This window comes from Streptomyces nymphaeiformis (assembly GCF_014203895.1).
Classification (GTDB): Bacteria; Actinomycetota; Actinomycetes; order Streptomycetales; family Streptomycetaceae; genus Streptomyces; species Streptomyces nymphaeiformis.
In genome coordinates this window covers 449,061-504,913 of the sequence record NZ_JACHJY010000006.1, presented here as the reverse complement: position 1 = coordinate 504,913, position 55,853 = coordinate 449,061, and the positions used below count along the sequence as shown (strand labels likewise).

The 55,853-nt window shown below is 71.1% G+C and carries 55 protein-coding genes and 4 tRNA genes (2 of these 59 cut by a window edge); 35 read left to right on the top strand and 24 right to left on the bottom strand.

The genetic code is table 11. The annotated features are described in order from the left end of the window. Both rarD and GGE06_RS22995 read right to left on the bottom strand, forming a co-directional pair. Positions 1–677, bottom strand: the 5' portion of a protein-coding gene (gene rarD / locus GGE06_RS23000; RefSeq protein ID WP_246532708.1) for an EamA family transporter RarD. It extends 229 nt beyond the left edge of the window; 677 of the gene's 906 nt are visible here — the first part of the coding sequence; it begins with the start codon at positions 675–677; its stop codon lies beyond the left edge, outside the window. Between the two features lie 153 nt (positions 678–830). Further along, positions 831–1,697: an SDR family oxidoreductase gene (locus GGE06_RS22995; RefSeq protein ID WP_184931566.1), complete on the bottom strand. Its 867-nt coding sequence runs from the start codon at positions 1,695–1,697 to the stop codon at positions 831–833. A 100-nt stretch (positions 1,698–1,797) separates the two neighbouring features. Between GGE06_RS22995 and GGE06_RS22990 the strand changes: the two genes are divergently transcribed. The 4 genes from GGE06_RS22990 to GGE06_RS22975 all read left to right on the top strand — a co-directional run bounded on the left by GGE06_RS22990 (position 1,798) and on the right by GGE06_RS22975 (position 7,478). Continuing rightward, positions 1,798–2,178 carry a winged helix-turn-helix transcriptional regulator gene (locus tag GGE06_RS22990; RefSeq protein WP_116159412.1) on the top strand — a complete coding sequence of 127 codons (381 nt, stop codon included), beginning with the start codon at positions 1,798–1,800 and terminating at the stop codon, positions 2,176–2,178. Positions 2,179–2,263: 85 nt separating this feature from the next. Next, complete coding sequence (locus tag GGE06_RS22985; RefSeq protein WP_312883236.1) at positions 2,264–3,076, top strand: hypothetical protein; 813 nt, start codon at positions 2,264–2,266, stop codon at positions 3,074–3,076. A gap of 5 nt (positions 3,077–3,081) precedes the next feature. Further along, a complete protein-coding gene (locus GGE06_RS22980) occupies positions 3,082–5,304 on the top strand; it encodes a bifunctional serine/threonine-protein kinase/ABC transporter substrate-binding protein (RefSeq protein WP_116159411.1) in 2,223 nt (740 codons plus the stop codon). Positions 5,305–5,306: 2 nt separating this feature from the next. After that, the gene (locus GGE06_RS22975) at positions 5,307–7,478 is read left to right on the top strand and encodes a bifunctional serine/threonine-protein kinase/ABC transporter substrate-binding protein (protein ID WP_116159410.1); all 2,172 of its coding nucleotides are present in this window, start codon (positions 5,307–5,309) and stop codon (positions 7,476–7,478) included. Between the two features lie 15 nt (positions 7,479–7,493). Here the strand turns inward: GGE06_RS22975 and GGE06_RS22970 are convergent, their stop codons facing one another. From GGE06_RS22970 to GGE06_RS22950, 5 genes are all read right to left on the bottom strand, one after another. Continuing rightward, entirely contained in the window at positions 7,494–8,546 is a 1,053-nt protein-coding gene (locus GGE06_RS22970; protein ID WP_184931565.1) for a 2-oxoacid:ferredoxin oxidoreductase subunit beta, read from the bottom strand. Beyond that, positions 8,539–10,476 (bottom strand): 2-oxoacid:acceptor oxidoreductase subunit alpha, encoded by a 1,938-nt coding sequence (locus tag GGE06_RS22965; protein WP_116159408.1) that lies wholly within the window; start codon positions 10,474–10,476, stop codon positions 8,539–8,541. Before GGE06_RS22965 ends, GGE06_RS22970 begins: the two co-directional genes overlap by 8 nt. 285 nt (positions 10,477–10,761) lie before the next feature. Continuing rightward, positions 10,762–11,433 (bottom strand): response regulator AbrC3, encoded by a 672-nt coding sequence (locus GGE06_RS22960; RefSeq protein WP_312883248.1) that lies wholly within the window; start codon positions 11,431–11,433, stop codon positions 10,762–10,764. Positions 11,434–11,604: 171 nt separating this feature from the next. Further along, complete coding sequence (locus GGE06_RS22955; RefSeq protein ID WP_184931564.1) at positions 11,605–12,900, bottom strand: sensor histidine kinase AbrC2; 1,296 nt, start codon at positions 12,898–12,900, stop codon at positions 11,605–11,607. A 210-nt stretch (positions 12,901–13,110) separates the two neighbouring features. Continuing rightward, entirely contained in the window at positions 13,111–14,328 is a 1,218-nt protein-coding gene (locus GGE06_RS22950) for a sensor histidine kinase AbrC1 (protein WP_184931563.1), read from the bottom strand. 214 nt (positions 14,329–14,542) lie between these two features. Here GGE06_RS22950 and GGE06_RS22945 point away from each other — a divergent pair, with 214 nt between their 5' ends. From GGE06_RS22945 to GGE06_RS22885, 13 genes are all read left to right on the top strand, one after another. Further along, positions 14,543–14,971, top strand: coding sequence for an NADH-quinone oxidoreductase subunit A (locus GGE06_RS22945; RefSeq protein ID WP_116159404.1), 429 nt, complete (start codon positions 14,543–14,545; stop codon positions 14,969–14,971). Continuing rightward, positions 14,962–15,525 (top strand): NADH-quinone oxidoreductase subunit B, encoded by a 564-nt coding sequence (locus tag GGE06_RS22940; protein WP_116159403.1) that lies wholly within the window; start codon positions 14,962–14,964, stop codon positions 15,523–15,525. The genes GGE06_RS22945 and GGE06_RS22940 overlap by 10 nt, the downstream gene beginning before the upstream one ends. Further along, complete coding sequence (locus GGE06_RS22935) at positions 15,522–17,087, top strand: NADH-quinone oxidoreductase subunit C (RefSeq protein ID WP_184931562.1); 1,566 nt, start codon at positions 15,522–15,524, stop codon at positions 17,085–17,087. Before GGE06_RS22940 ends, GGE06_RS22935 begins: the two co-directional genes overlap by 4 nt. Next, positions 17,084–18,052 carry a complex I subunit 1/NuoH family protein gene (locus tag GGE06_RS22930; protein ID WP_116159401.1) on the top strand — a complete coding sequence of 323 codons (969 nt, stop codon included), beginning with the start codon at positions 17,084–17,086 and terminating at the stop codon, positions 18,050–18,052. Before GGE06_RS22935 ends, GGE06_RS22930 begins: the two co-directional genes overlap by 4 nt. Then, on the top strand, positions 18,052–18,600 hold the full coding sequence (locus GGE06_RS22925) for a NuoI/complex I 23 kDa subunit family protein (RefSeq protein WP_116159400.1): 549 nt from the start codon (positions 18,052–18,054) through the stop codon (positions 18,598–18,600). Before GGE06_RS22930 ends, GGE06_RS22925 begins: the two co-directional genes overlap by 1 nt. Continuing rightward, the gene (locus GGE06_RS22920; protein ID WP_116159399.1) at positions 18,597–19,160 is read left to right on the top strand and encodes an NADH-quinone oxidoreductase subunit J family protein; all 564 of its coding nucleotides are present in this window, start codon (positions 18,597–18,599) and stop codon (positions 19,158–19,160) included. Before GGE06_RS22925 ends, GGE06_RS22920 begins: the two co-directional genes overlap by 4 nt. Beyond that, entirely contained in the window at positions 19,160–19,519 is a 360-nt protein-coding gene (gene nuoK / locus GGE06_RS22915; protein WP_116159398.1) for an NADH-quinone oxidoreductase subunit NuoK, read from the top strand. The genes GGE06_RS22920 and nuoK overlap by 1 nt, the downstream gene beginning before the upstream one ends. Further along, positions 19,516–21,495, top strand: a complete 1,980-nt coding sequence (locus tag GGE06_RS22910) for an NADH-quinone oxidoreductase subunit 5 family protein (protein WP_116159397.1) — start codon at positions 19,516–19,518, stop codon at positions 21,493–21,495. The genes nuoK and GGE06_RS22910 overlap by 4 nt, the downstream gene beginning before the upstream one ends. A 27-nt stretch (positions 21,496–21,522) precedes the next feature. Next, the gene (locus tag GGE06_RS22905) at positions 21,523–23,076 is read left to right on the top strand and encodes a complex I subunit 4 family protein (RefSeq protein ID WP_184931617.1); all 1,554 of its coding nucleotides are present in this window, start codon (positions 21,523–21,525) and stop codon (positions 23,074–23,076) included. Next, complete coding sequence (locus GGE06_RS22900; protein ID WP_184931561.1) at positions 23,073–24,587, top strand: NADH-quinone oxidoreductase subunit N; 1,515 nt, start codon at positions 23,073–23,075, stop codon at positions 24,585–24,587. Before GGE06_RS22905 ends, GGE06_RS22900 begins: the two co-directional genes overlap by 4 nt. Positions 24,588–24,621: 34 nt before the next feature. Further along, positions 24,622–25,071, top strand: a complete 450-nt coding sequence (gene mscL / locus GGE06_RS22895; protein ID WP_116159394.1) for a large conductance mechanosensitive channel protein MscL — start codon at positions 24,622–24,624, stop codon at positions 25,069–25,071. 156 nt (positions 25,072–25,227) lie between these two features. Then, positions 25,228–26,091 carry a zinc metalloprotease HtpX gene (gene htpX / locus GGE06_RS22890; RefSeq protein ID WP_116159393.1) on the top strand — a complete coding sequence of 288 codons (864 nt, stop codon included), beginning with the start codon at positions 25,228–25,230 and terminating at the stop codon, positions 26,089–26,091. After that, positions 26,088–26,486 (top strand): YccF domain-containing protein, encoded by a 399-nt coding sequence (locus GGE06_RS22885; protein WP_116159392.1) that lies wholly within the window; start codon positions 26,088–26,090, stop codon positions 26,484–26,486. Before htpX ends, GGE06_RS22885 begins: the two co-directional genes overlap by 4 nt. 13 nt (positions 26,487–26,499) lie before the next feature. Here GGE06_RS22885 and GGE06_RS22880 read toward each other — a convergent pair whose 3' ends face one another. The 4 genes from GGE06_RS22880 to GGE06_RS22865 form a co-directional block, all read right to left on the bottom strand. Continuing rightward, complete coding sequence (locus GGE06_RS22880) at positions 26,500–27,738, bottom strand: APC family permease (protein ID WP_184931560.1); 1,239 nt, start codon at positions 27,736–27,738, stop codon at positions 26,500–26,502. A 10-nt stretch (positions 27,739–27,748) separates the two neighbouring features. Further along, the gene (locus GGE06_RS22875; RefSeq protein ID WP_184931559.1) at positions 27,749–28,378 is read right to left on the bottom strand and encodes an alpha-ketoglutarate-dependent dioxygenase AlkB family protein; all 630 of its coding nucleotides are present in this window, start codon (positions 28,376–28,378) and stop codon (positions 27,749–27,751) included. Further along, positions 28,375–28,884: a methylated-DNA--[protein]-cysteine S-methyltransferase gene (locus GGE06_RS22870; RefSeq protein WP_116159390.1), complete on the bottom strand. Its 510-nt coding sequence runs from the start codon at positions 28,882–28,884 to the stop codon at positions 28,375–28,377. Before GGE06_RS22870 ends, GGE06_RS22875 begins: the two co-directional genes overlap by 4 nt. Positions 28,885–28,991: 107 nt before the next feature. Beyond that, positions 28,992–29,483, bottom strand: a complete 492-nt coding sequence (locus GGE06_RS22865) for a YajQ family cyclic di-GMP-binding protein (RefSeq protein WP_116159389.1) — start codon at positions 29,481–29,483, stop codon at positions 28,992–28,994. A 172-nt stretch (positions 29,484–29,655) separates the two neighbouring features. Between GGE06_RS22865 and GGE06_RS22860 the strand changes: the two genes are divergently transcribed. Further along, a tRNA-Tyr gene (locus GGE06_RS22860) sits at positions 29,656–29,737 on the top strand. A gap of 80 nt (positions 29,738–29,817) precedes the next feature. Here the strand turns inward: GGE06_RS22860 and GGE06_RS22855 are convergent. Together GGE06_RS22855 and GGE06_RS22850 are read right to left on the bottom strand one after the other, a co-directional pair. Further along, positions 29,818–30,474 carry an NAD(P)H-binding protein gene (locus GGE06_RS22855; RefSeq protein ID WP_116159388.1) on the bottom strand — a complete coding sequence of 219 codons (657 nt, stop codon included), beginning with the start codon at positions 30,472–30,474 and terminating at the stop codon, positions 29,818–29,820. Between the two features lie 2 nt (positions 30,475–30,476). After that, the gene (locus GGE06_RS22850; protein WP_116159387.1) at positions 30,477–31,775 is read right to left on the bottom strand and encodes an amidohydrolase family protein; all 1,299 of its coding nucleotides are present in this window, start codon (positions 31,773–31,775) and stop codon (positions 30,477–30,479) included. 207 nt (positions 31,776–31,982) lie between these two features. On the opposite strand from GGE06_RS22850, the gene GGE06_RS22845 reads away from it, so the two are divergent. The 6 genes from GGE06_RS22845 (at position 31,983) to GGE06_RS22820 (ending at position 34,533) form a co-directional block, all read left to right on the top strand. Beyond that, positions 31,983–32,055 (top strand) — tRNA-Thr (locus GGE06_RS22845). A 44-nt stretch (positions 32,056–32,099) separates the two neighbouring features. After that, positions 32,100–32,172 (top strand) — tRNA-Met (locus tag GGE06_RS22840). Between the two features lie 88 nt (positions 32,173–32,260). Next, a complete protein-coding gene (rpmG, locus tag GGE06_RS22835) occupies positions 32,261–32,425 on the top strand; it encodes a 50S ribosomal protein L33 (protein WP_003956487.1) in 165 nt (54 codons plus the stop codon). Between the two features lie 102 nt (positions 32,426–32,527). Beyond that, on the top strand, positions 32,528–32,980 hold the full coding sequence (locus GGE06_RS22830; protein WP_184931558.1) for a MaoC family dehydratase N-terminal domain-containing protein: 453 nt from the start codon (positions 32,528–32,530) through the stop codon (positions 32,978–32,980). 2 nt (positions 32,981–32,982) lie between these two features. After that, positions 32,983–33,411: a MaoC family dehydratase gene (locus tag GGE06_RS22825; RefSeq protein WP_116159386.1), complete on the top strand. Its 429-nt coding sequence runs from the start codon at positions 32,983–32,985 to the stop codon at positions 33,409–33,411. Positions 33,412–33,453: 42 nt separating this feature from the next. After that, positions 33,454–34,533, top strand: coding sequence for a UDP-N-acetylmuramate dehydrogenase (locus tag GGE06_RS22820; protein ID WP_312883235.1), 1,080 nt, complete (start codon positions 33,454–33,456; stop codon positions 34,531–34,533). 3 nt (positions 34,534–34,536) lie between these two features. Here the strand turns inward: GGE06_RS22820 and GGE06_RS22815 are convergent, their stop codons facing one another. Further along, positions 34,537–35,169, bottom strand: a complete 633-nt coding sequence (locus tag GGE06_RS22815) for an NAD(P)-dependent oxidoreductase (protein ID WP_116159384.1) — start codon at positions 35,167–35,169, stop codon at positions 34,537–34,539. An 87-nt stretch (positions 35,170–35,256) separates the two neighbouring features. Between GGE06_RS22815 and GGE06_RS22810 the strand changes: the two genes are divergently transcribed. After that, the gene (locus GGE06_RS22810) at positions 35,257–35,856 is read left to right on the top strand and encodes a TetR/AcrR family transcriptional regulator (RefSeq protein WP_116159383.1); all 600 of its coding nucleotides are present in this window, start codon (positions 35,257–35,259) and stop codon (positions 35,854–35,856) included. Here GGE06_RS22810 and GGE06_RS22805 read toward each other — a convergent pair. Together GGE06_RS22805 and GGE06_RS22800 are read right to left on the bottom strand one after the other, a co-directional pair. Beyond that, a complete protein-coding gene (locus GGE06_RS22805) occupies positions 35,846–36,865 on the bottom strand; it encodes an adenosine deaminase (RefSeq protein ID WP_116159382.1) in 1,020 nt (339 codons plus the stop codon). The two genes, GGE06_RS22810 and GGE06_RS22805, sit on opposite strands and share 11 nt — an antisense overlap. 124 nt (positions 36,866–36,989) lie before the next feature. Continuing rightward, positions 36,990–38,216 carry a pyridoxal phosphate-dependent aminotransferase gene (locus GGE06_RS22800; RefSeq protein ID WP_116159381.1) on the bottom strand — a complete coding sequence of 409 codons (1,227 nt, stop codon included), beginning with the start codon at positions 38,214–38,216 and terminating at the stop codon, positions 36,990–36,992. Between the two features lie 205 nt (positions 38,217–38,421). On the opposite strand from GGE06_RS22800, the gene GGE06_RS22795 reads away from it, so the two are divergent. The 10 genes from GGE06_RS22795 to GGE06_RS22750 all read left to right on the top strand — a co-directional run bounded on the left by GGE06_RS22795 (position 38,422) and on the right by GGE06_RS22750 (position 51,432). Next, a tRNA-Trp gene (locus tag GGE06_RS22795) sits at positions 38,422–38,494 on the top strand. A gap of 105 nt (positions 38,495–38,599) precedes the next feature. Then, entirely contained in the window at positions 38,600–38,887 is a 288-nt protein-coding gene (gene secE / locus GGE06_RS22790) for a preprotein translocase subunit SecE (RefSeq protein ID WP_116159380.1), read from the top strand. Positions 38,888–38,930: 43 nt separating this feature from the next. Beyond that, the gene (gene nusG / locus GGE06_RS22785; RefSeq protein ID WP_116159379.1) at positions 38,931–39,791 is read left to right on the top strand and encodes a transcription termination/antitermination protein NusG; all 861 of its coding nucleotides are present in this window, start codon (positions 38,931–38,933) and stop codon (positions 39,789–39,791) included. 158 nt (positions 39,792–39,949) lie between these two features. Next, positions 39,950–40,384, top strand: coding sequence for a 50S ribosomal protein L11 (gene rplK / locus GGE06_RS22780; RefSeq protein ID WP_030687894.1), 435 nt, complete (start codon positions 39,950–39,952; stop codon positions 40,382–40,384). Between the two features lie 79 nt (positions 40,385–40,463). Next, positions 40,464–41,192 (top strand): 50S ribosomal protein L1, encoded by a 729-nt coding sequence (rplA, locus tag GGE06_RS22775; protein ID WP_116159378.1) that lies wholly within the window; start codon positions 40,464–40,466, stop codon positions 41,190–41,192. Positions 41,193–41,287: 95 nt separating this feature from the next. Then, positions 41,288–42,112, top strand: coding sequence for an SCO4651 family lipoprotein (locus GGE06_RS22770; protein WP_147321070.1), 825 nt, complete (start codon positions 41,288–41,290; stop codon positions 42,110–42,112). Between the two features lie 250 nt (positions 42,113–42,362). After that, the gene (gene rplJ, locus GGE06_RS22765) at positions 42,363–42,893 is read left to right on the top strand and encodes a 50S ribosomal protein L10 (RefSeq protein ID WP_030687887.1); all 531 of its coding nucleotides are present in this window, start codon (positions 42,363–42,365) and stop codon (positions 42,891–42,893) included. A gap of 112 nt (positions 42,894–43,005) precedes the next feature. Next, complete coding sequence (rplL, locus tag GGE06_RS22760; protein WP_116159376.1) at positions 43,006–43,392, top strand: 50S ribosomal protein L7/L12; 387 nt, start codon at positions 43,006–43,008, stop codon at positions 43,390–43,392. A gap of 548 nt (positions 43,393–43,940) precedes the next feature. Further along, positions 43,941–47,423 carry a DNA-directed RNA polymerase subunit beta gene (rpoB, locus tag GGE06_RS22755; protein ID WP_116159375.1) on the top strand — a complete coding sequence of 1,161 codons (3,483 nt, stop codon included), beginning with the start codon at positions 43,941–43,943 and terminating at the stop codon, positions 47,421–47,423. A 109-nt stretch (positions 47,424–47,532) separates the two neighbouring features. Beyond that, positions 47,533–51,432: a DNA-directed RNA polymerase subunit beta' gene (locus GGE06_RS22750; protein WP_184931557.1), complete on the top strand. Its 3,900-nt coding sequence runs from the start codon at positions 47,533–47,535 to the stop codon at positions 51,430–51,432. A gap of 54 nt (positions 51,433–51,486) precedes the next feature. Here the strand turns inward: GGE06_RS22750 and GGE06_RS22745 are convergent, their stop codons facing one another. The 8 genes from GGE06_RS22745 to GGE06_RS22710 all read right to left on the bottom strand — a co-directional run. After that, positions 51,487–51,723 carry a hypothetical protein gene (locus tag GGE06_RS22745; RefSeq protein WP_116159373.1) on the bottom strand — a complete coding sequence of 79 codons (237 nt, stop codon included), beginning with the start codon at positions 51,721–51,723 and terminating at the stop codon, positions 51,487–51,489. A 138-nt stretch (positions 51,724–51,861) separates the two neighbouring features. Continuing rightward, positions 51,862–52,125 carry a hypothetical protein gene (locus tag GGE06_RS22740; RefSeq protein ID WP_116159372.1) on the bottom strand — a complete coding sequence of 88 codons (264 nt, stop codon included), beginning with the start codon at positions 52,123–52,125 and terminating at the stop codon, positions 51,862–51,864. Beyond that, positions 52,112–52,345 carry a hypothetical protein gene (locus tag GGE06_RS22735; protein WP_116159371.1) on the bottom strand — a complete coding sequence of 78 codons (234 nt, stop codon included), beginning with the start codon at positions 52,343–52,345 and terminating at the stop codon, positions 52,112–52,114. The genes GGE06_RS22740 and GGE06_RS22735 overlap by 14 nt, the downstream gene beginning before the upstream one ends. A gap of 17 nt (positions 52,346–52,362) precedes the next feature. Continuing rightward, on the bottom strand, positions 52,363–53,274 hold the full coding sequence (locus GGE06_RS22730; RefSeq protein ID WP_116159370.1) for a peptidoglycan-binding protein: 912 nt from the start codon (positions 53,272–53,274) through the stop codon (positions 52,363–52,365). 65 nt (positions 53,275–53,339) lie between these two features. Beyond that, on the bottom strand, positions 53,340–53,720 hold the full coding sequence (locus tag GGE06_RS22725; protein WP_116159369.1) for an ATP-binding protein: 381 nt from the start codon (positions 53,718–53,720) through the stop codon (positions 53,340–53,342). 13 nt (positions 53,721–53,733) lie between these two features. Continuing rightward, a complete protein-coding gene (locus GGE06_RS22720; RefSeq protein ID WP_116159368.1) occupies positions 53,734–54,303 on the bottom strand; it encodes a hypothetical protein in 570 nt (189 codons plus the stop codon). After that, positions 54,303–55,433, bottom strand: coding sequence for a hypothetical protein (locus GGE06_RS22715; protein ID WP_116159367.1), 1,131 nt, complete (start codon positions 55,431–55,433; stop codon positions 54,303–54,305). The genes GGE06_RS22720 and GGE06_RS22715 overlap by 1 nt, the downstream gene beginning before the upstream one ends. 12 nt (positions 55,434–55,445) lie before the next feature. Then, a protein-coding gene (locus GGE06_RS22710) for a hypothetical protein (RefSeq protein WP_116159366.1) crosses the window boundary here: on the bottom strand, positions 55,446–55,853 show its end. 735 nt of this gene lie beyond the right edge of the window; the window shows 408 of its 1,143 coding nt (coding positions 736–1,143); its start codon lies beyond the right edge, outside the window; it ends in the stop codon at positions 55,446–55,448.

The following is a 55,853-nucleotide window of genomic DNA, read 5'->3' as shown; positions in this document are numbered from 1 at the left end:
AGCCCGAGCGTGGACAGCGGGACGCGGATCGCCGCCGCACCGAAGCAGACCAGCGGGGCCGCCGTGACGATGCCGGTGGCGGCGAGCAGCGCCGTGTGCCCGGCGCCGTGGGAGCCGAAGGCCAGCGTGCCCTGCGTCCCGAGCCAGACGAGGTAGGCGAGGGCGGGCAGGAACTGGACGGCGGTCTCGGCGGCGAGCGACTCCAGGCCGCCGATGTTGACCTTCTTCTTCACCAGGCCGTAGACCGCGAAGGAGAACGCGAGGGTGAGCGAGATCCACGGCGGGCGCCCGGCCCCGACCGCCAGGACGAGCACGGCGGACAGGCCGACGCCGACCGCCGCCCACTGCGCGGGGCGCAGCCTCTCCTTCAGGACGAGGACGCCGAGGGCGATGGTGACGAGCGGGTTGATGAAGTAGCCGAGGGAGGCCTCGACGACGTGGCCCGTGTTCACGGACCAGATGTAGAGGCCCCAGTTCACGGTGATGACGGCGGCGGCGAGGGTGATCATGCCGAGCTTGCGCGGGCTGCGCATGAGCTCGGGTATCCAGCTCCAGCGACGCAGCGCGAGCAGGGCGACGCCGACGAAGACCAGGGACCACACCATGCGGTGGGCGAGGATCTCGAGGGCGCCGGCGGGCTTGAGGAGTGGCCAGAAGAGCGGGACCAGTCCCCACATGCCGTAGGCGCCGATCCCGTAGAGCAGTCCTGCTCGTGCCTCGTTCTTCTCCGTCTTCACCGGACCTCCCGCCCTGTGCCGCGCTGTCCTGTCGAAGGTAGCGCCGCACGGGGCGGGTTGTCATGGCCGTATCGCCATACGGTCATGACAACGTTACGAGGCGGCCAGCGCGTCCTTGATCGTCTCGGCGATCGGGGTGGTCGGGCGGCCGGTCAGCCGGGCCAGGTCGCCGGTCTGCAGGGCGAGCGCGCCGAGCGCGATGGCCCGGTCGACGTCGACCAGGATCTCGGCGAAGGCCTGCGGGACCCCGGCGCCGGTGAGGATCTCCAGGTGGGTCGCGGCGGGGACGTCGCTGTACGTGATCTCCCGGCCGGTCTGGGCGGCGACCTCGGCCGCGTACTCGGCGAGGGACCAGGCGGTGTCGCCGCTCAGCTCGTACGCCCGGTTCAGGTGCTCCTCGGCCGGGCCGGTCAGGACGGCGGCCGCGGCGGCGGCGTAGTCGGCGCGGGAGGCGGAGGCGACCCGGCCCTCGCCGGCGTTGGCGACGACGGCGCCGTGGGCGAGGACGGGGGCGAGGTTGGCCGTGTAGTTCTCGGTGTACCAGCCGTTGCGGAGGAAGGTGTACGGCAGGCCGGACGCGAGGATCAGCTCCTCGGTCGCCTTGTGCTCGTCGGCCAGCGTGAAGTCGGCCGCCGGGCCGCCGAGGATGCCGGTGTACGCGAGCTGGGCCACGCCGGCGGCCTTGGCCGCGTCGATCACGGCGCGGTGCTGGGCGACGCGCTGCCCGACCTCGCTGCCGGAGATCAGCAGCACGCGGTCGCCGGCCTCGAAGGCGCCCGCGAGGGTCTCCGGCGCGCTGTAGTCGGCGACGCGGAGCTCGACCCCGCGCTCGGCCAGGTCGGCGGCCCTGGCCTTGTCGCGGACGACGGCGACGACGGACTCGGCGGGGACGCGGGTCAGGAGGTCGGCGATGACGAGACGGCCGAGCTGTCCGGTGGCTCCGGTGACGACGATGCTCATGGTGCTTCCTTCTTCCCGTGGGGCGTGCGGTGGGCGATGCACTCACCGTACGGCGGGCGCTAACCTTTCGTAAGTACCCACTTTGAAGTAAGGTACTGGTATGGGAGTAAGTAAGCCGCCGAACGTGAACGAGCCGATGTGCCCCTCGCGCCTCGTCCTGGAGCACGTCACCAGCCGCTGGGGCGTCCTCGTCCTCGCGGCCCTCCTGGAGCGCTCGTACCGCTTCAGCGAGCTGCGCCGCGAGATCGGCGGCGTCAGCGAGAAGATGCTGGCCCAGACCCTCCAGACCCTGGAGCGCGACGGCTTCGTCCACCGCGACGCCAAGCCCGTCATCCCGCCCCGCGTCGACTACAGCCTCACCCCCCTCGGCGAGGGAGCCGCCCGCCAGGTCTGGGAACTCGCCCGCTGGACCGAGCAGCAGGTGGGCGCGGTCGAGGCGGCGCGTGTGCGTTACGACACCGTGCGTGCGGCGTCCCAATGATGTTGTAGCCCGGGCGAGTTGATCCGCGGAGCCGTACGATCTCCCTCACCGACCGGGGGATCGTGCGAGCGACCGTGGGGGAATCGTGAGGGACGCGTACGGAAGACTGCTGCGCGCCGCTGCCGTGGCGGCGGGCGGGTTACTCCTGGCGGGCTGCTCGTCAGGAGGCGGCGGGGACGAGGCGAAACCGTCCCGAGCGACACCGACCGCGAGTGCGTCCGGGGCGCCGACCGCGTCCCCGACGCCTGCCGGGCCGGTATACGTCCTGGACCCGAAGAAGGCCCCGCGCACCCAGGCCGACGCGAAGCGGCTGGCCCTCGCGGTCGTGGCCGGACCCGACGACTGGGGGCCCGGATACGTCAAGCGCAGCCCGTACCTCAGCGACCCCGGATCCTGGCCCGTCCTCGACGCGAGCTGCGAGTGGGAGGCCGGGACCCTGCCCCGCTCCGTCCTCTACAGCGTCACCGCCTACAGCGAGATCCCGGCCACCGGTGGCAAGGGGCCCCTGCGGGTCGCCGCCACCGTCACCGTCCACCGCACCGAGCCCGACGCCGACTGGGAGATGGCCGAGACCCTGGAGGAGGCGCTGCGCTGCCCCGACCAGCAGTTGCGCCAGGGCGAGCGGATCACCGGCCTGAACTCGCTCGGCATGCCCTACGGAGTCGGTGGCAACCAGACCACGACCGACTCCCTCATCGAGCGCGGCGAGTACCACAACGACGCGATCAAGGGACAGCAGTACTACACCTGGTTCCAGACCCGCGTCGGGCAGGTCACCTTCGCCTCGGTCGTGAAGGGGGCCTCCGGCTATGCCGAGGGGGACACCAACGCCGTCCAGGCCCGGGTCAACGTCTTCATGCAGGACCGCGTCAAGGAGCAGTTGGGAGCCCAGTCGTGAGCCCGATGGCCCAGCCCGGCCCCCTTCAGGAGCTCCTGCCCTCCGACCCCTCGTCGATCGCCGGCTACCGCCTCCTCGGCCGCCTCGGCGCCGGTGGCATGGGTGTCGTGTACCTCGGCCGCACCGAGAGCGGCGAGCTCGCCGCCGTCAAGGTCACCCTCGCCGACCAGGCCGACCAGCCCGACTTCCGGGCCCGCTTCCGCCGCGAGGTCGAGGCCGCCCGCCGGGTCGTCAGCCCCTGGGCCGTACCCGTGACCGGTGCCGACCCCGACGCACCCGAACCCTGGATGGCGACCGCCTTCGTGCCCGGCCCGTCCGTCGGCGAGGCCGTCCGCGCCCACGGGCCGCTGCCCGAGCGGAGCGTACGGATCCTCGGCGGCGCCGTCGCCCGCGCGCTCGCCGCCGTCCACGCGGCCGGACTCGTCCACCGGGACGTCAAGCCCGGGAACGTCCTCCTCGCCGTCGACGGGCCGCGCCTCATCGACTTCGGCATCGCCCGCACCAGCGGGGAGACCGCGCTCACCGCGACCGACATGGTGGTCGGCACCCCCGGCTTCCTCGCCCCGGAGCAGGCCGAGGCCCGCACCGACGCCATCGGCCCGCCCGCCGACGTCTTCGCCCTCGGCTGCCTCCTCGCGTACGCGACGACCGGTCGCCCGCCCTTCGGCGCCGGGGCCGTGGACGCCCTCATGTACCGGACCGTCCACGACGAGCCCGACCTCGCCGGCGTACCGGAAGACCTGCTCCCGCTCCTCGCGGCCTGCCTCGCCAAGGACCCCGCCGACCGGCCCATCGCCGAGGAGATCGCCGACCGGCTCACCGAGGACACCCCCGGCACCGCCGCCGACTGGCTGCCCGCGCCCGTCGTCACCACCATCGCCGAACGCTCGGCGGCCATGCTCACGCTCCCCGACATCGACCCGACCGCGCCGGGCACGGACCCCGACGCCCCCGCGAAGCCCAGTCGGCGCGGTTTCCTGCTGCTCGGCGCCGGTGCCGCCGTCCTCGCGGCGGGCGGCGGGGCGTTCGCCCTGCTCGACCGGCGCGACGACACCGGCGCCGACGGGAAGCACCCCGCGCCCAAGCCCCGGAACACCTGGGCCATCGGCGTCCTCGCCGACCTCTCCGGGCCCGCCCGGGAGATCGGCCGGGCCCAGGAGCGCGGCGCCCGGCTCGCCGTCGAGCGGTTCAACGCCCTGCACAAGGGCAAGCCCTTCACCCTCGAACTCAAGGTCTCCGACGACCGAGGGCAGAGCGCCGGCGCCCTCGCCGCCGCCCGGCGGCTCACCACCGACCCCTCCGTCCTCGCCGTCCTCGGCCCCACCTCCGACGACACCGGCATCGCCGCACTCCCCGCCTTCGAGGAGGCCGGCGTTCCGCTCCTCACCACCTCGGCCGGCTACAACCTCTTCACCCTGCGCGGCGACGGCGGCGGCGCGCCGAACACGACGGTCCTCCGCGCCATCCCGCAGCACTTCATGGCGGGCGTCTACCTCGCCTGGTCCGCCACGCTCCTGCCACAGATCCGCCGCCCCGGAGTCCTCCAGGAACGCACCGACGACCAGTACGGCTGGCAGTACACGAGCGGTGCCCGCTTCGGCTTCAAACAGGCCGGCATCACGCCGCACTTCCGGGTGATCCCCGGCCGGACCACCGACTATCGCCGGATCATCGGCGAGATGATCGACGCCGGCATCGACGCGTACATCCACAACGGCGTCCGCTCCACCGCCGTGCTCGCCGCCCGCGCCCTGAAGCAACTCGGCTTCACCGGACCCCGGTTCGCCGGCCAGCACGTCTTCGGGCCGGAGTTCCTGAAGGAGGCGGGGAGCGACGCCGAGGGCTGGTTCGTCTGCGCGCCCGTCATCGACCCCGTCCAGCGGGCCGCCGACCCGAAGCAGAAGCCCGCCGATCGCAAGCTCACCCAGGAACTCCTCGACGCCCACCGCAAGCGCTACGGCACCACCCCGGCCTTCTACACCGGCGAGTCCTTCGACGTGGTCAACATGGTGACGTCCTGGCTCGCCACGAGCGCCGCCAAGGGCCCGCTCACCCGCAAGGGCCTGTGGGAGGCCCTGCGGAAGCAGAAGTACACCGGGGCCATGGGCGGTTACCAGTTCCGCGACAACGGCGAGCTCATCGGTGTCGGCACCTTCCTCTACGGCGTGCAGAAGGGGGCCTACAAGTACTTCGGCCCCGCCCCTGCCGAGCCCAAGAAGAAGGCTTGAGCATGCAGCCGCTCAAGAAGGCCGACCCTTCCGCCATCGCCGGCTACCGCCTCCTCGGGCGGCTCGGCACCGGAGGCATGGGCGTGGTCTACCTCGCCCGGACCTCCGGCGGCGCGCTCGCCGCGCTCAAGCTGATCCGCGCCGAGCACGCCGCCGACCCCGGCTTCCGGGCCCGCTTCCGCCGCGAGGCGACCGCCGCCGAGCGGATCACCGGCCGCTGGGTCGTCCGCGTCCTCGGCGCGGACCCGGAGGCCCGCGAGCCGTGGCTGGCCACCGAGTACGTGCCCGGGCCCTCGCTCGCCGAGGCCGTCGCCCTGCACGGCGCGCTGCCCGAGACCACCGTCCGCACCCTGGGTGCCCGGCTCGCCGACGCCCTCGACGGCATGCACGCGGCCGGGCTCGTTCACCGCGACGTCAAGCCCGGCAACGTCCTCCTCGCCCTCGACGGGCCCCGGCTCATCGACTTCGGCATCGCCCGGGTCAGCGGCGCCACCGCGCTCACCGCCACCGACGCGATGATCGGCACCCCCGGCTTCCTCGCCCCCGAACAGGCCCGGGCCGCGGGCGCAGGCGAGGTCGGCCCGGCCGCCGACGTCTTCTCGCTCGGCTGCGTCCTCGCGTACGCCCTGACCGGCGAACGCCCCTTTGGCACGGGCGCGGTGGCGGCTGTCGTCTATCGCACGGTCCACGAGGAGCCCGACCTCACCGACGTGCAGGACACCCTGCTCCCGCTCGTCACCGCCTGCCTCGCCAAGGACCCCGCCGACCGGCCGAGCGCCGCCGAGGTACGGGACGCCCTCGGCCCGTACGAGGGCCCGGCGGCCGGGAACTGGCTGCCGGCCGGCCTGCCCGCGCTGATCGCCCAGCGGTCGTCGCGGGTCCTCGACCTGCCGGTCGCCGACCCGACCATGCTCAACCCCGAGGAGCCGCAGGGGACTTCACGCCGCCGCTTCCTCGCTCTCGGAGCAGCCGGGGCCGTCGCGGGCACGGGTGGCCTCACCGCCTGGCTGCTCGGCCGCGACCCGGGAGGCGGTACGGGCGGCGGCGGGACCGTACGGACGGCGTACACGCTCGGCGTCCTGACCGACCTCAGCGGCCCGACGAAGGCGGACGGGCGCGCCCAGGAACGCGGGCTGCGCCTCGCCGCAGAGACCTTCAACGCCCGCGAGGACCGGCCTTTCGACCTGGTGCTCAAGGTGACGGACGACGGGGGAGACCCGAAGCGGGCCGCCGCCGGGGCCCGCGCCTTCCTGCGGACCCCGTCCCTGGTCGCCGTGCTCGGCCCGACGACCACCGAGACGGCCATCGCGGCGGCGAACGTGCTCGTCGATCAGAAGGTGCCGATGCTGAGCGTGGTGGCATCGGTCTCGGATGGGACGATCCGGGGCCAGCGGCCGGAGATGCGTACGTACTTCGAGCTGCGGCCCTACCCCGAGGTGACGGTCGTGCCCTTCGCCCGCTATCTCCAAGAGCACCAACTGGGCCGCACCGTCGTCATCGAGGACCGGGCCGGCGGCACGTACGGCTGGTCCGTCGCCCGGACCATGAAGGACAGACGTCCCGCCGGCGGCACGGTGACCGTGCACCAAGTCGATGCGGACAGTGAGGACTTCGGGTCGGCGGTCCGGGCCGCGCTCGCCAGTTCCCCCACGGGCGTGATGTACGCGGGGAAGTCGCCGCGCCGGGCCGCCCTGTGTGCGAAGGCCCTGCGGCAGCAGGGATTCCAGGGCCCGTGTGGGAGTGTAGAGCCCCCGCTCCAGCCGGAGTTCCTCACCGTGGCGGGGCCGGCCGCCGAGGGCTGGTACTTCGGGACGGGCTACACCGATCCCGACACGATCCCGGCCGCGAAGGCGTTCGCGGCCGCGTACCGCAAGCGCTGGCGAATCGCGGCCACAGACCCGGTCGACCGGTTCGCGGTGGAGTCGTACGACGCCCTGAACTGGATGGGGCAGGCGCTGCGCACCGCCGCCAGGAGGAGCGCGGAGCGCTCGGGCGCGGCGGTGGCGAACGCGTTAATAAACGACGACGCGGTGTACCGGGGGGTGGCGAGGTCCTACAACACCAAGGCCTACAGCAACGCGACAGGCCAGCTCGAAGGCCTGACCCTCTGGCAGATCAGATCTGGAAAGCCCCGCTGCCTCGGCCCGTTCGCCGAGGCAGCGAAGCGCGACTGACCGCGCGGGCGGCCGTCAGCCGACGACCGTCCACGTGTCGTTGCCGGTGAGGAGCTGGCCCAGGTCGCCCTTGCCGTACCGTTCGACCGCCGTCTCCAGCTGCTCGGCCATGAGCGTGTCGTACACCGGGCGGTCCACCGAGCGGAAGACGCCGATGGGCGTCTGGTGCAGGGTGTCCGGGTCGGCCAGGCGGGAGAGGGCGAACGCCGTCGTCGGGGTGGCCGCGTGGGCGTCGTGGACGAGGATCCGGGACTCGTTCTCCGGGGTGACCGTGACGACCTGGAGGTCGCCGGTGGCCGGGTCGCGGAGGACGCCCTTCTCGTTCTCGGCGCCGAAGCGGATCGGCTGCCCGTGTTCGAGGCGGATGACGGCTTCCTTGGCCTGGTCCTTGTCCTTGAGGACCTCGAAGGCGCCGTCGTTGAAGATGTTGCAGTTCTGGTAGATCTCGACGAGCGCCGTGCCGTTGTGCTCGGAGGCCTGGCGGAGCACCTCGGTGAGGTGCTTGCGGTCGGAGTCGACCGTGCGGGCCACGAAGGACGCCTCCGCGCCGAGCGCCAGCGACACCGGGTTGAAGGGCGCGTCGAGGGAGCCCATCGGGGTCGACTTGGTGATCTTGCCGAGCTCGGAGGTGGGGCTGTACTGGCCCTTGGTGAGTCCGTAGATCCGGTTGTTGAAGAGCAGGATCTTCAGGTTCACGTTGCGGCGCAGGGCGTGGATGAGGTGGTTGCCGCCGATGGACAGCGCGTCGCCGTCGCCCGTGACCACCCATACCGACAGGTCGCGGCGCGAGGTGGCGAGACCGGTGGCGATGGCCGGGGCGCGGCCGTGGATGGAGTGCATCCCGTAGGTGTTCATGTAGTACGGGAAGCGGGAGGAGCAGCCGATGCCGGAGACGAAGACGACGTTCTCCTTCGCCAGACCGAGCTCGGGCATGAAGCCCTGCACGGCGGCGAGGACCGCGTAGTCACCGCAGCCGGGACACCAGCGGACCTCCTGGTCCGACTTGAAGTCCTTCATGGACTGGGCGGCCTCGGCCTTCGGCACCAGGTGCAGCAGGGGCTCAGGCATCGATGACCTCCTTGAGGGCGGCGGCGAGCTGCTCGGCCTTGAACGGCATGCCGTTGACCTGGGTGTGGCTGCGGGCGTCGACGAGGTACTTCGCCCGGACGAGGGTGGCGAGCTGGCCGAGGTTCATCTCGGGGATCACGACCTTCTCGTACCGCTTCAGCACCTCGCCGAGGTTCTTCGGGAAGGGGTTGAGGTGGCGGAGGTGGGCCTGGGCGATGTGGCCGCCCTCGCGCCGGATGCGGCGGACGGCCGCCGTGATCGGCCCGTAGGTGGAGCCCCAGCCGAGGACGAGGGTGCGCGCGCCGTCCGGGTCGTCGACCTCGACGTCGGGGACCTCGATGCCGTCGATCTTGGCCTGGCGGGTGCGGACCATGAACTCGTGGTTGGCGGGGTCGTACGAGATGTTGCCCGTGCCGTCCTGCTTCTCGATGCCGCCGATGCGGTGTTCGAGACCGGGGGTGCCGGGCACGGCCCAGGGGCGGGCGAGGGTCTCGGGGTCGCGCTTGTACGGCCAGAAGACCTCGGTGCCGTCGGACAGGGTGTGGTTCGGCGTGGTGGCGAACTGGGTCCGCAGGTCGGGGAGCTCCTCGACGTCCGGGATGCGCCAGGGCTCGGAGCCGTTGGCCAGGTAGCCGTCGGAGAGCAGGAAGACCGGCGTGCGGTACGTGAGGGCGATCCGGGCGGCGTCGAGGGCCGCGTCGAAGCAGTCCGCCGGCGTCTTCGGGGCCACGACCGGCACCGGGGCCTCGCCGTTGCGCCCGTACATCGCCTGGAGGAGGTCGGCCTGCTCGGTCTTGGTCGGCAGACCGGTGGACGGGCCGCCGCGCTGGATGTCGACGACGAGGAGCGGCAGCTCCAGGGAGACGGCGAGGCCGATGGTCTCGGACTTCAGCGCCACACCGGGGCCGGAGGTGGTCGTGACGGCCAGCGAGCCGCCGAAGGCGGCGCCGAGCGCGGCGCCGATGCCGGCGATCTCGTCCTCGGCCTGGAAGGTGCGCACGCCGAAGTTCTTGTGCTTGCTGAGCTCGTGCAGGATGTCCGAGGCCGGGGTGATCGGGTACGAGCCGAGGTAGAGCGGCAGGTCCGCCTGGCGGCCGGCGGCGATCAGGCCGTACGACAGGGCCAGGTTCCCGGAGATGTTCCGGTACGTGCCGGTCGGGAAGGCCCGGGTCGCGGGGGCGACCTCGTAGGAGACGGCGAAGTCCTCGGTGGTCTCGCCGAAGTTCCAGCCGGCCCGGAAGGCGGCCACGTTGGCCTCGGCGATCTCCGGCTTCTTCGCGAACTTCTGGCGCAGGAAGGTCTCGGTGCCCTCGGTCGGCCGGTGGTACATCCAGGAGAGCAGCCCGAGCGCGAACATGTTCTTGCTCCGCTCGGCCTCCTTCCGGGAGAGCCCGAAGTCCTTGAGGGCCTCAAGGGTCAGCGTCGTCAGCGGGACCGGGTGGACCCGGTAGCCGTCGAGCGACCCGTCCTCCAGGGGCGAGGTCGCGTACCCGACCTTGGCCATGGCGCGCTTGGCGAACTCGTCGGTGTTGACGATGATCTCGCCACCGCGCGGCACGTCCCCGATGTTCGCCTTGAGGGCGGCGGGGTTCATCGCGACCAGCACGTTCGGGGCGTCGCCCGGGGTCAGGATGTCGTGGTCGGCGAAGTGGAGCTGGAAGGACGAGACACCCGGCAGGGTTCCGGCAGGCGCCCGGATCTCGGCCGGGAAGTTCGGCAGCGTGGAGAGGTCGTTCCCGAAGGACGCCGTCTCCGAGGTGAAGCGGTCACCTGTCAGCTGCATGCCGTCACCGGAGTCACCCGCGAAGCGGATGATCACCCGGTCGAGCCGGCGCACTTCCTTCTCGGTGCCGTGGTGGGGCGACGCCGGGGCGCTGCGCTGCTCCCCGACCAGGGCCTCACCGGCCTCGCTACTGACCTGGCTGGTCACTGAACTGGACCTCCCTCGCGGCAAGGGGACTCTCCGCCGGAGGCGGGGAGAAGGCTCGGGGCGCGGCGGGTGGTCCCTGTACGGAGATCACCTTCCGTCCCGAGGCCCACCCTACGACGGTAAGGGGGCCCTTCCCGGGACTTCTCACATCATGGACCTCTTTTTGAGACTCCCTCTTGCCCTGAATCGTCACGGTCTGTCGCTACCCGGAGTGTTCTGGAATGTCGTATTCCGTCTCATCCTTTGGGTCTAGGACCAGCGTATCTGACAGGCCGTCAGATCGGCTCAGGACTTGAGGTACGTCAGCACGGCGAGTACCCGGCGGTGATCGCCGTCACTCGGCGAGAGACCGAGCTTCAGGAAGATGTTGCTGATGTGCTTCTCGACCGCGCCGTCACTCACGACCAGCGCCTTCGCGATCGCCGAGTTCGTCCGGCCCTCCGCCATCAGCCCGAGGACCTCCCGCTCGCGCGGGGTCAGATTCGCCAGCACGTCCTGCTGACGGCTCCGGCCGAGAAGCTGCTGCACGACCTCCGGATCCAGGGCCGTACCGCCCCCGGCGACCCGCACGACCGCGTCCACGAACTCGCGGACCTCGGCGACGCGGTCCTTGAGGAGATATCCCACACCCCGGCTGGAACCGGCCAGAAGTTCGGTGGCGTACTGCTCCTCCACGTACTGCGACAGGACCAGGACGCCGAGCCCCGGGAAGTCCTTGCGCAGCCGCACGGCCGCGCGCACGCCCTCGTCGGTGTGCGTCGGCGGCATCCGTACGTCGGCCACGACCACGTCCGGCAGGGCGCCCTCCTCGGCGAGCCCCGCGACGGTCTCCACCAGCGCGTCCCCGTCCCCGACCCCGGCGACCACCTCGTGGCCCCGGTCGGTCAGGAGCCGGGTCAGCCCCTCCCTGAGCAGCACGGAATCCTCGGCGATGACCACCCGTACCCGCGCCGCCACACTCTGCCCACTCACGCCTTGCGCCCCCATGCTTCGGTCACTTGAAGAGGGGGCCAGCATGGCACTTGGGGGGCGTGCGCGGGGCGGGCGGATGCGGGCGCGCGCCTGGGGGCCGGTGCCCCCGCCTCGTGTGGGCCCGCGCCCGGCGGAACGCATGCCCACAACGGACGGCTACGCCCGCCACGGCAGCTCCACCGTCACCGTCGTCGGCCCCCCCGTCGGGGAGTCCACCGCCAGGACCCCGTCCACCGCCCCCACCCGCTCCGAGAGCCCGGCCAGACCGCCCCCGGCGGCCTCCGCGCCGCCCACCCCGTCGTCCCGCACCTGAAGCATCAGCCGGTCCTCCGTGCGCCACACGTCCACCCACGCCCGCCGCGCCCCCGAGTGCCGGGAGACGTTCTGGAGGAGCTCGGAGACCGTGAAGTACGCGATGCCCTCGATCGCCGGCACCGGCCGGGCCGGCAGGTCCACGTCCACGGACACCGGGACCGCGCACCGGGAGGCCACCGCCGACAGCGCCGCGTCGAGCCCCCGGTCGGTGAGGACCGCCGGGTGGATGCCCCGGGCGAGGTCCCGCAGCTCCTGGAGGGCCAGCTTCACCTCGCCGTGCGCCTCGTCGACGAGCACCGCCGCCGCCTGCGGGTCGGCCGCCAGCTTCTCCTTCGCGAGCCCGAGGTCCATGGCGAGCGCGGCGAGCCGGGCCTGGGCGCCGTCGTGCAGGTCGCGCTCGATGCGCCGCAGGTCCGCCGCGGCGGTGTCGACGACCACACCCCGGTCCGACTCCAGCTCCGTGACGCGCGAGGCGAGCCGCGACGGGCCGAGGAGCCCGGAGACGAGGAGCCGGTCGACGGAGACGAGCCCGCGCAGCACCCACGGCCCGACGAGGACGAACACGAACCCGATGAGGCTCGTCACGGCCAGCTCGAACGGCGCGTCGAGATAGAAGGCGTGGGTCCGGTCCCCGTACAGCTGGATCCCGTCCTGCCCCACCCACGTGGGGAACACCCACTGCCACAGCGGGTACGTGAAGAGACACCAGCCCCAGCTCCACAGCGCCACGGTGACCGAGAAGGAGAACACCGCCCACGGCATGTGAAGCAGCGCGTACAGCAGGTGCCGCCACGACGCGCCGCTCTTCAGCATCGCCCCCATCCACGAGAACGCCCCGCCGGTCTTCCCGCGCACCGGATCCGGCGCGGCCACGTCGAGCCCGAGCAGCCCGCGCGCCCGGGCCCGCTCCACCGCGCCGAAGCCCCGGCACATCGCGAGCGTCCCGGCCAGGACCGGCACGCCGAGGAAGGTGATCAGCAGCCCGGCGCCGAGCGAGACGAAGGAGACGGACACCGCGAACCAGAAGACGCTCAGCGGCAGCCCGATCAGCACGTACCCGAAGGCGCGCCAGGTACGGGCCTCGAACGGCGCGCGGATCACGGCGGGGAGTCGGAGCGGGTGGGAGGCGGCAGCCATCGCGGGGTTCCTTCTCTGCTCGGAGGGGGTGGGCGGTACGTGTTCCAGGCTTCCGTCCGGCGCCCCGCGGGACCATGAGGCGGGTGGGCGTCTGGGGGCGGGGGTTTTCCCTACCGAGGGGGTACGGGATCCCAGGGGAGGGCCATGGGAGCGGCCACCGAGCCTCCAGCGCTACAGCCGCCGCCCCGCACCCGCAGCAGCGGGCCGGCCTCACGCCGCCGGTCGGGAGCGCCACGGCAGCTCCGCCGTGACCACCGTCGGACCGCCCTCGGGGGAGTCGACGACGAGCAGCCCGTCGACCGCCCCGAGCCGCTCCGCGAGCCCCGCGAGGCCCGTACCGCCGTCGAGACGCGCCCCGCCGGCCCCGTCGTCGCGCACCTGGAGCAGCAGCCGGTCGTCGGCACGCCACACGTCCACGGAGGCGGACCGGGCACGCGCGTGCTTGGAGACGTTCTGGAGGAGCTCGGACACGGTGAAGTACGCGATGCCCTCGATCGCCTCGGCCGGCCGCTCCGCCAGGTCGACGTTCACCTTCACCGGCACCGTGCAGCGCGCGGAGACGGAGGACAGGGCGGCGCCGAGGCCGCGGTCGGTGAGGACCGCCGGGTGGATGCCCCGGGCGAGGTCCCGCAGCTCCTGGAGGGCGAGCTTCACCTCGCCGTGTGCCTCGTCGACCATCGCCGCGGCGGCCTCGGGGTCTTCGAGCAGCTTCTCCTTCGCGAGGCCGAGGCCCATCGCCAGGGCCACGAGCCGGGCCTGGGCGCCGTCGTGCAGGTCGCGTTCGATGCGCCGCAGGTCGGCGGCGGCGGTGTCGACGACGACGCCGCGGTCGGACTCCAGCTCGGCGATCCGCCGCTCCAGCTCGTCGGAGGGCGAGAGCAGCCCCCGGACCATGCCCCGGTCGGCGTTGGTCAGGCCGCGGGCCAGGAAGGGCAGGACGGGCCAGAGGACGAAGAGCGAGACCAGCGCGACGGTGAACGTCACGATCCCCCAGGGCAGCCGGATCAGCCCGTACAGCTGGGTGCGCCAGGCCACCGGGTCCTTCAGGGAGGCCCACAGCCAGCCGAAGAAGCCGCGGGGCCGCGGCAGCGGGGAGGGCTCGGCGACCCGCACGCCGAGGAGCGCGCGGGCCCGCGCCCGCTCCGACCGGCCGATCAGACGGGCGCCGCCGAGGCCGAGGGCGAGCAGCGGCAGCCCGATGACGGTGACGGCGAGGCCCGCACCGAGCGCGATGCTGACGACCGCGTAGACGAAACCGGCCAGTGCCGTGAAGAGGTTGGAGAGGAGGAAGGCGATCTCCTTCCAGGTCTCCTTCCCGTAGGCGAACCGCAGCGGCGGACGGGGGGCCTCGGCGGAGCCGGGGGAGCCGGGGGAGTCGGGTGACTCGGTGCCCTCGGGGGACTCGACGGGATCAAGATCGGCGCTCATGGTCCCCAGACTGCCGGTCGGGGACGGCCCGACGCCATGGGGGAGGTGGGTGAGGTGGAGGGGGGATATCCCCACCGGCGGAGGGCTCGCGGGACACCGCCCGGGCACCCGCCCGGCTCCCCGCGAAGCTACTCGTGAGGCAACCGAGAAGGCACCCGCGACTGCTTACGGTCCCTTTAGCAGGGCCTAGACTCGCGTCCGTAAGAAGTGACTGATGAGACACCGAGACCGAGGGGCGGACGTGCGGGAACCGACCGTTGTCGCGGCCGACGCGGCGGACTACTTCCAGACGTACTCCGTCGTCGGCCTGCTCGCCGTCGTCGGCGTGCTCTTCGTGGCCGTGGCGTTCACGGCGAACCGGCTGCTCAGGCCGGTCGTGCCGACGCCCGAGAAGCTCCTCACCTACGAGTGCGGTGTCGACCCCGTGGGGGAGGGCTGGGCCCACACCCAGGTCCGCTACTACGTGTACGCCTTCCTCTACGTCATCTTCGCCGTCGACTCGATCTTCCTCTTCCCCTGGGCGACCGTCTTCGCGGCGCCCGGCTACGGCGCCGCGACCCTGGTCGAGATGTTCGTCTTCCTGGGCTTCCTCGCCGTGGGGCTGCTCTACGCATACAAGAAGGGCGTCCTGACATGGACGTGACCCCGCTCCCCGCCCCGAAGCTGGGGCCGCTGGCCCGCCTGGCCCCCGAGCCGATGAAGGTGGTCCTGAACTGGGGCCGCCGCTACAGCCTGTGGGTCTTCAACTTCGGCCTCGCCTGCTGCGCGATCGAGTTCATCGCCGCGTCGATGGCCCGGCACGACTTCATCCGGCTCGGCGTGATCCCGTTCGCCCCGGGACCGCGTCAGGCCGACCTGATGATCGTCTCGGGCACGGTGACGGACAAGATGGCGCCGGCCGTGAAGCGTCTGTACGAGCAGATGCCGGAACCGAAGTACGTGATCTCGTTCGGTGCCTGCTCGAACTGCGGCGGCCCGTACTGGGACTCGTACTCGGTCACCAAGGGCGTGGACCAGATCATTCCGGTCGACGTGTACGTTCCCGGCTGCCCGCCGCGCCCGGAGGCGCTGCTCCAGGGCATCCTCAAACTCCAGGAGAAGATCGCGAGGGAGAGCCTGGCCGAGCGGTACGGGACCGCCGCGACGGTCTCCCAGCTGACGAGCCCGCTGACGCCCCCGCCGGGAGGCAAGGCATGACCGGCTACGACTCCCTCCCGGACTCCGTGACGGAGATCTTCGGCGAGGAGGCGACGGCGGAGCGGGCGTACGACCTGCTGACGGTCGACGTCCCGCCGACGGCCTGGCTCACGGCGCTGGAGACCGCCCGGGACGTCCTGGGCTGCACGTACTTCGACTGGCTGAGCGCGGTGGACGAGCCGGGCACGGGCTTCCGTGTCTGCGCGCACGTGGTGGCGCTGGGATCCGGCCACCCGCAGCGCCTCCTCCTCCGCACGACGGTCCCGCACGAGGCGGCCGTCCTGCCGACGGCGATCGGGGTGTACGCGGGCGCGGGCTGGCACGAGCGCGAGACCCACGAGATGTTCGGCGTGGACTTCGAGGGCCACCCGCACCTGGTCCCCCTCCTCCTCCCCGAGAACTTCGAGGGCCACCCGCTGCGCAAGGACTTCGTCCTCGCGGCGCGGGTCGCCAAGGCGTGGCCGGGCGCGAAGGAGCCGGGCGAGTCGCACGACGGCGGCGGTCCGAAGCGCCGCCAGATGCTCCCGCCGGGCGTCCCGGACCCCAACGAATGGGGCCCCCTGAAGGGCCAGCTCCCCCCGGCCCCGACCCGCCCGGCCCGCGCGACAGCGGGCGACCGCCCGGTGCGCCGAACCCGCACGACCACAGAGGGCTCGACGAGCCAGGCCCCGGAGCCGGCCGCTCCGGCCCGCCGCTCCCGCTCGGTCACGGAGGGCTCGGCAAGCCAGGCGGTCACAGAGCCGGGCACTCCGGCCCGCCGAGCCCGCACGGCGGCCGACGGCTCCGCGAGCCAGGCGCCCCCGGAGCCGGCCGCGTCCACGGAGGCCCCGGCCTCCGCGGCCCGCCCGCCGCGCCGCTCCCGCTCGGCGTCCGAGGGCTCGGTGAGCCAGTCGGCCCCGGAGCCGGATGCGACCACCGAACCCCCGGCCTCCGCGGCCCGCCCGCCGCGCCGCTCCCGCTCGGCAGCGGACGGCTCGGCGAGCCAGACGGCCCCGGAGACCGGCGGCCAGACGGCCCCGGACACGGACGGCCCCGCGCCCCGCGCGGCGGCCGCCACCCCGCGCACCCGCAGCTCGGACGCCCCCTGGCACCACGCCCGCCCGGCCTTCGACGACGAAGCCCCGACGCCGCCCGCCGGCCCCGGGACCCCGACAACGGAACCCCCGACCCCCGAGTCGGAGGCCCCGGCCGAGGCCTCGGCGCCTGAACCGGATGCCCCGGTTCCGGGGGCCAGTCAGGCCTCCGGGCCGGAGGCCCCGGCTGCGGCGGCGACTCCGGCGCCCGAGCCTGACGCCCCGGCGGAGGCCTCGGCGCCTGAACCGGATGCCTCGGTTCCGGTGGCCGGCCAGGCCCCCGGGCCGGAGGCCCCGGACGCGCCCCCCGAGCCGGACACCCCCGCCGGTGCGGACACCCCGGCCCCCGAGCCCGAGCCCGAGGCCCCCGCCCCGGCCGGGGCCCCGGACGCCCCGTCTGACCAAGACCGGACCCCCGCCGAGCCGCCCCCCGGGCCGGACGGCACCGAGGACGACACCAACAACCCCGCCGGAGGCGATCCCGCGTGAACGACGTGCTTGACGTCGCCCTCCGGCTGGTCGTCGTCTTCGTGTGCTTCCTCGTGCTCCCGCTCGTCGTCGGGCAGACCGAGCACAAGGTCATGGCGCACATGCAGGGCCGGCTCGGCCCCATGTACGCCGGTGGCTTCCACGGCTGGGCCCAGCTCGTCGCCGACGGCGTGAAGTTCGCGCAGAAGGAGGACGTCGTCCCGAAGGACGCCGACCGCCGCGTCTTCCAGCTCGCGCCGGCCGTCGCCCTCCTCCCGTATCTGCTCGTCCTGCTCGCGATCCCGATCGGGCCCGGTGAAGGCGCCGTCGGGCAGGTCGTCGACGCCGGCATCTTCTTCGTGCTCGCCGTCATGGGCGTCGGCATCCTCGGCAGCCTGATGGCCGGCTGGGCGTCCGCGAACAAGTTCTCGCTGCTCGGCGCCCTCCGTACCGCCGCCCAGCTCCTCGCGTACGAGCTCCCGATGCTGCTCGCCGCCGCGTCCGTCGCGATGGCCGCCGGCACCGTGTCGCTGCCCGGCATCCTGAACGGCTTCCACTGGTGGTGGGTGCCGTGGCAGATCGTCGGCGCCCTCGTGTTCTTCGTCGCCGGACTCGCCGAGCTCCAGCGGCCCCCGTTCGACATGCCCATCGCCGACTCGGAGATCATCTTCGGCGCGTACACCGAGTACACCGGTCTCCGCTTCGCGCTCTTCCTGCTCGCCGAGTACGCGGGCATCGTCGTCCTCTGCGGTCTCACCACCGTCCTCTTCCTCGGCGGCTGGCACGGCCCCTTCGGCGCCGACGGCCTCGGCTGGGTCTGGACCCTCCTGAAGACCGCCGTCCTCGCGTTCGTCGTGATCTGGCTGCGGGTGTCCTACCCGCGCCTGCGCGAGGACCAGCTCCAGAAGCTCGCCTGGACGACCCTCGTCCCGCTCGCGCTCGCGCAGATCGCGCTCACCGGCATCGTGAAGGTGGCGATCAACTAATGCCCATCCCCGGCTCCGGCCTCGCCAAGGGCCTCGCCGTCACCCTCCGCACGATGACGCGCAAGAACGTCACCGCGCAGTACCCGGACGTGCAGCCCGAGCTGCCGCCCCGCACCCGCGGGGTCATCGGCCTGTTCGAGGAGAACTGCACGGTCTGCATGCTCTGCGCCCGTGAGTGCCCCGACTGGTGCATCTACATCGACTCCCACAAGGAGACGGTGCCGCCCGCCGCCCCCGGCGGCCGCGAGCGCAGCCGGAACGTCCTCGACCGCTTCGCCATCGACTTCTCGCTCTGCATGTACTGCGGCATCTGCATCGAGGTCTGCCCCTTCGACGCCCTGTTCTGGTCGCCCGAGTTCGAGTACGCGGAGACCGACATCCACGAGCTCACCCACGAGCGCGACAAGCTCCGCGAGTGGATGTGGACGGTCCCCGAGCCGCCCGCGCTCGACCCGCGCGCGGAGGAGCCGAAGGAGATCGCCGCGGCCCGCAAGGCGGCGGAGAAGGCCGCCGCCGCGCAGGCGGCAGCCACGGAGGACCAGCAGTGACCCTCGCAGCAGAAGCGGCTCGGACGGCCGCCCACGGCTTCCTCTCGCCCACCGGCGTCGAGGTCGCCTTCCTCCTCGTCGGCCTCGCCACCCTCGGCGCCGCCCTCCTCACCGTCACCACCCGCCAGCTGGTGCACGCCGCCCTCTGGCTGGTCGTGGCGCTCGGCGGGCTCGCCGTCGAGTACCTCCTCCTGACCGCCGAGTTCATCGCCTGGGTCCAGGTCCTGATCTACGTCGGTTCCGTCGTGGTGCTCCTCCTCTTCGGTCTCATGCTCACCAAGGCCCCCGTCGGCCGCTCCCCGGACGCCGACTCCGGCAACCGGCCGGTCGCCCTCGCCGTCGCCCTGGCCGCCGCGGCGGCCCTCGTCTGGGTCGTCGTCGACGCGTTCCGCACGACCTGGATCGATCTCGACGGGCCCGCCCAGGGCTCCACGGACGTGATGGGCCAGATCCTCTTCCAGCACTGGGTGCTGCCCTTCGAGGCGCTGTCGGTGCTGCTCCTCGCCGCCCTGGTCGGCGCGATCGTCCTCTCGCGGAAGAAGAAGGAGGACGAGAGCTGATGCACCTCGCCTACCCGGCCGTCCTCGCCGCCCTCCTCTTCGCCGTCGGCCTGTACGGCGTCCTCGCCCGCCGCAACGCGATCCTGGTCCTGATGTCCGTCGAGCTGATGCTCAACGCCGTCAACCTCAACCTGGTCGCCTTCGACGTCTGGCTCCGCGACACCCTCCACGCCGGCCAGGCGCTCACCCTCTTCACCATCGCCATCGCCGCCGCGGAGATCGGCATCGGTCTCTCGATCGTCCTGATGGTCCACCGCAACCGCGGCACCTCGGACATCGACCGGCTCCGCGACACCAAGGAACAGCCGGCGGCCGGGGAACAGCCGTCCGCCGAGGAGAAGGCCGAGGCCGCCGCGTGACCACGACCACCCTCGCCGTCCTCGTCCCCCTCCTCCCCTTCCTCGGCTCCGCCGCCGGACTCCTGCTCGGCCGCACCGCGCCCGGCTTCGTCCGCCCGCTGGCCGTGCTGCCGACGCTCGCCGCCGCGGTCCTGGCCGCCGTCGTCGCCGCCCGCCAGGGCGGGGGGAAGGCGATCGACGCCGCCACTCAGCTCACGCCCACGGGCTCCGTCCCCATCGACCTGAGCCTCCACATCGACGGGTTCGCCGCGCTCGTCGCCGTCCTCGTCGGCGTGATCGCGACCTGCGTGCAGATCTACTCGACCGGATACCTCCGCGACGACCCGCGCTACCCCTCGTACGCCGCGCTCGTCTCCCTCTTCACCTCCGCGATGCTGGTCGTCGTCTACTCCGGCGACCTGATGGTGCTCCTGGTCGGCTGGGAGATCATGGGCATCTGCTCGTACTTCCTCGTCGGCCACTACTGGGAGACCCCCGAGGCGCGGTCCGCCTCCCTCAAGGCCTTCCTCGTCACCAAGCTCGGTGACGTCCCCTTCCTCATCGGCCTCTTCGCGCTCGGTGCCGACGCGGGCACGTTCCGGATCACGGGCGTCCTCGGCGCCGTCGCGAGCGGCGGCATCGACCACCCCACCCTGGTCGCGCTGCTGCTGCTCGCCGGCGTCGCGGGCAAGTCCGCGCAGTTCCCGCTCCACACCTGGCTCCCGGACGCCATGGCCGGCCCCACCCCCGTCTCCGCGCTCATCCACGCGGCGACGATGGTCGCCGCCGGCATCTACTTCGTCGCCCGGCTGCTGCCCGTCTTCGCCGCCTCCGCCGCCGCGATGACCGTGCTCGCCGTGATGGCCGCGATCACGATGGTCGGCTCGGGGCTCGCCGCGCTCGCCCAGGACGACATCAAGCGGGTCCTCGCCTACTCGACGATCGGCCAGCTCGGCTACATGGCCGGCGCCCTCGCCGTCGGCGACCGGGGTGCCGCCGTCTTCCACCTCCTCTCGCACGCCGCGTTCAAGGCGCTGCTGTTCCTCGCCGCCGGCGCGGTCATCCACGCCGCCGGTACGAACTCGCTCACCGCCATGTCCCGCATGAGCGGCCTCGCGAAGCGCATCCCCGACGCGTACTGGACGATGACCGTCGCCCTGCTCGCGCTCGCCGCGGTCCCACCCTTCGCCGGCTTCTTCTCCAAGGAGGCCGTCCTCGTGGCCGCCGAGCACACCGCCCTCGGCGAGCGGGACGTCGCCCCCGCCGGAGCCGGCTGGATCGTCCTCGTCGCCGGCCTCCTCACCGCCCTGCTCACCGCCGCCTACGCGCTCCGCCTCTGGCTTCGGACCTTCCGCGGCCGAGGCCCCGAGGCCCCCGACCACGGGCGTCAGCCGATCGCCATGACGAGCGTCCTGTGGGTCCTCGCGATCCCCTCCCTCGGCTTCGGTCTGACCGTCACCCACCTCGACGACTGGTTCGACGGGCACCCGCTGACCCCGACACTGACCACCGCCGTCCTCGGCACCGGTCTCGCCGCCGCCGGAGCCGTCATCACCTACGCGGTCTGGCGCACCCTCGCCGCCCGCACCCCGGTCACGGCCCCCGTCCCGCACGTCGCCCACCCGGACGCCGAGGCGGGTCAGGTCGAGGCCGAGGCGCTGCACCTGCCGCACCCCGCCGAGGACCCGGCCGACCCCGGCCGCGCCCTCCTGGGGCCGCTGCACGGCGCGGCCGCCGACGGCTTCCACCTGGACGCCGTCTACCGGACCGCCTTCGTCCGCCCCGTACTCGCCGCCGCCTCCCTGGTCCGCTTCCTGGACCGCGAGGTCGTCGACACCTACGTGAGCGCCGCGGGGAACTCCGCCAAGGGGCTCGGCTGGCTCGTCCGCCGCGCCCAGACCGGCAACGTGCAGACCTACCTGAGCGCCCTGCTCGCCGGCTCCGTCGTCCTGGCGATCGTCGCCGTCGCCCTCGCCAACGCCGTCGCCGGAGCGTGAGCCGTGATCGATATCAGCGAATCCGTGATGCAGTTCCTCCTGGCGTTGATCGTCGCCGGCCCGCTCCTCGGCGCCGCCGCCGCTCTCCTGCCCGCCCCGCCCGGGCTGAAGGGGAGGTCACCCGACCAGGCCGTGCTCCGCCACGGCGTCACCGTCACCGGCGTCATCCTGCTGGCCGCGCTCGTCCTCGCGCTCGGCTTCGACCACGACCACCCGTCGAAGATGCAGGCCACGACGGACATCAGCTGGATCAGGGCACTCGACGTGCGCATCCACCTCGGTGTCGACGGCATCTCCCTCCCCCTCCTGGTCCTGACCGCGCTGCTGACCTTCCTCTGCGCGCTCTACAGCTACTTCAAGATGCCGTCGGGCCCGTCCCCGAAGGCCTTCGTCGCCCTGCTGCTCGTCCTGGAGTCCGGCACCCTCGCCACCTTCGCCGTCCTCGACCTCGTCCTGTTCTTCCTGGCCTTCGAGATGGTCCTCGTCCCGATGTACTTCCTCATCGCCCGCTGGGGCGGCGAGGGCAGGCAGGCCGCCGCCTGGAAGTTCATCCTCTACACGCTGCTCGGCTCCGTCGTCATGCTGCTCGGCCTGCTCCTCATCGGTCTGAAGGCGGGCACGTTCGACATGGTGGCACTCGCCACCGACAACGGCCGCGGACTGACCACGTCCGTGCAGGTCATCGCCGTTCTCGCGATCGGTCTCGGGCTCGCCGTGAAGACCCCGATGTGGCCGCTGCACAGCTGGCTCCCGGACGCCCACACCGCCGCCCCGACCGTCGGCTCCGTCCTCCTCGCCGGCGTCCTGCTCAAGATGGGCACGTACGGCTTCGTCCGGATCGTGCTGCCGATCGCCCCCGAGGGCATGGCGACCTTCGCCCCGTACCTCGCGGCCTTCGCCGTCGCCGGGATCATCTACGGATCGCTCGCCTGCCTCGCCCTCGTGAAGCCCGGCAACAAGGGCGACCTCAAGCGCCTCATCGCGTACTCCTCCGTCGGCCACATGGGCTTCGTGCTCCTCGGCATCGCCACCATGACCCCCACCGGGGTCAACGGCGCCCTCTTCGCCAACATCGCCCACGGCCTCGTCACCGGCCTCCTCTTCTTCCTGGTCGGCGCCGTCAAGGACCGCTACGGCACCGCCGACCTCGACACCCTCGCCGGAGCCACCGGCGCCGCCCTCTACGGCCGCGCCCCCCGCCTCGGCGCCCTCCTCGCCTTCGCCGCCGTCGCCTCCCTCGGACTGCCCGGCCTCGCCGGCTTCTGGGGCGAGATGCTCGCCCTGTTCGGCGCCTTCGACCCGGCCGAGGGCCTCAGCCGTCCCGCCTTCCTCACCTTCATGGCGATCGGCGCCTTCGGCACCCTCCTCACCGCCGCCTACCTCCTCCTCGTCGTCCGCCGCGTCTGCATGGGCGGCCCGCGACCCGCGGGGGAGACGGCGATCGCCGACGTCCAGGGGTACGAGTTCGCCGCCTGGACCCCGCTCGTCGCCCTCACCGTCCTCGCCGGACTCTGGCCCGCCGTCCTCCTCGGCCTCACCGACCCGGCCGTCCAGCAGCTCCTCGCGGGAGGACCCCGATGACGTCCCTCGTCCAGTCCGTCGACTGGCTCACGATCGCGCCCCCGACCCTCACCGCCGTGGTCGCGCTCGTCGTCCTCGTCGCCGACCTCTTCCTCCCGCAGGAGCGCAAGCAGCTCCTCGGCTGGACCGCGATCGGCGGCCTCGCCGCCGCCCTCGCCCTCCTCCTGCCGCTGCGATCGGGCGACCGGGAGACCTTCTGTCTCACCGCCGCCACCCAGGTCAAGGCGTGCAGTTACACCGCCGACGAGTTCACCCTCGTCATCCAGTTCCTCGTCCTCGCCGGAGCGCTGCTCACCGCGCTCCTCTCCATGGAGGCGACCCGCGAGAAGCTCCCGGCCGGCGAGTTCTGGTTCCTGCTGCTCTCCTCGGCCGCGGGCGCCGCCCTGCTGCCCGCCTCCCGCGACCTCGCCACCCTCGTCGTCGCCCTCGAAGTGGCCTCGCTGCCCGCGTTCGCCCTCGTCGGCCTCAAGCGCGGCGACCGCATGTCCGGCGAGGCCGCGCTCAAGTTCTTCCTCTCGTCCGTCACCGCGACCGCCGTCACCCTGCTCGGCGTCAGCTTCGTGTACGCGGCCACCGGCACCCTCCACCTCACGGAGATCGCCCAGAGCCTCGACGACGTCCCGGGGCAGCTCCAGACCCTCGCCGAGGCCGGCGTCGCCCTCACCCTCGTCGGCTTCGCCTTCAAGACGGCCGCCGTCCCCTTCCACTTCTGGGTCCCCGACACCTACGTCGGCGCCCCGCTGCCCGTCGCGGCCTACCTGTCCGTCGTCGGCAAGGCCGTCGGCTTCACCGGCCTCATCCTGGTGACCGTCGTCGCCTTCCCCTCGTACGCGGACGTGTGGGGCCCGGCGCTCGCCGCCCTCGCCGCGCTCACCATGACCGCCGGGAACGTCGCCGCGCTCCGCCAGTCGGCCACGCGCGCGCGGAGCGCCGTCCGGCTGCTCGCCTGGTCCTCCGTCGCCCAGGCCGGCTACCTCCTGGTGCCGATCGCGGCCGCCGCGTACTCCAGCGACGACCAGATCGGCTCCACCGTCGCGTACGCCCTCATGTACGCCGTCGTGAACCTCGGCGCCTTCGCCGTCGTCGCGCTCGTCGCCCGTACGCACCCCGAGGCCCGGATCTCCGACTTCCGCGGCCTGTACGCCACGAGCCCCGGCGCCGCCCTCACCCTCGGGTTCTTCCTCCTAAATCTGGCCGGTTTGCCCCCGGGTATCATCGGCCTCTTCGCCAAGGTGACCGTCTTCTCGGCGGCCGTCGACGCGGGCCTCGGGTGGCTGGCCGTGATCATGGGCGTCAACGTCGTGATCGCGCTGTACTACTACCTGCGCTGGACGGCCCTGCTCTTCCGCGCGCCGGAAGGCGCGCCGGAAGGCGCACCGGCGGGCACGCCCGTCCGGCACACGGCCCCCGCGCCGATCACCCTGGCGATCGCGCTGACCGCCGTCGCCGGAGTCGTCCTGTCGGGCTACCCGCAGTTCGTCCTCCGCTTCGCGGCGACCACCCTGTTCTGACCCCCCCACAGAGAACACCGAGGAGCAACACCCCGTGCTGAACGGATTCAAGGACTTCATACTTCGCGGGAACGTCGTCTCGATGGCCATCGGTCTGGCCGTCGGCTCCGCGTTCACGGCCGTCGTCACCGGCTTCAGCAAGGCGTTCATCACCCCGCTCATCGGTCTCGCGACGGGCTCGGTCGGCGACTTCAGCGAGGCCAAGTTCACCATCGGCAAGACCGACTTCCCGTACGGTCTGGCGATCGCCGCCGCCATAGCGTTCGTGATCACCGCCGCGGTCCTCTACTTCCTCATCGTCGTCCCCATGACGAAGATCCAGGAGAAGTTCGCCAAGGAGGAGGCGAAGGACCCCAAGGCGGAGAAGCGCGACTGCCCCCGCTGCTTCACCGAGATCCCGGCCATCGCCTCCCGCTGCGCCCACTGCACCAGCGAGGTCGAGCCGGTCGCCCTCGGCCTGGAGAAGATCCCCGCCGCCCGCTAGGGGGGCGCCTTCACCCGTACGGCCCACACGGCACCCCGTGCGCGCCGGGGAACCCGGACCTCCCGCCTGGCGTTGACCAGTACGGGAAGGTCCACTGGACGAGTAGACCACCACGAGGTCAAGGGTTCCCCCGCCGCACCACCTGGAGGGCGTACCGTGCACCGCCGGCACAACGGGCTGAGGACCGCGGTCCTCCTCGGAGGGCTCTCGGCCCTCATCATCGTCATCGGCAGCTTCTTCGGGCGTACGGGGCTGATCGTCGCGCTGGTCGTGGCGCTCGGCACCAACGCGTACGCCTACTGGAACAGCGACAAGCTGGCGCTGCGGGCCATGCGCGCCCGGCCGGTGAGCGAGTTCGAGGCCCCCGCGCTCTACCGGATGGTGCGCGAGCTCTCCACGCAGGCGCGTCAGCCCATGCCCCGGCTCTACATCTCGCCGACGCAGGCGCCCAACGCCTTCGCGACCGGCCGCAACCCGCGCAACGCCGCCGTCTGCTGCACCGAGGGCATCCTCGCGATCCTCGACGAGCGGGAGCTGCGCGGGGTCATCGGGCACGAGCTGAGCCACGTCTACAACCGGGACATCCTGATCTCCTCGGTCGCCGGAGCGCTCGCCTCCGTGATCATGTTCCTGGTCAACTTCGCCTGGCTGATCCCCGTCGGCCGCTCCAACGACGACGACGGCCCCGGCATCCTCGGCTACCTGCTGATCCTCATCCTCGGTCCGATCGCCGCCTCGATCATCCAGCTCGCGATCTCCCGCTCCCGCGAGTACGAGGCCGACGCGTCCGGGGCCCAGCTCACCGGGGACCCGCTGGCCCTCGCCAGCGCCCTGCGGAAGCTGGAGGCCGGCACCAAGCAGCTGCCGCTGCCGCCCGAGCCGAGGATCGAGACGGCGAGCCACATGATGATCGCCAACCCCTTCCGCCCCGGGCAGGGGCTGTCGAAGATGTTCTCCACCCATCCGCCGATGGCCGAGCGCATCGCCCGGCTCGAACAGATGGCAGGTAGACGCCCGTGAAGACGATCCTCAACATCATCTGGCTGGTCCTGTGCGGGCTCTGGATGTTCGTGGGCTACATGCTCGCGGGCGTCCTGCTCTGCATCACGATCATCGGCATCCCCTTCGGCCTCGCCGCCTTCCGCATCGGCGTGTACGCCCTGTGGCCCTTCGGCCGCACGGTCGTCGACCGGCGCGACGCGGGCGCGCCGTCCTGCGTCGGCAACGTGCTGTGGCTGGTCCTCGCGGGCTGGTGGCTGGCGCTCGGCCACATCACCACCGGCATCGTCCTCTGCATCACGATCATCGGCATCCCGCTGGGCATCGCGAACTTCAAGCTGATCCCGGTGTCGCTCCTGCCCCTGGGCAAGGAGATCGTCCGCACGGACGAGGCCTTCGGCTACGCGGGCCGCTGACGGTACGGGGGGCTCATCGTCCCGGCGGTACCGCGCGGCCGCGGCTTGTCGCCCAGGCCACCACGCCCGCCGCCACCACCCCCGAGCCCGCCAGGACCGAGCCCAGGGGGAGGGCGAAGGCCAGGGCGGCGCAGCCGGCGAGGCCGATCGCGGACAGGGCGCGGGTGCGGGCGCCCAGGGTCCAGGCCGAGGCGTTCGCGATGCCGTAGTAGACGAGGACGCCGAAGGACGAGAAGCCGATCGCGCCCCGCACGTCCACCGTCGCCGCCACCACGGCCACCACCGCGCCCACCGCGAGCTCGGCCCGGTGGGGGACCTGGAAGCGCGGGTGCACGGCCGCGAGGGCCGTCGGCAGGTACGCGTCGCGGGCCATCGCCAGGGTCGTACGGGACACCCCGAGGATCAGGGAGACCAGAGAGCCCAGGGCGGCCACCGCCGCGCCGACCGTGACCAGCGGCACCAGCCGGTCCGCGTCCGCCGCCCGGGCCGCGTCGGCGAGCGGCGCGGGGGAGGAGGCGAGGGCGGAGGGGCCGAGGACCGTCAGGACGCTCACCGCGACGAGCGCGTAGACGGCGAGCGTGATGCCGAGCGCGAGCGGCACCGCGCGGGGGATCGTGCGGGCCGGATCGCGGACCTCCTCGCCGAGCGTGGCGATCCGCGCGTACCCCGCGAACGCGAAGAAGAGCAAACCCGCGGCCTGGAGCACCCCGCCGGTCGTGAGCTCTCCGCCGGGGGCCGAGAGCCCCGTCCCGCCGGCCGTGAGGGAGGCCGTGACCACGCACGCGAGGACGGCCAGGACGAGCGCCACGATCACCCGGGTGAGGAGCGCCGACTTCTGGACTCCCGTGTAGTTGACGGCCGTCAGGGCCACCACGGCGGCGACGGCCACCGCGTGCGCCTGCTCCGGCCACACGTACGAACCGACGGTGAGCGCCATCGCCGCGCACGAGGCGGTCTTGCCGGCGACGAACGCCCAGCCGGCCAGGTACCCCCAGAAGGAGCCGAGGCGTTCGCGACCGTACACGTACGTGCCACCGGAGGCGGGGTAGCGGGCGGCGAGCCGCGCCGAGGACATGGCGTTGCAGTACGCCACGACGGCGGCGAGCCCGAGCGCCCAGAGCAGTCCGGGTCCGGAACCGGCGGCGCCCGCGGCGGGTCCGAGCGCGACGAAGATCCCCGCGCCGATCATCGAGCCCAACCCGATCACGACCGCGTCGAAGAGGCCCAGCGAGCGGCGCAGTTCCGGTGTCATGCTCCGCACATTAGACGCTGAGCCCGGTCTCCCTGAGCGTGAGGTTCAGGCGTCCGGCCAGGCCGAGCGCCGGGTCGGCCGTCCCCGGGAACACCCGGGGAACCCCGTGGTGAACCCACCGCGAAGCCCCGCCGAAGACGAAGAGGTCACCGGAGACCAGATCGACGTCCTGGTACGGCCGGCCGCGGTTCTCCTCGTTCCCGAAGCGGAACACGCACCGGTCCCCGAGGCTCAGCGACACCACCGGCGCCCCGGAGCGCTCCTCCCGGTCCTGGTGCATGCCCATCCGCGCGCCGGGCGCGTAGAAGTTCACGAGCGCGGTGTCGGGGGTGAAGCCGCCGTGCGCGCCGTAGGCCTCGACGAGCGCCTCCCGGCCGAGGGCGACCAGCCACTCCGGCAGCGGGACCCCGACCGTGTCGAGGTAGCGGTACGGCACCCACTGCCGCCCCAGGGCCAGCGAGCGCACCGACATCACGCCGCCGCCGGGCAGCACGGTCTGCCGGTACGGGTAGGGCCCGCGCCCCCATTCCCGGCAGGCGTCGACCAGCTCCCGCTGGCGCGCGAAGGGGAGCCACGCGGGCACGTGCACCGCTCCGGGCGCCACGGCGGCCCGCTCGCGGGGGAAGAGCCCCTCGGTCACGCGTGGGCCCCGGCGAGGGCCCCTTCGAGCCCCAGGAGCCGCTCCTTGCGCTCCAGGCCGGCGGCGTACCCCCGCAGGCTCCCGTCGGCGCCGATCACCCGGTGGCAGGGCCGCACCACGAGCAGCGGATTGCGCCCGATCGCGGTGCCCACGGCCCGTACTCCGGAGCCGGTCGAGCCGACGCGCCGGGCGATCTCCCCGTACGAGACGGTCGTCCCGTACGGGATCTCCTCCAGGGCCCGCCAGACGCGCCGCTGGAACGCGGTCCCGGTGTCGCCGGCGAGCGGCAGGTCGAACCGGTCCCGGCGGCCGGCGAAGTACTCGCCCAGCTGCCCGGCGGCCTCGGCGAACGCCCCGGGTGCGAGCGTCCAGCCGTCCTCGACCTCGACGGCGCCCTTCTGCCCCGGCAGGGACAGCGAGCGCAGCACGGCTCGGCCCCCTTCGGCGAGCTGTCCGACGAGCAGCATCTCGCCCAGGGGGCCGTCGACGTACGCGTACACGGTCATGGCTGGTTCCTCTCCCCGTACGGGTCTTTCCGAGACCCAGTGTGCGGGGACCGCCGAGCCCGTGGCTGGCGGTATTCGGACACCACCCTCACGACCTGCCCACGGGGTCAGCGGTAGTTCACGAACTGGATCGCGAAGTCGAAGTCCTTGCCCTTGAGCAGCGCCTGCACGGCCTGCAGGTCGTCCCGGCTCTTCGAGCTGACCCGCAGCTCGTCGCCCTGGACCTGCGCCTTGACGCCCTTGGGGCCCTCGTCGCGGATGGCCTTCGCGACCTTCTTGGCGTTCTCCTGGGAGATGCCCTCCTGGACGGAGGCGAAGAGCTTGTACTCCTTGCCGGACAGCTGCGGCTCGCCCTCGACGTCCAGCGACTTGAGCGAGATCCCGCGCTTGATCAGCTTGGACTGGAAGATGTCGAGGATCGCCTTGACGCGCTCGTCGCCGTTCGCCTGCATCAGGATCTTCTCGCCCGACCAGGAGATCGAGGCGTTGGTGCCCTTGAAGTCGTAGCGCTGCGAGATCTCCTTCACGGCCTGGTTGAGGGCGTTGTCGACCTCCTGCCGATCGACCTTGGAGACGATGTCGAAACTGGAGTCGGCCATGACTCGTGGCTCCTTGCTCGGATGCTGTGGGGTACCCCAGAAGCCTAGGGGGTGAGCCGCCGGCCGAACCGCTGATCAACCGGGTGGCGAACCACCCCCGGGGATCAGGTATTGTTTACGTCGTTGCCGGGGAACACCGCAGAAACGCGGTGAACCAAGGCAGCGAACCCATGGCGATGTGCCCGAGTGGCCAATGGGAGCGGACTGTAAATCCGTCGGCTTAGCCTACCCAGGTTCGAATCCTGGCGTCGCCACGTGAAGAAGGTCCCCGGTGCTTGCACCGGGGACCTTCACTCGTTTCCGGGGACGATCGGCTTTCCGGGGGCGATCGGCGTCAATTGCCGGCCACGTCCTTCACCGCGACCGAGAGCGGCACCGAGCCGGCGACCAGTTCCAGGGTGAGGCCGGCCGTGGCCGGCGTGTCGATGAGTTCCGCGAGGACCGCGGCCACGTCGTCCCTCGGGACCGGTCCGCGGCCCGTACGGGCCTCCAGGCGGACCATGCCCGTGCCCGCGTCGTCCGTCAGGGAGCCGGGGCGCAGGATCGTCCACTCCAGGGCCGTACGCGCGCGGACGTCGTCGTCGGCCGCGCCCTTCGCGCGGAGGTAGGCGTCGAAGACGCCGTCGCCCGGGTGGGAGGCGTCCGCGCCCATCGAGGAGACGACGAGGTAGCGCCGCACGCCCGCGCGTTCCGCCGCGTCCGCGAACAGCACCGCGGCCGCCCGGTCCACCGAGTCCTTGCGGGCGGAGCCGCTGCCCGGACCCGCGCCCGCCGCGAAGACGGCCGCGTCGGCGCCCTGGAGCACCGCGGCGACCATCTCGACCGACGCCGACTCCAGGTCGAGCACGACGGGCTCCGCGCCCGCCTCCCGCAGGTCGTCGTCCTGTTCCGGGTTGCGGATGATCCCCGCGACCTCGTGCCCCGCCGCCGAGAGCAGCCGCTCCAGGCGCAGGGCGATCTGTCCGTGTCCTCCAGCGATGACGATGCGCATACTCACGACCGTACGTCGGGTCCGGCCGGAGGGCCCCCCGGCTCGGGCGGCCGCTCCGGGCGCTCGGGGCGCTCGGGACGCGCCTGCCGGGGCAGGTCCAGGGCCGCCGCCGAGTCGCAGTACTCCCGCACCGCGCTCGTCCGGGCCACCACCCGCCCCCGGTGCACCACGATCCGGCTGTACGCGAGGGACAGCACGCCCGCCAGGCGCTCGCCCCGCACCGCGAGCAGCTCCGCGGGGAAGCCGGCCTCCACCCGCACCTCCGGCAGGCCCATGGCCGCGCGCGCGTGCGTGCTCACCGCCCCGTACGCCTCCTCGGGCGGCAGTCCGCCGAGCGAGGCGAGGAGGTAGGCCGCCTCCAGCGGGTCCCCGCGCCCCACCGGGTTGGCCACGTCCCGCAGCGCCCCGCTGCCCGCCGCGACCCGCACCCCGGCCGCCCGCAGCAGCCGTACGGGGGCGGTGCCGCGCACCTCGGTCGCCCCGCATCCGCCCTGGGGCAGGCAGACCACGGTCACGCCGGCCGCCGCCAGCTGGTCCGCCGCCCGCCGGGCCGCGGCGGCGGGAAGCCGGGCGAGCCCCGCGCACGGCCCGATCGTCACCCCGGGCCACAGCCCGCCGGCCATCGCCGCGAGCCGGGCGAGCCGCGCCGGGTCGTCCCCGTCGGTGTGCAGGTCGACGGGGACGCCGTGTTCGGCGGCGACCTCCAGGACGGCCTCCACGTACCCGGTCGGGTCCGGGTCGAGGTCCGGGCAGCCGCCGACCACGCCGGCGCCCATCTTCACCGCGTCCCGCAGCGTCGCGAGCCCGTCCGCGCCCGCGACGCCGGTGAGCAGCCGGGGCACGGCGACGGCCGTCAGGTCGGCGAGGCCGCGCAGCGAGCGCCGGGCCTGGAGCACCGCTTCGAGCGGGCCGAGCCCGTGGACGTCGCCGATGCGCACGTGCGCGCGGAGCGCCGTCGCGCCGTGGCCGAGCTGGAGCAGCGCCGCCTCGGTGGCCCGCCGCTGCACGTCCTCGGGGGCGTACGAGACGGGGCCCGGGGTGTCGGCGGAGAGCGCCGTGTCGGCGTGGGCGTGGGGTTCGGCGGCGGCGGGCAGCAGGAGGTAGCCGGCGAGGTCCACGCGCGCACCCACGGCGGTGAGGCTGCCCGCGGTGCCGACGGCCTCGATGCGGCCGCCGACGAGCCGGACGTCCACGGTCCTCCCGTCGGTGAGCCGGGCGTGGGAGAGCAGGAGCGAGGTCGAGTCGGCGGTGGTGGCGGCCCCGTCCTCGGGTGGCTGGGGCTGCTTGCTGTCGGCTGACATCGGGCTCCTCAAGGCTCCTCAAGCTCAAGATCACGAAGCGTGGGACCGAGCCTAGGGGCGCTCGGAGCGGCCTTCGGGGAGGAGCGGCAAAAGTCGTACCGATGAGGCCACGAGTGGCGTACGGGACGCCTGATGAGGGCCGTCGCGGGGGGTCGGGGAAACGGATTTGGGTGATGGGCCGGAGACCGTGTAATGTCTTCCTCGCTCGCCCCAATAGCTCAGTCGGTAGAGCGTCTCCATGGTAAGGAGAAGGTCTACGGTTCGATTCCGTATTGGGGCTCTGGTGAGAGGGATCCCGCCTTCGGGCGGGATCCGGATCATCAAAGCGGTGTAGCTCAGTCGGTAGAGCAAGCGGCTCATAATCGCTGTGTCACCGGTTCAAGTCCGGTCACCGCTACAGACAGTAGCCGATTGTGGGGTCGGTCCTACGATCGGCTACTCTTCTATGCGTTCATCCGTCCATCCGTCCGTCAAGGAGCACTCACGTGGCTGCCACCGACGTCCGCCCGAAGATCACGCTGGCCTGCGTGGAGTGCAAGGAGCGGAACTACATCACCAAGAAGAACCGGCGTAACAACCCGGACCGTCTTGAGATGAAGAAGCACTGCCCCCGCTGCAACTCGCACACCGCGCACCGCGAGACGCGCTAATCAGGCTCGTACACGAGGCCGTCCCCACTCGGGGGCGGCCTCGTGTCGTTTGTCGGCTCCCCCCGACAGGCATCGGCAACAAATCCAGGAGGTATCGAGTCCATGGCGCTCGACCAGTCCTTCGTGGGCCGGACCTATCCGCCCACCCCGCCCTACGAGGTCGGCCGCGAGAAGATCCGCGAGTTCGCCGAGGCGATCGGTGACGCGAATCCCGCGTACACCGACACCGAGGCGGCCAAGGCGCTCGGACATTCCGATGTGATCGCCCCGCCCACTTTCGTGTTCGCCATCACATTCAAGGCCGCCGGGGCCGTCATCGAGGACCCGCAGCTGGGTCTCGACTACAGCCGCGTCGTCCACGGCGACCAGAAGTTCGCCTACACCCGGCCCGTCCACGCCGGGGACCGGCTCTCGGTCACCTCCACCATCGAGGCGATCAAGTCCCTCGCCGGCAACGACATCCTGGACATCCGCGGCGAGGTCCACGACGCCTCCGGCGAACACGTCGTCACCGCCTGGACCAAGCTCGTCTCCCGCGCACCCGAGGGGGCCTGACCATGACCGCGAAGATCGCCTACGACGAGGTCGAGGTCGGCACCGAGCTGCCCGCGCAGACCTTCCCCGTGACCCGCGCCACGCTCGTGCAGTACGCCGGCGCCTCCGGGGACTTCAACCCCATCCACTGGAACGAGAAGTTCGCGGTCGAGGTCGGCCTCCCGGACGTCATCGCCCACGGCATGTTCACCATGGCCGAGGCGATCCGCGTCGTCACCGACTGGGCCGGCGACCCCGCCGCCGTCGTCGAGTACGGCGTCCGCTTCACCAAGCCGGTCGTCGTCCCCAACGACGGGACCGGCGCCCTGATCGAGGTCTCCGCCAAGGTCGCCGCGAAGCTGGACGACCAGCAGGTGCGGGTCGACATCACGGCCATGAGCGCCGGACAGAAGGTCCTCGGCATGAGCCGGGCCGTGGTCCGGCTGGCCTGACGGCTGTTTGTTCCACTCGCGGATGGAACGTTCCGTCCGCGAGTGGAACGTACTCTTGAGCGCGTGCAGCTCCTCAACGACGCCCCCCTCGCGCCCCTGACCACCTTCCGGCTCGGCGGGCCCGCCACCCGGCTCGTCACCGCCACCACCGACGACGAGGTGGTCGCGGCGGTCCGTGAGGCCGACGCCGCCGGGACCCCGCTGCTGATCATCGGCGGCGGTTCCAACCTGGTCATCGGGGACAAGGGCTTCGACGGCACCGCGCTGCGCATCGCCACCACCGGGTTCTCGCTCGACGGAACCCGCCTGGAGCTCGCCGCCGGAGAGGTCTGGACGGACGCCGTGGCGCGGACCGTCGAGGCCGGGCTCGCCGGGATCGAGTGCCTGGCCGGCATCCCCGGCTCGGCCGGCGCGACCCCGATCCAGAACGTCGGCGCGTACGGGCAGGACGTCTCCGCCACCATCAGCGAGGTCGTCGCCTACGACCGGCGCGCCGAGGAGACCGTCACCCTCGCGAACGCCGAGTGCGCCTTCTCGTACCGGCACAGCCTCTTCAAGGACCAGCCCGACCGGTACGTCGTGCTGCGGGTCCGCTTCGAGCTGGAGGACGCGGACGGGCTGTCCGCGCCGATCAAGTACCCCGAGACCGCCCGAGCCCTGGGCGTCGAGGCCGGGGACCGGGTGCCCCTCGCCACCGCCCGCGAGAGCGTCCTCAGGCTCCGCGCGAGCAAGGGCATGGTCCTGGCTGCAGAAGACCACGACACCTGGTCCGCGGGATCCTTCTTCACCAACCCGATCCTCACGGCGGGGGAGTACGAGACCTTCCGCGCGCGCGTGGCGGAGCGGCTCGGCCCCGACGTCGCCGCGCCGGCCTTCCCGGCGGGCGAGGACGGCGCCGTGAAGACCTCGGCGGCCTGGCTGATCGACAAGGCCGGCTTCACCAAGGGGTACGGATCCGGGCCCGCCCGGATCTCCACCAAGCACACGCTCGCCCTCACCAACCGAGGCGAGGCGACCACCGAGGACCTCCTGGCCCTCGCCCGCGAGGTCGTCGCCGGCGTACGGGAGGCCTTCGGGGTCACCCTCGTCAACGAGCCGGTGACCGTCGGGGTCGAGCTCTAGGCCTCAGTACGCGACGCCGACGCCCTGCCCGACCGTCGCGGGGTCGTCGATCATCGCCAGCATCGCGTGTGCCACGTCGGCGCGGGCCAGGGAGCGGCCCCGGGACGGGGTGCCGCCGACGACCTTGCGGTACCGGCCCGTGCCGGGCTTGTTCGTCAGCTTGGGCGGGCGTACGGAGGTCCAGTCGGTGGCGCTCGCGGCGAGGTCCGACTCCATGACCCGCAGATCGGCGTAGACGTCCTTGAGGACGTTGTTGATGATCGCCAGGACCGCCTTGTCCACGAGGGCCTGACCGTCCGGGACCGGGCCGAGCGGGGCCGCGCTGACCACCAGGAGCCGGCGGGTCTTCTCGGCCTCCATCGCCGCGAGCACCGAGCGGGTGAGGCGCGCGGTCACGCCCGCGTCCGCGCGGCTGCGGGCCCCGAGGCCCGAGAGCACCGCGTCCCGGCCCGCGACGGCCCCGCGCAGGGCCTCGGGGTCGGACAGGTCGGCCCGCCGGACCGTGAGGCGCGTGCCGGTCACCGTGAGCCGCGCCGGATCCCGCACGACCGCCGTGACCTCGTGGCCCGAGGCCAGGGCCTGCCGGACGATCTCCTGGCCGATGCCGCCGGTCGCGCCGAAGACTGTGAGCTTCATGTCGCACCCTCCCCGGGTGGGTAAGTATTCACTCACCCCCAGGGTGAGTGGATACTCACTCGTACGTCAAGCGTGGCTGGAGGATGCATGGAACAGAAGCCGACCCGCACCCGGATCGTCGACGCCGCCCGCGACCTCATGCGCACGGCGGGGCTCGCCCGGACCACCACCAAGGAGATCGCCAAGGCGGCCGGCTGCTCGGAAGCCGCGCTCTACAAGTACTTCAGCAGCAAGGAGGAGCTCTTCCTGGCCGTCCTGAACGAGCGACTTCCCCAGCTCGGCGGGCTCCTCGGCGCGCTCGCCGCCGACCCCGGCGGCCGCACCGTCGAGGAGAACCTCACCCGGGTCGCCCGGCAGGCCGCGCTCTTCTACGAGCAGACCTTCCCGGTCGTCGCGTCCCTCTACGCGGAACCGCAGCTCAAGCGGCGCCACGAGGAGGCCATGCGCACGTACGGGATGGGCCCCCACAAGCCCATCGAAGGCCTCGCCGCCTACCTCCGCGCCGAGCAGCGGCACGGCCGCATCAGCGCCGACGCCGACCCGGTGGCCGCCGCGTCCCTGCTCCTCGGAGCCTGTGTGCAGCGCTCCTTCGCCTGGGAGATGGCCCCGGACCGCCGGCCGCCGGACTCCCTCGACGACTTCGCCCGCGCCCTCGCCCGGACCCTCCTCGCGGGGATCAGCAGCTGATCCAGTCGTCGATCCCCGCCAGCAGCTTCGCCCGGACGTCCTCCGGCGCCGCCGAGCCCCGCACCGACTGACGGGCCAGCTCCGCCAGTTCCGCGTCCGTGAACCCGTGGTGCTTCCGCGCGATCTCGTACTGGGCGGCGAGACGCGAGCCGAAGAGCAGCGGGTCGTCCGCGCCGAGCGCCATCGGCACCCCGGCCTCGAACAGGGTCCGCAGGGGGACGTCCTCGTGCTTCTCGTACACCCCGAGCGCCACGTTCGACGCCGGGCAGACCTCGCAGGTCACGCCCCGCTCGGCGAGCTTCCGCAGCAGCCGCGGGTCCTCCGCCGACCGCACCCCGTGCCCGACCCGCGCCGCCCGCAGATCGTCCAGGCAGTCCCGTACGGACGAGGGCCCCGTCAGCTCTCCGCCGTGCGGGGCCGCCAGGAGGCCGCCCTCCCGCGCGATCGCGAAGGCCCGGTCGAAGTCCCGGGCCATGCCCCGCCGTTCGTCGTTGGAGAGCCCGAAACCGACCACGCCCCGGTCCGCGAAGCGCACTGCGAGCCGGGCCAGGGTCCGCGCCTCCAGGGGGTGCTTCATCCGGTTCGCCGCGACGAGCACCCGCATCCCGAGCCCGGTCTCCCTGGAGGCCGCGTCGACCGCGTCCAGGATGATCTCCAGGGCCGGGATCAGACCGCCCAGGTGCGGGGCGTACGAGGTGGGGTCGACCTGGATCTCCAGCCACCCCGAGCCGTCCCTGACGTCCTCCTGGGCCGCCTCCCGGACCAGGCGCTGGATGTCCTCCGGCGCGCGCAGGCAGGAGCGGGCGATGTCGTACAGCCGCTGGAAGCGGAACCAGCCGCGCTCGTCGGTGGCCCGCAGCCTGGGAGGCGTACCGCTCTTGAGCGCCTCCGGGAGGTGCACGCCGTACTTGTCGGCGAGTTCGAGCAGCGTCGTGGGCCGCATCGAGCCGGTGAAGTGCAGGTGCAGATGGGCCTTGGGCAGCAGGGTGAGATCGCGTGGGTGCTCCATTGCCCGATACTGCCGCACCCGAATGGACGAATACAGTCCGTTTCCCCGATCGGGACCTTGCTAGAACGTAAAAACGGGCCCCCGGTTCCGGAGAACCAGGGGCCCAGCCAGCAACGTCGCCAGCTCAGTCGCGCGCCTCGGCGAGGAGCTTCTGGATCCGGGACACGCCCTCCACCAGGTCCTCGTCGCCCAGCGCGTAGGAAAGGCGCAGGTAGCCCGGGGTGCCGAAGGCCTCGCCCGGGACGACCGCGACCTCGGCCTCGTCCAGGATCAGGGCGGCCAGCTCGACCGAGGTCTGCGGGCGCTTGCCGCGGATCTCCTTGCCGAGCAGCGCCTTCACCGACGGGTACGCGTAGAACGCGCCCTCCGGCGTCGGGCAGTACACGCCCTCGATCTCGTTCAGCATCCGCACGATCGTCTGGCGGCGGCGGTCGAAGGCCTCGCGCATCTTCGCGACCGCGTCCAGGTTGCCCGAGACGGCGGCGAGCGCGGCGACCTGCGCGACGTTGCTCACGTTGGACGTGGCGTGCGACTGCAGGTTCGTCGCGGCCTTCACGACGTCCTTCGGGCCGACGATCCACCCGACGCGCCAGCCCGTCATCGCGTACGTCTTCGCCACGCCGTTGACCACGATGCACTTGTCGCGCAGCTCGGGCACCAGCGTCGGCAGCGAGGTGAACTTCGCGTCGCCGTAGACCAGGTGCTCGTAGATCTCGTCCGTCAGGACCCACAGACCGTGCTCGACGGCCCAGCGGCCGATCGCCTCGGCGTCCGCCTCGCTGTAGACCGCGCCGGTCGGGTTCGAGGGGGAGACGAAGAGGACGACCTTGGTCTTCTCCGTGCGCGCCGCCTCCAGCTGCTCCACCGAGACCCGGTAGCCGGTGGTCTCGTCGGCGACGACCTCCACCGGGACGCCGCCCGCGAGGCGGATCGACTCGGGGTACGTCGTCCAGTACGGCGCCGGGACGATGACCTCGTCGCCCGGGTCGAGGATCGCGGCGAAGGCCTCGTAGATCGCCTGCTTGCCGCCGTTGGTCACCAGGACCTGGGAGGCGTCGACCTCGTAGCCGGAGTCGCGCAGCGTCTTGGCGGCGATCGCGGCCTTCAGCTCGGGCAGACCGCCGGCCGGCGTGTAGCGGTGGTACTTGGGGTTCTTGCAGGCCTCGACGGCCGCCTCGACGATGTAGTCCGGGGTCGGGAAGTCGGGCTCACCCGCGCCGAAACCGATCACCGGGCGACCGGCGGCCTTGAGTGCCTTGGCCTTGGCGTCGACGGCGAGGGTGGCGGACTCGGAGATCGCACCGATCCGGGCGGAGACCCGACGCTCGGTGGGAGGGGTAGCAGCGCTCATGCGGCCATCGTCCCAGACCCCGTAAGGGCCCGGCACACGGGTTTCACGGACCGGACAGGAACGGTCATTCCCGGTCGTACGCGCTTCCGACGGCAGGTCGGCGCAGTTCCTGTTCGACGTAGGGGCCCCTGACCACGTATGCTCACTCCTCGTTGGCCCACAGCGACCACATCTCACGATGCGGTAGGTTGAGGGGCACCGACAAAGGGTCGTAGCTCAATTGGTAGAGCACCGGTCTCCAAAACCGGCGGTTGGGGGTTCAAGTCCCTCCGGCCCTGCTACACACACCGCCAGGTGTTGTGCGCATGTGTACGTACTTCATTGCACCGCCGTGCGGCTCCACCCGGGCGCGGCACGGCCGACCCGGAATCAGGTGAGAGATCGTGACGGACGCCGTAGGCTCCATCGACATGCCTGATGCCGATGACGAGACCACCGAGTCGAAGAAGAAGTCCCGTAAGGGCGGCAAGCGCGGAAAGAAGGGCCCTCTGGGCCGTCTCGCGCTCTTCTACCGCCAGATCATCGCGGAGCTCCGCAAGGTCGTCTGGCCCACGCGCAACCAGCTGACGTCGTACACGTCCGTGGTGATTGTCTTCGTCGTCATCATGATCGGCCTTGTCACCGTGATTGACTATGGCTTCCAGGAAGCAGTCAAGTACGTCTTCGGCTGACTTTTTGTTCCACCCATCTGTATCGCAGGAAGAAGCAGCCACCGTGTCTGACGCGAACCTGAACGACGCCTTCGAGTCCGAGTCCGTCGAGGACGAGCTGGACATCGTCGAGGCCGCCGACGAGGACGTCGAGGACGTCGAGGTCGACGCTGCTGAGGACGCTGCGGACGAGGACGTCGAGGTCGACGAGGTCGACGAGGACGAGGACGCTGCGGACGAGGCCGACGAGGACGACACCGTCGAGGCCGAGGACGAGACCGAGGAGGAGGCCGAGCCGGCCGCCCCGGTCGACCCGGTCGCCGCGCTCCGCGAGGAGCTCCGCACCCTCCCCGGCGAGTGGTACGTCATCCACACCTACGCGGGCTACGAGAAGCGCGTGAAGGCCAACCTCGAGCAGCGTGCCGTCTCGCTCAACGTCGAGGACTTCATCTACCAGGCCGAGGTCCCCGAGGAAGAGATCGTCCAGATCAAGGGCGGCGAGCGGAAGAACGTCAAGCAGAACAAGCTCCCCGGCTACGTCCTCGTCCGCATGGACCTGACGAACGAGTCCTGGGGCGTCGTCCGCAACACCCCCGGCGTCACCGGCTTCGTGGGCAACGCCTACGACCCGTACCCGCTGACCCTGGACGAGATCGTCAAGATGCTCGCCCCGGAGGCCGAGGAGAAGGCCGCCCGCGAGGCCGCCGAGGCCGAGGGCAAGCCGGCTCCGGCCCGCAAGCTGGAGGTCCAGGTCCTGGACTTCGAGGTCGGCGACTCGGTCACCGTCACCGACGGCCCGTTCGCGACGCTCCAGGCCACGATCAACGAGATCAACCCGGACTCCAAGAAGGTCAAGGGCCTCGTCGAGATCTTCGGTCGCGAGACCCCGGTCGAGCTCAGCTTCGACCAGATCCAGAAGAACTGATCTCACCGTCTTCCGACCAGGTCAGAGTGGCTCTCGCAGCCGCTCTGACCTGCTCGGTTTTTAGCCGCACGTCTATACCCGTTATCGTTGTGCGGTATGCCTGCATCCGGATGACCGGAAGGCGGGCTGAACACTCTCACTAGGACCCGGAGAGAGCAATGCCTCCCAAGAAGAAGAAGGTCACGGGGCTTATCAAGCTCCAGATCAACGCCGGTGCGGCCAACCCGGCCCCGCCGGTCGGCCCCGCGCTCGGTCAGCACGGCGTCAACATCATGGAGTTCTGCAAGGCCTACAACGCCGCGACCGAGTCGCAGCGTGGCATGGTCGTGCCGGTGGAGATCACGGTCTACGAAGACCGCACCTTCACCTTCATCACCAAGACTCCGCCGGCCGCCAAGCTGATCCTCAAGGCCGCGGGTGTGGAGAAGGGCTCCGGCGAGCCGCACAAGACCAAGGTCGCCAAGCTCACGGCCGCCCAGGTCCGCGAGATCGCCACGGTCAAGCTCCCCGACCTCAACGCCAACGACCTGGACGCCGCGTCCAAGATCATCGCTGGCACCGCCCGCTCCATGGGCATCACGGTCGAGGGCTGATCACCCCCCGTTTGACCTTTCAGTGGTAGGGCCGGCGCGGCCCGCACCACGACTCCACCCCTGAACCACAGGAGAAGCAGTGAAGCGCAGCAAGGCTCTCCGCAACGCGGACGCCAAGATCGACCGCGAGCGGCTCTACGCTCCCCTCGAGGCCGTCCGCCTCGCCAAGGAGACCGCCACCACGAAGTTCGACGGCACCGTCGAGGTCGCCTTCCGCCTGGGTGTCGACCCGCGCAAGGCCGACCAGATGGTCCGTGGCACCGTGAACCTCCCGCACGGCACCGGCAAGACCGCCCGGGTCCTGGTCTTCGCGACCGGTGAGCGTGCCGAGGCCGCGATCGCCGCGGGTGCCGACATCGTCGGCTCCGACGAGCTCATCGACGAGATCTCCAAGGGCAACCGCCTGAACGAGTTCGACGCCGTTGTGGCCACCCCGGACCTCATGGGCAAGGTCGGCCGCCTCGGCCGCGTCCTCGGCCCGCGTGGTCTCATGCCGAACCCCAAGGTCGGCACCGTCACCCCCGATGTCGCGAAGGCTGTCAACGACATCAAGGGCGGCAAGATCGAGTTCCGCGTCGACAAGCACTCGAACCTCCACTTCATCATCGGCAAGGTCTCCTTCGACGAGACGAAGCTGGTCGAGAACTACGCCGCGGCCCTGGAGGAGATCCTCCGTCTGAAGCCGTCCGCCGCGAAGGGTCGCTACATCAAGAAGGCGGCCCTCACGACGACGATGGGCCCCGGCATCCCGCTGGACTCCAACCGCACCCGCAACCTCCTCGTCGAGGAGGACCCGGCCGCGGTCTGAGCCCCACAGGCTCGCTGAGTGGTCAGCCGGCCCCGCACCTCTCCGGAGGTGCGGGGCCGGTTTCGTGCACGAGAACGATCAAGGGGTGGGGAACCGTGACGAGCAGGAGCCGATGGAGGTACGCCGTGGTGGCCCTCGCCGTCGTGGCGGGTGCCGTGGGGTGTCAGGACGGCGACGGCGGTACGAAGGCGGCCGGGGCCTCCGCGACGGCGCAGCCGGGCGCGCAGGCCACCCAGAGCCCGGAGGAGGCCGCGAAGGCCGTCCGGGCCGCGTACGCCAGGACCTCGGCGGCGAAGAGCGCCAAGGTCGAGATGCGCCTCACCGTGGGGGGTGGGAAGGCGCCGGGCGGCAGCACGTTCACCGGTGTCCAGGCGTGGGGTCCCGTGGCCGCCGATCTGAAGGTCTTCGACTCGTCGTACCTGGCCGACATCCCCGGCGCTCCCGTCGAGACGCGCGTGGTCACGGCCGGCGAGGCCACCTATGTGGACCTGGGCAAGGGGCTCACCGCGCAGACGGGCGGCAAGCGCTGGCTGAAGGTGGAGGCCGGGGGCGCCGCCGGCGGGGACGAGCTGACGGTCCAGCTGACCGGCGGTCTGACGGCCGCGAACATGGACCTGCCCAAGGAGCTCGGCCTCCTCGCCGGGTCGTCGGCGGTCAAGCACCTCGGCCCCGGGACGCGCGGCGACTTCAAGGGGGCGCAGGGGTACGAGGGCGAGCTTCCCGACGGCACGTTCGTGCAGGTCTGGATCGGCGCGGACGGCTACCCGATGGAGACCCGCGTCGCTTCGGAGGCCGGCGGGACCAGCACCGCGCTCACCACGAAGTACTCCGACTTCGGCGCCGAGGCCGCAGTCCAGGCCCCGCCCGCCGGCGAGACCGTCGCCTTCGTGGATCTCCTGAAGCGCCTCGGCAGGGGCTGATTTGCTCCTGGCCCAGGCCATCACGTACGCTTCCACAGAAGCCAAAGACCGCTGGTCGTTGCTGTGCCCTTACCGGGTGCGGTGGCCGAAGGATCCGCTCACGACGGACGACCCGCGCAGGTGACTGTGGAAGGTTCCCGGATTTCACGATTCGGTCGAGCTCAGCCCCGTGCGCCTGCGCCCGGGGCGTTTTGTTTTGTTCAGTCCCCTTCTGAGCGGTCCTCATCACCCGGAAGGAGGCTGAAGCACTATGCCGACGCCCAACAAGGCTGCATCGGTGGCCGAGCTCAAGGACGCGTTCCAGAGCTCCAACGCCGCCGTGCTGACCGAGTACCGGGGTCTCACCGTCGCGCAGCTCAAGACGCTGCGTCGTTCCCTCGGTGAGAACGCCCAGTACGCCGTGGTGAAGAACACGCTGACCAAGATTGCGGCCAACGAGGCCGGGATCACCGCACTGGACGAGCACTTCGCTGGTCCGACCGCGGTCGCCTTCGTCACCGGTGACCCGGTGGAGTCGGCGAAGGCCCTGCGTGACTTCGCCAAGGAGAACCCGAACCTCATCATCAAGGCCGGTGTCCTTGACGGTAAGGCTCTCTCCGCCGACGACATCAAGAAGCTTGCGGACCTCGAGTCCCGCGAGGTTCTGCTCAGCAAGCTGGCCGGTGCCTTCAAGGGCAAGCAGTCTCAGGCTGCCTCGCTCTTCCAGGCGCTGCCGTCGAAGTTCGTCCGCACTGCGGAAGCGCTTCGCGTCAAGCTCGCCGAGCAGGGCGGTGCCGAGTAATTCGGCTCGCGCATTGATCCGCGCCGCCTAGTGCGCGGGTCGTAGCGGGCCGTTACGCCCGCCTCTATAGACACATCGGCACCTGCCGAGATTAGTGGAAGGATCGCCCATCATGGCGAAGCTCTCTCAGGACGACCTCCTCGCCCAGTTCGAGGAGATGACCCTCATCGAGCTCTCCGAGTTCGTGAAGGCCTTCGAGGAGAAGTTCGACGTCACCGCCGCCGCGGCCGTCGCCGTTGCCGGTCCCGCCGTCGGTGGTGGCGAGGGTGCCGCCCAGGCCGAGGAGCAGGACGAGTTCGACGTCATCCTCGAGGGTGCCGGCGACAAGAAGATCCAGGTCATCAAGGTCGTGCGCGAGCTCACCTCCCTGGGCCTCAAGGAGGCCAAGGACCTCGTCGACGGCACCCCGAAGCCGGTCCTCGAGAAGGTCGCGAAGGAGGCCGCCGAGAAGGCTGCCGAGTCCCTCAAGGCCGCCGGCGCCTCCGTCACGGTCAAGTAAGACCGTTTCGAGTCGCTGTAGCTGACTCCTGCCCCCCGTGTAACGCGGGGGCAGCGAAAGGCGATCACCCTTCTGGGTGGTCGCCTTTCGGCGTTCCCGGGACGGCGTGGCGGGGTACCCGGGAGGCGCCGGAAGCGGAGTATGGTGATCTTCGCCGTGCGCCCCGCAGACCGGCGGGTCTTGACGAACCGCACGCAGCGCGCAATTCTCAGGACGCGTCGTCACAACGATCCGTTTCCGAGGCATGGATCGACGACTGAACGGGCAGTATCGAGGTGCGCCGCACGGCGCGAGGTACCGCGGAGTTGAGAGCAACGAGGGTCGCGAAGAAGTCGCCCTGGACATCAGTGAGCCAAGTGGCTACACTGACCCTTTGCGCTGCCTGTTAGCTGCCTCCTGCCCGTCACCAGGGGCATACCTTCGCATCAGCTTCGTGGACCGACCCCGTCTGACCTGGCCTTTTGGTCATCTCAGGAAACGTCTGCCGTGAAGCGTTGCTGGGGACCGGTACGCGCGTAGTGAGTCCGAGCCCTCGGAAGGACCCCCTCTTGGCCGCCTCGCGCAACGCCTCGACCAATACGAACAACGGCGCAAGCACCGCCCCGCTGCGCATCTCCTTTGCAAAGATCAAGGAGCCCCTCGAGGTTCCGAACCTCCTCGCGCTGCAGACCGAGAGCTTTGACTGGCTGCTCGGCAACGCCGCCTGGAAGGCTCGCGTCGAGGCTGCCCTTGAGTCGGGACAGGACGTCCCCACGAAGTCCGGTCTGGAGGAGATCTTCGAGGAGATCTCCCCGATCGAGGACTTCTCCGGGTCGATGTCGCTGACCTTCCGCGACCACCGCTTCGAGCCGCCGAAGAACTCGATCGACGAGTGCAAGGACCGTGACTTCACGTACGGCGCCCCGCTCTTCGTCACCGCCGAGTTCACCAACAACGAGACCGGCGAGATCAAGTCCCAGACTGTCTTCATGGGCGACTTCCCGCTCATGACCAGCAAGGGCACCTTCGTCATCAACGGCACCGAGCGTGTCGTGGTGTCGCAGCTGGTCCGTTCCCCCGGTGTCTACTTCGACTCCTCCATCGACAAGACGTCCGACAAGGACATCTTCTCCGCCAAGATCATCCCGTCCCGGGGTGCCTGGCTGGAGATGGAGATCGACAAGCGCGACCTGGTCGGTGTCCGCATCGACCGCAAGCGCAAGCAGTCCGTCACCGTCCTCCTGAAGGCCCTCGGCTGGACCACCGAGCAGATCCTGCAGGAGTTCGGCGAGTACGAGTCGATGCGCGCCACCCTGGAGAAGGACCACACCCAGGGCCAGGACGACGCGCTGCTCGACATCTACCGCAAGCTGCGTCCGGGCGAGCCGCCGACCCGTGAGGCCGCTCAGACGCTGCTCGAGAACCTCTACTTCAACCCGAAGCGCTACGACCTCGCGAAGGTCGGCCGCTACAAGGTGAACAAGAAGCTCGGCGCCGACGAGCCGCTGGACGCCGGTGTCCTCACCACCGACGACATCATCGCCACGATCAAGTACCTCGTGAAGCTCCACGCGGGCGAGACCGAGACGGTCGGCGAGAACGGCAACGAGATCGTCGTCGAGCCCGACGACATCGACCACTTCGGCAACCGTCGTCTGCGCAACGTCGGCGAGCTCATCCAGAACCAGGTCCGCACGGGTCTGGCTCGTATGGAGCGCGTCGTCCGCGAGCGGATGACCACCCAGGACGTCGAGGCGATCACGCCGCAGACCCTGATCAACATCCGGCCGGTCGTCGCCTCCATCAAGGAGTTCTTCGGCACCAGCCAGTTGTCCCAGTTCATGGACCAGAACAACCCGCTGTCGGGTCTGACGCACAAGCGTCGTCTCTCGGCACTGGGTCCCGGTGGTCTCTCCCGTGAGCGGGCCGGCTTCGAGGTCCGAGACGTGCACCCGTCCCACTACGGACGCATGTGCCCGATCGAGACCCCCGAAGGCCCGAACATCGGTCTGATCGGTTCGCTCGCCTCGTACGGCCGGATCAACCCCTTCGGCTTCATCGAGACGCCGTACCGCAAGGTCGTCGACGGCCAGGTCACCGACGAGGTCGACTACGTCACCGCCGACGAGGAGGACCGCTTCGTCATCGCCCAGGCGAACGCGACCCTGAACGACGAGCTCCGCTTCACCGAGCCGCGCGTCCTGGTCCGTAAGCGTGGCGGCGAGGTCGACTACGTCGAGCCCTCGGACGTGGACTACATGGACGTCTCGCCGCGCCAGATGGTGTCGGTCGCGACCGCCATGATCCCCTTCCTCGAGCACGACGACGCCAACCGTGCCCTCATGGGCGCGAACATGATGCGTCAGGCCGTCCCGCTCATTAAGTCGGAGGCCCCGCTCGTCGGCACCGGCATGGAGTACCGCTGCGCCACCGACGCCGGCGACGTGCTCAAGGCCGAGAAGGACGGTGTCGTCCAGGAGCTGTCGGCCGACTACATCACGGTCGCCAACGACGACGGCACGTACATCACGTACCGCCTGCACAAGTTCTCCCGCTCCAACCAGGGCACCTCTGTGAACCAGAAGGTCGTCGTGGACGAGGGGCAGCGCGTCATCGAGGGCCAGGTCCTCGCCGACGGTCCCGCCACCGAAGACGGCGAGATGGCGCTCGGCAAGAACCTCCTCGTGGCGTTCATGCCGTGGGAGGGCCACAACTACGAGGACGCGATCATCCTGTCGCAGCGCCTCGTGCAGGACGACGTCCTCTCCTCGATCCACATCGAGGAGCACGAGGTCGACGCCCGTGACACCAAGCTCGGCCCCGAGGAGATCACCCGGGACATCCCGAACGTCTCCGAGGAGGTCCTCGCGGACCTCGACGAGCGCGGCATCATCCGCATCGGTGCCGAGGTCGTCGCCGGCGACATCCTGGTCGGCAAGGTCACCCCGAAGGGTGAGACCGAGCTGACCCCGGAGGAGCGCCTGCTCCGCGCGATCTTCGGTGAGAAGGCCCGTGAGGTCCGTGACACCTCGCTGAAGGTGCCGCACGGCGAGATCGGCAAGATCATCGGCGTCCGCGTCTTCGACCGCGAGGAGGGCGACGAGCTTCCCCCGGGCGTGAACCAGCTGGTCCGCGTCTACGTCGCCCAGAAGCGCAAGATCACCGACGGTGACAAGCTCGCCGGCCGTCACGGCAACAAGGGTGTCATCTCCAAGATCCTTCCGATCGAGGACATGCCGTTCCTCGAGGACGGAACTCCGGTCGACATCATCCTCAACCCGCTGGGTGTCCCGTCCCGAATGAACCCGGGACAGGTCCTGGAGATCCACCTCGGCTGGCTCGCCAGCCGCGGCTGGGACGTCTCCGGCCTCGCGGACGAGTGGGCGCAGCGCCTCCAGGCGATCGGCGCCGACCAGGTCGCCCCCGGCACCAACGTCGCCACCCCGGTCTTCGACGGTGCGCGTGAGGACGAGCTCGCGGGTCTGCTCCAGCACACCATCCCGAACCGGGACGGCGAGCGCATGGTGCTCCCGTCCGGCAAGGCGCGCCTGTTCGACGGCCGCTCCGGCGAGCCGTTCCCGGACCCGATCTCCGTCGGGTACATGTACATCCTCAAGCTCCACCACCTGGTCGACGACAAGCTGCACGCGCGTTCGACCGGCCCGTACTCGATGATCACCCAGCAGCCGCTGGGTGGTAAGGCCCAGTTCGGTGGCCAGCGCTTCGGCGAGATGGAGGTGTGGGCGCTGGAGGCTTACGGCGCCGCGTACGCCCTCCAGGAGCTGCTGACGATCAAGTCCGACGACGTGACCGGCCGCGTGAAGGTCTACGAGGCCATCGTCAAGGGCGAGAACATCCCTGAGCCCGGCATCCCCGAGTCCTTCAAGGTCCTCATCAAGGAGATGCAGTCCCTGTGCCTCAACGTGGAGGTGCTGTCCTCGGACGGCATGTCCATCGAGATGCGCGACACCGACGAGGACGTCTTCCGCGCAGCGGAGGAGCTCGGCATCGACCTGTCCCGGCGCGAGCCGAGCAGCGTCGAAGAGGTCTGACGGGAGTCCGGTGCGGGGACTCGGTGAAACACCACTGAGTCCCCCGCCGGCCCCAGGACCCCCGTATCAGACCCCAAAGCCTTACAACCCTGAGAGGGATTGACGCATAGTGCTCGACGTCAACTTCTTCGACGAGCTCCGGATCGGTCTGGCCACCGCTGACGACATCCGTCAGTGGAGCCACGGCGAGGTCAAGAAGCCGGAGACCATCAACTACCGCACCCTGAAGCCCGAGAAGGACGGACTCTTCTGCGAGAAGATCTTCGGTCCGACCCGGGACTGGGAGTGCTACTGCGGCAAGTACAAGCGCGTCCGCTTCAAGGGCATCATCTGTGAGCGGTGTGGCGTCGAGGTCACCCGCGCCAAGGTGCGCCGCGAGCGGATGGGCCACATCGAGCTCGCCGCCCCCGTCACCCACATCTGGTACTTCAAGGGCGTTCCGTCGCGCCTTGGCTACCTGCTCGACCTCGCCCCGAAGGACCTGGAGAAGGTCATCTACTTCGCGGCGTACATGATCACGTACGTCGACGACGAGCGTCGTACGCGTGACCTGCCCTCGCTGGAGGCGCACGTCTCCGTCGAGCGTCAGCAGATCGAGAACCGTCGCGACTCCGACCTGGAGGCCCGCGCCAAGAAGCTCGAGAACGACCTCGCCGAGCTGGAGGCCGAGGGCGCCAAGGCCGACGTGCGCCGCAAGGTGCGCGAGGGTGCCGAGCGCGAGATGAAGCAGCTGCGCGACCGTGCGCAGCGCGAGATCGACCGTCTGGACGAGGTCTGGTCGCGCTTCAAGAACCTCAAGGTCCAGGACCTGGAGGGCGACGAGCTCCTCTACCGCGAGCTGCGTGACCGCTTCGGCACGTACTTCGACGGTTCGATGGGTGCCGCGGCGCTGCAGAAGCGCCTGGAGTCCTTCGACCTGGAGGAGGAGGCCGAGCGCCTCCGCGAGATCATCCGTACCGGCAAGGGCCAGAAGAAGACCCGTGCGCTCAAGCGCCTCAAGGTCGTCTCCGCGTTCCTGCAGACCGCGAACAGCCCCAAGGGCATGGTTCTCGACTGCGTCCCGGTCATCCCGCCGGACCTGCGTCCGATGGTGCAGCTGGACGGTGGCCGCTTCGCGACCTCCGACCTGAACGACCTGTACCGCCGTGTGATCAACCGCAACAACCGTCTGAAGCGTCTGCTCGACCTCGGTGCCCCCGAGATCATCGTGAACAACGAGAAGCGGATGCTCCAGGAGGCGGTCGACGCCCTCTTCGACAACGGCCGTCGTGGTCGCCCGGTCACGGGCCCCGGCAACCGTCCGCTGAAGTCCCTCAGCGACATGCTGAAGGGCAAGCAGGGTCGATTCCGTCAGAACCTGCTCGGCAAGCGTGTGGACTACTCCGCGCGTTCCGTCATCGTCGTCGGCCCGCAGCTCAAGCTGCACCAGTGCGGTCTGCCGAAGGCCATGGCGCTGGAGCTCTTCAAGCCGTTCGTGATGAAGCGCCTGGTCGACCTGAACCACGCGCAGAACATCAAGTCGGCGAAGCGGATGGTCGAGCGCGGCCGCACGGTCGTGTACGACGTCCTCGAAGAGGTCATCGCCGAGCACCCGGTTCTGCTGAACCGTGCGCCCACGCTGCACCGCCTCGGCATCCAGGCCTTCGAGCCGCAGCTGGTCGAGGGCAAGGCCATCCAGATCCACCCGCTCGTCTGCACCGCGTTCAACGCGGACTTCGACGGTGACCAGATGGCCGTCCACCTGCCGCTCTCCGCGGAGGCGCAGGCCGAGGCCCGCATCCTGATGCTGTCCTCGAACAACATCCTCAAGCCCGCCGACGGCCGTCCGGTGACGATGCCGACCCAGGACATGGTCCTCGGTCTGTTCTTCCTCACCACCGACGGCGAGCTCCGTGACACCAAGGGCGAGGGCCGCGCGTTCGGCTCGACGGCCGAGGCGATCATGGCGTTCGACGCCAGCGAGCTCGCGCTGCAGTCGCAGATCGAGATCCGCTTCCCGGTCGGCACCGTCGCTCCCCGTGGCTGGGTTCCCCCGGTCGCCGAGGAGGGCGAGCCGGAGTGGCAGCAGGGTGACTCGTTCCGTCTGAAGACCTCGCTGGGCCGCGCGCTCTTCAACGAGCTGCTGCCCGAGGACTACCCGTTCGTCGACTACTCCGTCGGCAAGAAGCAGCTCTCCGAGATCGTCAACGACCTCGCCGAGCGCTACCCCAAGGTCATCGTGGCGGCAACGCTCGACAACCTGAAGGCGGCGGGCTTCTACTGGGCGACCCGTTCCGGTGTCACCGTGGCCATCTCCGACGTCGTCGTTCCCGAGGCGAAGAAGGAGATCGTCCGCGGCTACGAGGCGCAGGACGAGAAGGTCCAGAAGCAGTACGAGCGCGGTCTGATCACCAAGGAAGAGCGCACGCAGGAGCTCATCGCGATCTGGACCAAGGCGACCAACGAGGTCGCCGAGGCGATGAACGCGAACTTCCCCAAGACGAACCCCATCTTCATGATGGTTGACTCGGGTGCCCGAGGAAACATGATGCAGATGCGGCAGATCGCCGGTATGCGTGGTCTGGTGTCGAACGCGAAGAACGAGACCATCCCGCGTCCCATCAAGGCGTCCTTCCGTGAGGGCCTCTCCGTCCTCGAGTACTTCATCTCGACGCACGGTGCCCGTAAGGGTCTCGCCGACACCGCCCTGCGTACCGCCGACTCGGGTTACCTGACCCGTCGTCTGGTGGACGTCTCGCAGGACGTCATCATCCGCGAGGAGGACTGTGGCACCGAGCGCGGTCTGAAGCTGCGGATCGCGGCCAAGGACGAGGCCGGTGTCCTGCGGAAGACGGACGACGTCGAGACCTCCGTGTACGCGCGGATGCTCGCCGAGGACGTCGTCGTCGACGGCAAGGTCATCGCGCCGGCCAACGTCGACCTGGGTGACGTGCTCATCGACGCCCTGGTCAACGCGGGCGTCGAGGAGGTCAAGACCCGTTCGGTCCTGACCTGTGAGTCCGCCGTCGGCACCTGTGCGTTCTGCTACGGCCGTTCGCTCGCCACCGGCAAGCTGGTCGACATCGGTGAGGCGGTCGGCATCATCGCCGCCCAGTCCATCGGTGAGCCCGGTACCCAGCTGACGATGCGTACCTTCCACACCGGTGGTGTGGCCGGTGACGACATCACCCAGGGTCTGCCCCGTGTCGTCGAGCTCTTCGAGGCCCGGCAGCCGAAGGGTGTCGCCCCGATCTCCGAGGCGGCCGGTCGCGTCCGCATCGAGGAGACCGAGAAGACCAAGAAGATCGTCGTCACCCCGGACGACGGCACCGACGAGACGGCGTTCCCGATCTCGAAGCGTGCCCGTCTGCTCGTGGGCGAGGGCGACCACGTCGAGGTGGGCCAGAAGCTCACCGTGGGTGCCACCAACCCGCACGACGTGCTCCGGATCCTCGGTCAGCGCGCGGTCCAGGTCCACCTGGTCGGCGAAGTCCAGAAGGTCTACAACTCGCAGGGCGTGTCGATCCACGACAAGCACATCGAGATCATCATCCGGCAGATGCTGCGCCGCGTGACGATCATCGAGTCCGGCGACGCGGAGCTCCTGCCGGGCGAGCTGGTCGAGCGTTCGAAGTTCGAGACCGAGAACCGTCGTGTGGTCACCGAGGGCGGTCACCCCGCCTCCGGCCGTCCGCAGCTGATGGGTATCACCAAGGCCTCGCTGGCGACGGAGTCCTGGCTGTCGGCCGCCTCCTTCCAGGAGACGACCCGAGTCCTGACGGATGCGGCGATCAACGCCAAGTCCGACAGCCTCATCGGCCTCAAGGAGAACGTCATCATCGGTAAGCTCATCCCGGCCGGTACGGGTCTGTCCCGCTACCGCAACATCCGGGTCGAGCCGACCGAGGAGGCCAAGGCCGCGATGTACTCGGCCGTCGGCTACGACGACATCGACTACTCGCCGTTCGGCTCGGGCTCCGGCCAGGCCGTTCCGCTGGAGGACTACGACTACGGTCCGTACAACCAGTAAGCAGTGCGAACCGAAGGGCGGCACCCCGCGAGGGGTGCCGCCCTTCGGCGTTCGCTAGCCCAGCAGCGCGCGGTGCACCCGCAGGAGTGCCCGGGTGCCGACGGCGAGGACGGCGGGGACGTCCTCGGTGGGGACCCGGCGGGCGAGCGCGAGGGCGTCGACCACGATGGCGTAGTCGTCCACGATCGCCCGGGGCGCGTCGGGATGGGTCGCGGCGGCGGCGTACTCGGCGGCCACCGCGCCGTACTCGATGAGGGTGAGGTGGACGTCGGTCTGGTCGTCCGTCGCCATGACGGTCCCCCTTCGTCGGCCGGTCGAGCCTCTGTGCAGTGTCCGCCCGTACGACCCCGGGGGACAGGGCGCGGGTCGGTCGTGTGGGGGAGTGCTTCCTGCCGGGGTCCGGCAGGAAGCACTCCCCGGTCGGGCGCCTCAGCGCGCGGTCAGTTCCCAGGCCGTGACGGCGACCGTGGCCACCGCGGCCAGCGCGGCGATGCTGGTCAGGGGCCAGCGGGCCCGTTCCAGGTCGTCGAGGCGGGCCTCGTGGTCGGCGAGCTGCCTGTCGGTCTGGTCGCTGCGCTGCACGAGCAGGGCGAGCGAGCCGTCGACGCGGGCGAAGCCGGCCTCCAGGGTGCCGCGGAGCCGTTCCAGTTCGAGGGCGACGGCGACGGGATCGTTCGGGTCAGGCTCGGTCATCGGCACCGCCCGGGGTGGGGCGCAGCCAGGACGGCAGCAGGTTCTGCACCAGGTCGAGGGCCATCACGCGGGCCAGCCCGCCGGCGACGGCCAGCGCCCCGGCGACCCAGGGGAGGGTCGCGGGGATGCCGGAGGCGTCGACGATGGCGGGGAGGACGACGGCGATGCCGACGGCGGACTGGAGGACGGTACGGGCCGTGCGCTTGGCGGCATCGGACATCACTGTGCTCCTTGCGGTTACTTCGTGTACGGGACCTTGAGGGCGTTCCATGAGGCGGCGCCCGGGATGCCGTCGGCGTCGGAGCCGCGGAAGCCGAGCTTGTGCTGCCACTTCTGGTAGCTGAGCCGGTCGGCCTCGCCCCAGCGGGGGCTCGGGCCGACGGTGTACGCGGAGCAGCCCTCGGCGACGAGGCGGCGGCCCATGGCCGTGATGACCGGGGAGCTCGTCTCCGCGCGGAAGAACGAGGTGCCCGGGAAGGGCTGGAGGCGGGGGGCGGCCGGCTTGGCGGTGTCGGCGGACGGCTTGGCGGGGGCCTTGTTCAGGCGGGCCTGGACGCGGTCGCGCATCGTCGGCATGGCGAAGCCCCGCGGGTCGTCCTTCCAGTCGGACCACTCCTTGTGGCCGATGACGGAGCGGGCGCCCCATCCGTGGGCGCGGCACAGGGCCGCGGAGACCCGTTCGATGGCGTCGAGCTGGGCGGGCGGCCAGGGGTCGGTGCCGTCGCCGAGGTTGACGCACTCGAAGCCGTAGAAGCGGGAGTTGCCGTCGACGGCGCCGGCGCTGCCCTGGTGCTCGCGCGGGGCGGGCGGCCGGTCTCCGTACGTCTCGCTGATCACGGCCTGGAGGACGGACGGGTCGCCGCCGCCGGCGTGGTTGGCGCGGCCGTTGGCGACGAGGTGGACGCTGCCGTCCTTGGCGATGACGCCGTGGCAGAGCGGGCCGGGCAGCCCCTCGTAGCCGTCGAAGCACATCTCGACGGAGTTGGCGGTGCCGGCGGAGACGGTGTGGTGGATGATCACGCCGGTCACGGGGCCCCAGGCGCCGTGGCCGTTGCGGTTGTGGGTGCGCCAGCCGGGGTGCTCGACGACGTTGACGCCTTCGGCGCGGAGCGCGGCGACGAACCGGTCCGCGGTGAGGGGAGTGGCCATCTGGTGTCCTCCGGACATGAGAAAGGCCCGCGTCCGGCGGGCCTGCGGTTTCTTCGTACGGGGTCTTACGGGGCGGGTGCCGGGGCCGGCGGGGCCCAGGTGGCGCACAGTGCGGCGTACGCGGCCCGGCGCGACTCGAAGTCGGCGAGGGCGGCGGTCACGGCCCGCTGGGCGGCGGTCTGGTCGGGGACGGCCGGGGCGCCGTCCTTCGCGTCCACGATGACGAGGCCGGAGCCGCGCAGGACGGCGTCGCCGGTGCCCTTCTCGGTGACCTCGGCCGTGACGTACACCGCCGGGTACTGCCCCGTCACCGGGTCGCGCTGGACGGTGTTGCCCAGGCTGTTGTCGTAGACGCGTACGGAGAGGGTGTGGCCGTTCTCGCTGACGACGGCGCGGCCCGCGTAGTCGATGGCCACGCCCCAGGGCTGGGTGGGGTCGATGTTCATGGAGTGCTCCTGCTCAGGTCTGGGCGCCGTGGATGAGGACGGGCTGGGCGTAGACCGTGCCGCCGGTGGCGAGGGCCTGGATCTCGATGTTCATGCTCTGGCCGAACCGGGCCTTCATGTCGCCGGGCAGCAGGCCGATGTAGTCGTAGGTGGTGCCGGCGGTGACCGTGGGGCCGAAGGGGACGTTGTCGACGAGGACGCGGACCTGGCCGGTGGCGCCGCTCGACGCCGCCGTGCTGATGGCGAGTCGCATCTTGGGCTGCCAGACGGGGTTGGAGCAGCGGGCGACGGTCGTGAAGGCGGCGGCGGTGGTGGAGGGCCATTTGGTCACGTCGGTGGCCAGCGGCGGCATGAGCTGCAGCCAGGGCCGGGCGAGGCCGCCGGTCATGATGTCGTCCGCGAAGATCTCGTGGTTGTAGCCGTCGAAGATCCGGAACAGCGGCCGGGTGATGGTGACGCTCTCGGTCGCCGTCGGGCGGAACTCGTTGACGGCGGGACGGGTGTTCACGGCGGTGGACAGGGCCTTGAGCCGGCGTTCCATCTGGTTGAGCCGGTCGATGATGTCCTCGGGCAGCTGGGGCATCAGGCCTCCTCGAGGTAGAGCTCGGCGGTGTCGGGGCGGCCGCGCTCCGGGGGAGTGACCTTGGTGCCGATGATGCGGTACCGGGCGTCGAGGCCCTGGGAGTACCACTCGTCGGTGATCCGGATGCGGGCGACGCGGCCGAGGAGCTGGGGCGGGACGATCCCGCCGAGGTGGATGCTGATGGACGGGATCACGACGGCGCCGCGCGCCTCCTTGAGCTCGGTGGAGGCCACCGAGTCGAGGGCGAGCGGGTCGGTGATCTCGTTGTGGTCCGAGGACAGGTCGATCAGCGGCCAGCCGTCCGCGAGCAGGTCGCTGGCGTACTGCTGGGTGGAGAAGATCGGCCGGGACTCGGCGGCGGCGTTGGAGTTGGTGGAGGCGCCGCGGGCCAGGGCGGTGGTGCCGCCGCGGGTCGCGTCGTACGGGAAGGAGTACGACAGGATGACGCCGGGCCGGTCGAAGACCAGGTCGGTGGCGCCGGTGACGATCTTGGGCTCGCCGATGCGGAGCTGCCGGATCCGGGCGCCGCTGACGGGGTCGCGGTAGACCAGGATCTGGTGCTCGAAGCCGTTCTCCGTGGCGGCGAGCTGGTCGAGCGCCTCCAGGTAGACGGTCTCGTCGCCCTTGCGCCACGAGGCCGTCTTCTTGAACTTGGGGACCTCGTCGCCGAACGTGATGCCGAGGCGGCGGGGCTCCTCGCCGTCGGGGGCGCCGGGGTAGGCCTGGACGTCGAGTTCGCTCCACAGCCGGCGGGCGATCTCCAGCTGGTCGGTGGGGGTGGCGTACGTGATGTCCGTACGGATGCGGCGGCGTCCGGCGTACGAGTCGAAGGTCGCGGCCTGGATGCCGAGGGTCAGCACCCCGCGGCCGCTGGACTGCAGGGTGCTGGTCCAGACGATGCCGCCCCACCACAGGTCGCCGCCGCGCTCCAGGTAGACCGCGGTGCGGCCCTCCCGGACCTTCTTGACGCGGTCGGCGATGGCCTTGTCGGGGATGGGGATCGTGCCGGAGAGCGAGCCCGCCTTGCCGATGTAGTCGTCGAACGAGACGTCCCGCAGCGGGAGGATGTCCAGCGTCTGGTCGGTGAGCAGGTCGCAGAAGATCGCCCGGTAGGGCGTGTCGATGGCCATCGGTGGGCCCCCTTACAGGACGTAGGTGGCGGAGATGCGGATGTTCCGCCCGGCGGCCAGGGAGCCGCCGTAGGACCAGGTCCGCAGGTCGACGCGTCCGTCGGCGCGGATGTTGGCGGCGCCGTTGCCGTACCCGTCGCAGGCCGTGGCCTCGAAGTCCGTGGCCGGACGCCAGCCGGCCGGGATGGTGCACAGCTGCTCGTCGGCGAGGTTGCCGGAGCTGTCGACGTTGACCTGAGCGCCGGTGCGGGTGACGGTGGCGGTGATGGTGCACAGGCCGCTCTTGGTCCTGCGGCCGGAGAACGCCACCATCGACCAGTTGGTGAGGGCGACGGCACCGGTGGTGGTGGTCTCGATCTCGACGGGCGGCTGGTAGACCACCCAGGCGCTGCCGTTCCAGCGCTGGAGCTGGCCGCCGTT

Coding starts and splice junctions, on each gene's coding strand:
- GGE06_RS22995 (WP_184931566.1), bottom strand. CDS start 1,697: ATGAGCATCGTCGTCACCGGAGCCACCGGACAGCTCGGCCGTCTCGTC.
- GGE06_RS22850 (WP_116159387.1), bottom strand. CDS start 31,775: ATGTCAGCCGACAGCAAGCAGCCCCAGCCACCCGAGGACGGGGCCGCC.
- rplJ (WP_030687887.1), top strand. CDS start 42,363: ATGCCGACGCCCAACAAGGCTGCATCGGTGGCCGAGCTCAAGGACGCG.
- GGE06_RS22730 (WP_116159370.1), bottom strand. CDS start 53,274: ATGGCCACTCCCCTCACCGCGGACCGGTTCGTCGCCGCGCTCCGCGCC.
- GGE06_RS22865 (WP_116159389.1), bottom strand. CDS start 29,483: ATGGCCGACTCCAGTTTCGACATCGTCTCCAAGGTCGATCGGCAGGAG.
- GGE06_RS22855 (WP_116159388.1), bottom strand. CDS start 30,474: ATGCGCATCGTCATCGCTGGAGGACACGGACAGATCGCCCTGCGCCTG.
- GGE06_RS22940 (WP_116159403.1), top strand. CDS start 14,962: ATGGACGTGACCCCGCTCCCCGCCCCGAAGCTGGGGCCGCTGGCCCGC.
- rplL (WP_116159376.1), top strand. CDS start 43,006: ATGGCGAAGCTCTCTCAGGACGACCTCCTCGCCCAGTTCGAGGAGATG.
- GGE06_RS22975 (WP_116159410.1), top strand. CDS start 5,307: ATGCAGCCGCTCAAGAAGGCCGACCCTTCCGCCATCGCCGGCTACCGC.
- GGE06_RS22945 (WP_116159404.1), top strand. CDS start 14,543: ATGAGACACCGAGACCGAGGGGCGGACGTGCGGGAACCGACCGTTGTC.
- GGE06_RS22815 (WP_116159384.1), bottom strand. CDS start 35,169: ATGAAGCTCACAGTCTTCGGCGCGACCGGCGGCATCGGCCAGGAGATC.
- GGE06_RS22935 (WP_184931562.1), top strand. CDS start 15,522: ATGACCGGCTACGACTCCCTCCCGGACTCCGTGACGGAGATCTTCGGC.
- rplK (WP_030687894.1), top strand. CDS start 39,950: ATGCCTCCCAAGAAGAAGAAGGTCACGGGGCTTATCAAGCTCCAGATC.
- GGE06_RS22925 (WP_116159400.1), top strand. CDS start 18,052: ATGCCCATCCCCGGCTCCGGCCTCGCCAAGGGCCTCGCCGTCACCCTC.
- GGE06_RS22880 (WP_184931560.1), bottom strand. CDS start 27,738: ATGACACCGGAACTGCGCCGCTCGCTGGGCCTCTTCGACGCGGTCGTG.
- nuoK (WP_116159398.1), top strand. CDS start 19,160: ATGCACCTCGCCTACCCGGCCGTCCTCGCCGCCCTCCTCTTCGCCGTC.
- GGE06_RS22805 (WP_116159382.1), bottom strand. CDS start 36,865: ATGGAGCACCCACGCGATCTCACCCTGCTGCCCAAGGCCCATCTGCAC.
- GGE06_RS22800 (WP_116159381.1), bottom strand. CDS start 38,216: ATGAGCGCTGCTACCCCTCCCACCGAGCGTCGGGTCTCCGCCCGGATC.
- GGE06_RS22740 (WP_116159372.1), bottom strand. CDS start 52,125: ATGACCGAGCCTGACCCGAACGATCCCGTCGCCGTCGCCCTCGAACTG.
- GGE06_RS22900 (WP_184931561.1), top strand. CDS start 23,073: ATGACGTCCCTCGTCCAGTCCGTCGACTGGCTCACGATCGCGCCCCCG.
- GGE06_RS22725 (WP_116159369.1), bottom strand. CDS start 53,720: ATGAACATCGACCCCACCCAGCCCTGGGGCGTGGCCATCGACTACGCG.
- GGE06_RS22720 (WP_116159368.1), bottom strand. CDS start 54,303: ATGCCCCAGCTGCCCGAGGACATCATCGACCGGCTCAACCAGATGGAA.
- GGE06_RS22950 (WP_184931563.1), bottom strand. CDS start 14,328: ATGAGCGCCGATCTTGATCCCGTCGAGTCCCCCGAGGGCACCGAGTCA.
- GGE06_RS22715 (WP_116159367.1), bottom strand. CDS start 55,433: ATGGCCATCGACACGCCCTACCGGGCGATCTTCTGCGACCTGCTCACC.
- GGE06_RS22955 (WP_184931564.1), bottom strand. CDS start 12,900: ATGGCTGCCGCCTCCCACCCGCTCCGACTCCCCGCCGTGATCCGCGCG.
- GGE06_RS22825 (WP_116159386.1), top strand. CDS start 32,983: ATGACCGCGAAGATCGCCTACGACGAGGTCGAGGTCGGCACCGAGCTG.
- GGE06_RS22970 (WP_184931565.1), bottom strand. CDS start 8,546: ATGCCTGAGCCCCTGCTGCACCTGGTGCCGAAGGCCGAGGCCGCCCAG.
- GGE06_RS22870 (WP_116159390.1), bottom strand. CDS start 28,884: ATGACCGTGTACGCGTACGTCGACGGCCCCCTGGGCGAGATGCTGCTC.
- GGE06_RS22810 (WP_116159383.1), top strand. CDS start 35,257: ATGGAACAGAAGCCGACCCGCACCCGGATCGTCGACGCCGCCCGCGAC.
- GGE06_RS22745 (WP_116159373.1), bottom strand. CDS start 51,723: ATGGCGACGGACGACCAGACCGACGTCCACCTCACCCTCATCGAGTAC.
- GGE06_RS22905 (WP_184931617.1), top strand. CDS start 21,523: ATGCAGTTCCTCCTGGCGTTGATCGTCGCCGGCCCGCTCCTCGGCGCC.
- GGE06_RS22980 (WP_116159411.1), top strand. CDS start 3,082: ATGGCCCAGCCCGGCCCCCTTCAGGAGCTCCTGCCCTCCGACCCCTCG.
- GGE06_RS22735 (WP_116159371.1), bottom strand. CDS start 52,345: ATGTCCGATGCCGCCAAGCGCACGGCCCGTACCGTCCTCCAGTCCGCC.
- GGE06_RS22830 (WP_184931558.1), top strand. CDS start 32,528: ATGGCGCTCGACCAGTCCTTCGTGGGCCGGACCTATCCGCCCACCCCG.
- GGE06_RS22990 (WP_116159412.1), top strand. CDS start 1,798: ATGGGAGTAAGTAAGCCGCCGAACGTGAACGAGCCGATGTGCCCCTCG.